Annotated in this window: 55 protein-coding genes (2 of these 55 cut by a window edge); 30 read left to right on the plus strand and 25 right to left on the minus strand. The window is 74.3% G+C overall.

What is annotated here, in order from left to right:
• On the minus strand, positions 1–359 hold the 5' portion of the coding sequence (locus ACFYU0_RS06465) for a trypsin-like serine protease (protein WP_351666446.1). It extends 514 nt beyond the left edge of the window; the window shows 359 of its 873 coding nt (coding positions 1–359); it begins with the start codon at positions 357–359; its stop codon lies beyond the left edge, outside the window.
• Positions 360–635: 276 nt separating this feature from the next.
• Between ACFYU0_RS06465 and ACFYU0_RS06470 the strand changes: the two genes are divergently transcribed.
• Complete coding sequence (locus ACFYU0_RS06470; protein ID WP_389298243.1) at positions 636–1427, plus strand: hypothetical protein; 792 nt, start codon at positions 636–638, stop codon at positions 1425–1427.
• A gap of 19 nt (positions 1428–1446) precedes the next feature.
• Here the strand turns inward: ACFYU0_RS06470 and ACFYU0_RS06475 are convergent, their stop codons facing one another.
• The gene (locus ACFYU0_RS06475; protein ID WP_389298245.1) at positions 1447–3516 is read right to left on the minus strand and encodes a discoidin domain-containing protein; all 2070 of its coding nucleotides are present in this window, start codon (positions 3514–3516) and stop codon (positions 1447–1449) included.
• 183 nt (positions 3517–3699) lie between these two features.
• Between ACFYU0_RS06475 and ACFYU0_RS06480 the strand changes: the two genes are divergently transcribed.
• Together ACFYU0_RS06480 and ACFYU0_RS06485 are read left to right on the plus strand one after the other, a co-directional pair.
• Positions 3700–4845, plus strand: coding sequence for a sulfite oxidase (locus ACFYU0_RS06480; protein ID WP_389298246.1), 1146 nt, complete (start codon positions 3700–3702; stop codon positions 4843–4845).
• Positions 4846–4984: 139 nt separating this feature from the next.
• Complete coding sequence (locus ACFYU0_RS06485; protein WP_389298247.1) at positions 4985–6727, plus strand: glycoside hydrolase family 15 protein; 1743 nt, start codon at positions 4985–4987, stop codon at positions 6725–6727.
• 6 nt (positions 6728–6733) lie between these two features.
• Here the strand turns inward: ACFYU0_RS06485 and ACFYU0_RS06490 are convergent, their stop codons facing one another.
• Complete coding sequence (locus ACFYU0_RS06490) at positions 6734–7624, minus strand: DMT family transporter (RefSeq protein ID WP_351666455.1); 891 nt, start codon at positions 7622–7624, stop codon at positions 6734–6736.
• A gap of 394 nt (positions 7625–8018) precedes the next feature.
• On the opposite strand from ACFYU0_RS06490, the gene ACFYU0_RS06495 reads away from it, so the two are divergent.
• The gene (locus ACFYU0_RS06495; RefSeq protein WP_389298248.1) at positions 8019–8825 is read left to right on the plus strand and encodes an SDR family NAD(P)-dependent oxidoreductase; all 807 of its coding nucleotides are present in this window, start codon (positions 8019–8021) and stop codon (positions 8823–8825) included.
• Positions 8826–8887: 62 nt separating this feature from the next.
• Complete coding sequence (locus ACFYU0_RS06500) at positions 8888–9655, plus strand: polysaccharide deacetylase family protein (RefSeq protein ID WP_389298249.1); 768 nt, start codon at positions 8888–8890, stop codon at positions 9653–9655.
• A gap of 16 nt (positions 9656–9671) precedes the next feature.
• Here the strand turns inward: ACFYU0_RS06500 and ACFYU0_RS06505 are convergent, their stop codons facing one another.
• On the minus strand, positions 9672–10721 hold the full coding sequence (locus ACFYU0_RS06505) for a galactosyldiacylglycerol synthase (protein ID WP_389298903.1): 1050 nt from the start codon (positions 10719–10721) through the stop codon (positions 9672–9674).
• A 357-nt stretch (positions 10722–11078) separates the two neighbouring features.
• On the opposite strand from ACFYU0_RS06505, the gene ACFYU0_RS06510 reads away from it, so the two are divergent.
• The 3 genes from ACFYU0_RS06510 to ACFYU0_RS06520 all read left to right on the plus strand — a co-directional run bounded on the left by ACFYU0_RS06510 (position 11079) and on the right by ACFYU0_RS06520 (position 13989).
• Positions 11079–11990, plus strand: a complete 912-nt coding sequence (locus ACFYU0_RS06510) for a DMT family transporter (RefSeq protein ID WP_351666459.1) — start codon at positions 11079–11081, stop codon at positions 11988–11990.
• A 117-nt stretch (positions 11991–12107) separates the two neighbouring features.
• The gene (locus tag ACFYU0_RS06515) at positions 12108–12455 is read left to right on the plus strand and encodes a hypothetical protein (protein ID WP_351666461.1); all 348 of its coding nucleotides are present in this window, start codon (positions 12108–12110) and stop codon (positions 12453–12455) included.
• Between the two features lie 166 nt (positions 12456–12621).
• Complete coding sequence (locus ACFYU0_RS06520) at positions 12622–13989, plus strand: alkaline phosphatase PhoX (protein WP_389298251.1); 1368 nt, start codon at positions 12622–12624, stop codon at positions 13987–13989.
• Between the two features lie 63 nt (positions 13990–14052).
• Here ACFYU0_RS06520 and ACFYU0_RS06525 read toward each other — a convergent pair whose 3' ends face one another.
• Positions 14053–14226, minus strand: coding sequence for a hypothetical protein (locus ACFYU0_RS06525; RefSeq protein WP_351666465.1), 174 nt, complete (start codon positions 14224–14226; stop codon positions 14053–14055).
• 82 nt (positions 14227–14308) lie between these two features.
• A complete protein-coding gene (locus ACFYU0_RS06530) occupies positions 14309–14665 on the minus strand; it encodes a PRC-barrel domain-containing protein (RefSeq protein WP_351666517.1) in 357 nt (118 codons plus the stop codon).
• Between the two features lie 111 nt (positions 14666–14776).
• On the opposite strand from ACFYU0_RS06530, the gene ACFYU0_RS06535 reads away from it, so the two are divergent.
• Positions 14777–15106 (plus strand): TIGR03618 family F420-dependent PPOX class oxidoreductase, encoded by a 330-nt coding sequence (locus tag ACFYU0_RS06535; protein ID WP_389298254.1) that lies wholly within the window; start codon positions 14777–14779, stop codon positions 15104–15106.
• Between the two features lie 166 nt (positions 15107–15272).
• Positions 15273–15596: a hypothetical protein gene (locus ACFYU0_RS06540; RefSeq protein ID WP_389298255.1), complete on the plus strand. Its 324-nt coding sequence runs from the start codon at positions 15273–15275 to the stop codon at positions 15594–15596.
• A gap of 5 nt (positions 15597–15601) precedes the next feature.
• On the opposite strand, the gene ACFYU0_RS06545 is transcribed toward ACFYU0_RS06540, so the two are convergent.
• A complete protein-coding gene (locus ACFYU0_RS06545) occupies positions 15602–16213 on the minus strand; it encodes a L,D-transpeptidase family protein (RefSeq protein WP_389298257.1) in 612 nt (203 codons plus the stop codon).
• A gap of 462 nt (positions 16214–16675) precedes the next feature.
• On the opposite strand from ACFYU0_RS06545, the gene ACFYU0_RS06550 reads away from it, so the two are divergent.
• From ACFYU0_RS06550 to ACFYU0_RS06560, 3 genes are all read left to right on the plus strand, one after another.
• The gene (locus ACFYU0_RS06550; RefSeq protein ID WP_389298258.1) at positions 16676–17869 is read left to right on the plus strand and encodes a YbdK family carboxylate-amine ligase; all 1194 of its coding nucleotides are present in this window, start codon (positions 16676–16678) and stop codon (positions 17867–17869) included.
• 249 nt (positions 17870–18118) lie between these two features.
• Positions 18119–19903, plus strand: coding sequence for an N-acetylglutaminylglutamine amidotransferase (locus ACFYU0_RS06555; protein ID WP_389298259.1), 1785 nt, complete (start codon positions 18119–18121; stop codon positions 19901–19903).
• Complete coding sequence (locus tag ACFYU0_RS06560; RefSeq protein ID WP_389298261.1) at positions 19876–22188, plus strand: S9 family peptidase; 2313 nt, start codon at positions 19876–19878, stop codon at positions 22186–22188. The genes ACFYU0_RS06555 and ACFYU0_RS06560 overlap by 28 nt, the downstream gene beginning before the upstream one ends.
• 65 nt (positions 22189–22253) lie before the next feature.
• Here ACFYU0_RS06560 and ACFYU0_RS06565 read toward each other — a convergent pair whose 3' ends face one another.
• The 4 genes from ACFYU0_RS06565 to ACFYU0_RS06580 all read right to left on the minus strand — a co-directional run bounded on the left by ACFYU0_RS06565 (position 22254) and on the right by ACFYU0_RS06580 (position 28222).
• Positions 22254–23342 carry a hypothetical protein gene (locus tag ACFYU0_RS06565; RefSeq protein WP_389298263.1) on the minus strand — a complete coding sequence of 363 codons (1089 nt, stop codon included), beginning with the start codon at positions 23340–23342 and terminating at the stop codon, positions 22254–22256.
• Between the two features lie 145 nt (positions 23343–23487).
• Positions 23488–24831 (minus strand): MFS transporter, encoded by a 1344-nt coding sequence (locus ACFYU0_RS06570; protein WP_389298265.1) that lies wholly within the window; start codon positions 24829–24831, stop codon positions 23488–23490.
• Between the two features lie 8 nt (positions 24832–24839).
• The gene (locus tag ACFYU0_RS06575; protein WP_389298267.1) at positions 24840–26852 is read right to left on the minus strand and encodes a PEP/pyruvate-binding domain-containing protein; all 2013 of its coding nucleotides are present in this window, start codon (positions 26850–26852) and stop codon (positions 24840–24842) included.
• The gene (locus ACFYU0_RS06580; RefSeq protein WP_389298269.1) at positions 26849–28222 is read right to left on the minus strand and encodes an acetyl-CoA carboxylase biotin carboxylase subunit family protein; all 1374 of its coding nucleotides are present in this window, start codon (positions 28220–28222) and stop codon (positions 26849–26851) included. The genes ACFYU0_RS06575 and ACFYU0_RS06580 overlap by 4 nt, the downstream gene beginning before the upstream one ends.
• 338 nt (positions 28223–28560) lie before the next feature.
• Here ACFYU0_RS06580 and ACFYU0_RS06585 point away from each other — a divergent pair, with 338 nt between their 5' ends.
• From ACFYU0_RS06585 to ACFYU0_RS06610, 6 genes are all read left to right on the plus strand, one after another.
• Positions 28561–29844, plus strand: coding sequence for a helix-turn-helix transcriptional regulator (locus tag ACFYU0_RS06585; protein ID WP_389298270.1), 1284 nt, complete (start codon positions 28561–28563; stop codon positions 29842–29844).
• 115 nt (positions 29845–29959) lie between these two features.
• Positions 29960–30601: an NADPH-dependent F420 reductase gene (locus ACFYU0_RS06590; RefSeq protein ID WP_389298272.1), complete on the plus strand. Its 642-nt coding sequence runs from the start codon at positions 29960–29962 to the stop codon at positions 30599–30601.
• A gap of 457 nt (positions 30602–31058) precedes the next feature.
• Entirely contained in the window at positions 31059–31859 is an 801-nt protein-coding gene (locus tag ACFYU0_RS06595) for a thioesterase family protein (RefSeq protein ID WP_351669321.1), read from the plus strand.
• Between the two features lie 146 nt (positions 31860–32005).
• Positions 32006–32809 carry an alpha/beta fold hydrolase gene (locus tag ACFYU0_RS06600; protein WP_389298274.1) on the plus strand — a complete coding sequence of 268 codons (804 nt, stop codon included), beginning with the start codon at positions 32006–32008 and terminating at the stop codon, positions 32807–32809.
• Entirely contained in the window at positions 32806–34185 is a 1380-nt protein-coding gene (locus tag ACFYU0_RS06605; RefSeq protein ID WP_389298276.1) for a PP2C family protein-serine/threonine phosphatase, read from the plus strand. Before ACFYU0_RS06600 ends, ACFYU0_RS06605 begins: the two co-directional genes overlap by 4 nt.
• Entirely contained in the window at positions 34182–34511 is a 330-nt protein-coding gene (locus tag ACFYU0_RS06610) for an STAS domain-containing protein (RefSeq protein ID WP_351669327.1), read from the plus strand. The genes ACFYU0_RS06605 and ACFYU0_RS06610 overlap by 4 nt, the downstream gene beginning before the upstream one ends.
• Positions 34512–34598: 87 nt before the next feature.
• Here the strand turns inward: ACFYU0_RS06610 and ACFYU0_RS06615 are convergent, their stop codons facing one another.
• Positions 34599–35072 (minus strand): glutaredoxin domain-containing protein, encoded by a 474-nt coding sequence (locus ACFYU0_RS06615; protein ID WP_351669329.1) that lies wholly within the window; start codon positions 35070–35072, stop codon positions 34599–34601.
• 119 nt (positions 35073–35191) lie between these two features.
• Here ACFYU0_RS06615 and ACFYU0_RS06620 point away from each other — a divergent pair, with 119 nt between their 5' ends.
• A complete protein-coding gene (locus ACFYU0_RS06620) occupies positions 35192–36472 on the plus strand; it encodes an ATP-binding protein (RefSeq protein ID WP_389298279.1) in 1281 nt (426 codons plus the stop codon).
• Between the two features lie 119 nt (positions 36473–36591).
• On the opposite strand, the gene ACFYU0_RS06625 is transcribed toward ACFYU0_RS06620, so the two are convergent.
• Together ACFYU0_RS06625 and ACFYU0_RS06630 are read right to left on the minus strand one after the other, a co-directional pair.
• The gene (locus ACFYU0_RS06625) at positions 36592–37440 is read right to left on the minus strand and encodes an SDR family NAD(P)-dependent oxidoreductase (RefSeq protein WP_389298281.1); all 849 of its coding nucleotides are present in this window, start codon (positions 37438–37440) and stop codon (positions 36592–36594) included.
• Between the two features lie 11 nt (positions 37441–37451).
• Positions 37452–37916, minus strand: a complete 465-nt coding sequence (locus tag ACFYU0_RS06630) for an SPW repeat protein (RefSeq protein WP_389298905.1) — start codon at positions 37914–37916, stop codon at positions 37452–37454.
• Between the two features lie 166 nt (positions 37917–38082).
• Here ACFYU0_RS06630 and ACFYU0_RS06635 point away from each other — a divergent pair, with 166 nt between their 5' ends.
• Together ACFYU0_RS06635 and ACFYU0_RS06640 are read left to right on the plus strand one after the other, a co-directional pair.
• Positions 38083–38688: a TetR/AcrR family transcriptional regulator gene (locus tag ACFYU0_RS06635; protein ID WP_389298282.1), complete on the plus strand. Its 606-nt coding sequence runs from the start codon at positions 38083–38085 to the stop codon at positions 38686–38688.
• Between the two features lie 44 nt (positions 38689–38732).
• Entirely contained in the window at positions 38733–39674 is a 942-nt protein-coding gene (locus ACFYU0_RS06640) for a DMT family transporter (protein WP_389298284.1), read from the plus strand.
• 19 nt (positions 39675–39693) lie between these two features.
• Here the strand turns inward: ACFYU0_RS06640 and ACFYU0_RS06645 are convergent, their stop codons facing one another.
• Positions 39694–41775 carry a SpoIIE family protein phosphatase gene (locus ACFYU0_RS06645; protein WP_389298286.1) on the minus strand — a complete coding sequence of 694 codons (2082 nt, stop codon included), beginning with the start codon at positions 41773–41775 and terminating at the stop codon, positions 39694–39696.
• A gap of 46 nt (positions 41776–41821) precedes the next feature.
• A complete protein-coding gene (locus ACFYU0_RS06650; protein WP_389298907.1) occupies positions 41822–42745 on the minus strand; it encodes an amidohydrolase family protein in 924 nt (307 codons plus the stop codon).
• Positions 42746–42998: 253 nt separating this feature from the next.
• Here ACFYU0_RS06650 and ACFYU0_RS06655 point away from each other — a divergent pair, with 253 nt between their 5' ends.
• The 4 genes from ACFYU0_RS06655 to ACFYU0_RS06670 all read left to right on the plus strand — a co-directional run bounded on the left by ACFYU0_RS06655 (position 42999) and on the right by ACFYU0_RS06670 (position 46301).
• Positions 42999–44417: an MFS transporter gene (locus tag ACFYU0_RS06655; protein WP_389298288.1), complete on the plus strand. Its 1419-nt coding sequence runs from the start codon at positions 42999–43001 to the stop codon at positions 44415–44417.
• Between the two features lie 180 nt (positions 44418–44597).
• Positions 44598–45230 (plus strand): lytic transglycosylase domain-containing protein, encoded by a 633-nt coding sequence (locus ACFYU0_RS06660; RefSeq protein WP_389298289.1) that lies wholly within the window; start codon positions 44598–44600, stop codon positions 45228–45230.
• 85 nt (positions 45231–45315) lie between these two features.
• On the plus strand, positions 45316–45813 hold the full coding sequence (locus ACFYU0_RS06665; protein WP_389298291.1) for a hemerythrin domain-containing protein: 498 nt from the start codon (positions 45316–45318) through the stop codon (positions 45811–45813).
• A 95-nt stretch (positions 45814–45908) separates the two neighbouring features.
• Entirely contained in the window at positions 45909–46301 is a 393-nt protein-coding gene (locus ACFYU0_RS06670) for a DUF2267 domain-containing protein (RefSeq protein ID WP_351669348.1), read from the plus strand.
• Between the two features lie 60 nt (positions 46302–46361).
• On the opposite strand, the gene ACFYU0_RS06675 is transcribed toward ACFYU0_RS06670, so the two are convergent.
• Positions 46362–46787, minus strand: coding sequence for a DUF6003 family protein (locus ACFYU0_RS06675; protein ID WP_389298293.1), 426 nt, complete (start codon positions 46785–46787; stop codon positions 46362–46364).
• 388 nt (positions 46788–47175) lie between these two features.
• On the opposite strand from ACFYU0_RS06675, the gene ACFYU0_RS06680 reads away from it, so the two are divergent.
• On the plus strand, positions 47176–47532 hold the full coding sequence (locus tag ACFYU0_RS06680) for an alpha-amylase (RefSeq protein WP_389298294.1): 357 nt from the start codon (positions 47176–47178) through the stop codon (positions 47530–47532).
• Positions 47533–47542: 10 nt separating this feature from the next.
• Here the strand turns inward: ACFYU0_RS06680 and ACFYU0_RS06685 are convergent, their stop codons facing one another.
• Positions 47543–47872, minus strand: a complete 330-nt coding sequence (locus ACFYU0_RS06685; protein ID WP_389298296.1) for a helix-turn-helix transcriptional regulator — start codon at positions 47870–47872, stop codon at positions 47543–47545.
• A 115-nt stretch (positions 47873–47987) separates the two neighbouring features.
• Here ACFYU0_RS06685 and ACFYU0_RS06690 point away from each other — a divergent pair, with 115 nt between their 5' ends.
• Positions 47988–48521, plus strand: a complete 534-nt coding sequence (locus tag ACFYU0_RS06690; RefSeq protein ID WP_389298298.1) for an STAS domain-containing protein — start codon at positions 47988–47990, stop codon at positions 48519–48521.
• Here the strand turns inward: ACFYU0_RS06690 and ACFYU0_RS06695 are convergent.
• Both ACFYU0_RS06695 and ACFYU0_RS06700 read right to left on the minus strand, forming a co-directional pair.
• Positions 48443–50137: a RecQ family ATP-dependent DNA helicase gene (locus ACFYU0_RS06695; protein WP_351669358.1), complete on the minus strand. Its 1695-nt coding sequence runs from the start codon at positions 50135–50137 to the stop codon at positions 48443–48445. The two genes, ACFYU0_RS06690 and ACFYU0_RS06695, sit on opposite strands and share 79 nt — an antisense overlap.
• 156 nt (positions 50138–50293) lie before the next feature.
• Positions 50294–51220 (minus strand): SDR family oxidoreductase, encoded by a 927-nt coding sequence (locus tag ACFYU0_RS06700; protein ID WP_389298910.1) that lies wholly within the window; start codon positions 51218–51220, stop codon positions 50294–50296.
• Between the two features lie 282 nt (positions 51221–51502).
• Here ACFYU0_RS06700 and ACFYU0_RS06705 point away from each other — a divergent pair, with 282 nt between their 5' ends.
• Complete coding sequence (locus ACFYU0_RS06705) at positions 51503–51832, plus strand: WhiB family transcriptional regulator (protein ID WP_389298300.1); 330 nt, start codon at positions 51503–51505, stop codon at positions 51830–51832.
• Positions 51833–52077: 245 nt separating this feature from the next.
• On the opposite strand, the gene ACFYU0_RS06710 is transcribed toward ACFYU0_RS06705, so the two are convergent.
• The 5 genes from ACFYU0_RS06710 to ACFYU0_RS06730 all read right to left on the minus strand — a co-directional run bounded on the left by ACFYU0_RS06710 (position 52078) and on the right by ACFYU0_RS06730 (position 54295).
• Positions 52078–52464, minus strand: a complete 387-nt coding sequence (locus ACFYU0_RS06710; protein ID WP_389298302.1) for an SRPBCC family protein — start codon at positions 52462–52464, stop codon at positions 52078–52080.
• Between the two features lie 52 nt (positions 52465–52516).
• Positions 52517–52780 carry an HU family DNA-binding protein gene (locus ACFYU0_RS06715; protein WP_389298304.1) on the minus strand — a complete coding sequence of 88 codons (264 nt, stop codon included), beginning with the start codon at positions 52778–52780 and terminating at the stop codon, positions 52517–52519.
• A gap of 209 nt (positions 52781–52989) precedes the next feature.
• The gene (locus ACFYU0_RS06720) at positions 52990–53214 is read right to left on the minus strand and encodes a hypothetical protein (protein WP_351669363.1); all 225 of its coding nucleotides are present in this window, start codon (positions 53212–53214) and stop codon (positions 52990–52992) included.
• Between the two features lie 194 nt (positions 53215–53408).
• Complete coding sequence (locus ACFYU0_RS06725; protein WP_389298306.1) at positions 53409–53867, minus strand: DUF3618 domain-containing protein; 459 nt, start codon at positions 53865–53867, stop codon at positions 53409–53411.
• On the minus strand, positions 53864–54295 hold the full coding sequence (locus ACFYU0_RS06730) for a phage holin family protein (RefSeq protein WP_389298308.1): 432 nt from the start codon (positions 54293–54295) through the stop codon (positions 53864–53866). The genes ACFYU0_RS06725 and ACFYU0_RS06730 overlap by 4 nt, the downstream gene beginning before the upstream one ends.
• A gap of 192 nt (positions 54296–54487) precedes the next feature.
• Here ACFYU0_RS06730 and ACFYU0_RS06735 point away from each other — a divergent pair, with 192 nt between their 5' ends.
• Positions 54488–54928: the 5' portion of an ATP-binding protein gene (locus ACFYU0_RS06735; RefSeq protein ID WP_389298913.1), read on the plus strand. Its footprint extends 48 nt past the window's final position; only the first 441 of its 489 coding nucleotides appear in the window; it begins with the start codon at positions 54488–54490; the stop codon falls past the right edge of the window.

Here is a 54928-nt window from a genome sequence, read left to right on the forward strand (position 1 = left end):
ACGGCGTCCGCCTGGGCGGCCGGGTCGCCCGGGTACCGCTTCGCGGCGGCGTCGAGCCCGGCCTGGACGTCCTGGTCGAGGGAGACGTGGAACCTGACGCCGGCCGGCCAGTCGCTGGTGCAGTGCGCGGCGGTCAGGAAGGTGTTCGCGTCGACCATGGTGCCGGAGCACACCCAGTCGGTGCGGTCCGGGGTCGCCGGATCGCCGTCGTCGTCCCAGGTGGCCACGAGGGCGCCCACCTCGGTGCGTTCGGGCGCGGGAGCGGCGTTGTACGAGTTGATCGCGGAGGACGGCAGCGCGGCGGCGAGGACGAGGGCGCAGGTCGCCGCGGTCACGGCGGTGGCGCGTATGGCGGTCAAGAAGAACCCCTTCACTGGGTGTGTGGGACAGGTGTTCTCCTGTGGGGAGGTAGGGAGCATTGAAGTGGCTGTGACGGCTCGCCACAAGACGGCGCCGCGGGATGGGCGCCGGCGGCGGGCCGGCTCTCCGCTCGCTGCCGGGGTCCGGCAGGTCCGCCGGGGTGCGCGTTGCCGGTGCCGGGCCTGGGCGGGCCCGGCACCGCCGTGCTCGGATACGAGCAGGGAACGGCACGGGTGAGGCGAGGGGGCAGGGTGGGGGCGGGGGAGCACAACGGGGTGCGGAGCGTCATGTGGCTGCTGATCGCCGTGGTGGCTCTCGGCGGTGCGGTGGCCTCGGCCTCCGAGATCCGCGGGGCGCTGGAGCGGGAGCGCGCCTACCGGGCCGCGCCCGCGTGCCCCTCCGTGCCCGTGAAGCCCTCGGCCTGCGTGTGGCGGCAGGGTTTCACCGTTCGCACGGCCGACCCGCACCGCGCGCAGCGGAACGAGTCGCCGGAGGCCCGGCTGGCGCTGCCCTCCGGCAAGCCGTGGCGGGTGACGTTCCGGCAGACGGACCCCGTGCTGTCCGAGGTGGAACCGGGCGACGAGGTCGTCGGGCTGATCTGGCACGGCCGTGTCGTCGAGGTGCGGGACGCCCAGGGGCGGCGCCAGCAGACGTCCGACGGGCCCGTGGGGTGGCCCGAGGACCGACTCGGCGGCGCCCTGGCCTGCGGCTCGTTCGGTCTGGCGGCACTCGTCGGAGCGCTGTGGTCCCTGTTCGCCCGGAGCGACCGGCGGCACGCCCGGGCGGCGGCCGTGGTGCGGTGGCACGGTTTCGGCATGGCCGTCACCGCCCTCATGACGCTCTGGGCGCAGTCCGCCAACGACTGGCCGATGTGGGCGATCCCGGCGATCTGGGGGCCGCTGGCCGTGGTCCTCGCCGCCTCCATGGTGGCGTTCGCCGTCGCGGCCCTGCGCGGCGAACTGGACGACGAGGACCCGGCCGCCCCGTCGTCCGCCGGGCCCGTTCCGCCGCCTGCGCCCGCGGGCGTGCCGGGCGGAACGGCGGGGTCCGGGAGCGGCCGCTCCTGAGGGGCCGGGGCCGCCGGCGTCAGCCGCTGTGGACGCCGACCTCGTAGAGCGAGTAGCCCCACCGGGTTCCGCGCCCGGTGCCCGTGACGCGGACGTAGCGGGCCGGCCCGGGGGAGAAGCGGGCGGTGTCCAGGCCGCCGTCGCCGCTGGTCGTCGACCAGGCGGTCCGCCAGTTCACCCCGTCCGTCGAGAGCTCGACGCGGTACGACCTGCCGTACGCCCGCTCCCAGTCGAGCGTGACCCGCCCGACGAGCTGGGTCGAGCCCAGGTCGATCCGCAGCCACTGGCCGTCGCTCCAGTCACTGGCCCAGCGGGTGTCCCGCCGGCCGTCCACCGCCCGGCCCGGCGCGTAGCTGGTGAACGGGTTCCACTCGGACGAGCTGGCCGTGGCCGGCGCTCCGGCGGCGAGGTCGGCCGAGGCCTGGTACCGCTCGGCCGCTCCCCAGGTGCCGAGGTAGGACTCGGCCCCGCGGAAGAGGTCGTCCACCGTGTCCTGGCCGCCCACCCGCCGGATGTCCTCGATCCAGTCCGGCACCATGCCGTAGTGCGCGGCCCCGTCGGTGTTCAGGTCCCAGGTGCGCTCGCCCGTGGTCTGACGGTCGATCAGGGAACCCCCGTCGACGCTGCGGAAGGGGTAGACGACCTTGTCGGGGGCGTCCGCGCCCCGCGGCCCCGGCCAGCCGCCGACGCCGTTCATGTCGGTGCCGAAGCCGTAGCCGACGCCGTACTTCTCCCGCAGCGCCTTGGTGCGGTTCGCCTCGGCGACGAAGCCCTTCGAGCCGTTCATGTACTGGGCGACGAAACCGCCGAGGCCGTAGACCCGCTCGGTCCAGTTCATGTCCATCCAGCTGTGCGAGGACATCACGCCGGGGTAGGAGCCGGCCTCCAGGATGTCGAGCGCGCGGCCGGCGGCCTTGACGCCCATGTGGTCGATCTCCAGCATCATCCTGCGCTTCATCATGCCGCGCACGGCGTACTCGCCGAGGTCGGTGAGCCCGCGCGCGTTGCACTGCGCGTCCGCGCCGTACCCGGGAACGCTCACCCCCGGCGGCAGCTTGGCCTCCGCCCCGGGCGCGGCCGCCGAGCCGATGGGGTTGTCGTGCTGCGGGCCCGCGCACTTCTCGGTCTTCCAGAACGTGCCGGTCGACAGGAACTGGCCGACATTGATCGCCGTTCCGAGTCCGCCGGAGTCGAAGCGCACTCCGCACAGCGCGTTGTCGAACTTGTGGCAGAGGAACATGCTGCGCACGCCGAGCGCGTACAGCTCGTCCAGGCCCGCGTCGATGTCGTGCCGGTCGCACTGCGGGACGTCCAGGACCTGCTTGCAGCCGAACGGCTCGGAGGTCTCCACGCCCAGCACGACCGCGAGTTTGCCCTGCTCGACGACCTCGCGTGCCTGCGCGCTGTCGGTGACGATCCGGAACCAGCCCTTGCCGGGGCCGCCGTACATCCGGTCGACGTAGGACTGGAGGTCGTACGTCAGCTTCGCCTGCAGCCGGATCGAGGTCATCTCGTCGCAGCCGCGGTCCTTGAAGAAGTAGACCGAGCAGATGACGCCGTTGGTGACCAGGTCGTTGACGAGCACGCGCTGACCGCCGCGCCAGGCGCGCTCCACCCAGGCGTAGTAGTTCTGCTGGTGGGTCAGCGAGTCGTGGGCGGGCCAGTCCTTGAACGTCGGCCAGCCGACCGGGTCGTGCCTGCCGTCGCCGCCCTTGGTGATGAAGTCGAAGACGGCGAGCGAGCCGTCGGGGTAGTGCTCGGGGCAGTCCTTGAGCGCGTCGGCGATCCCGGCCTCGGAGAACACCCTGCCGCAGATGAGCCGGCCGCCGAAGGCCTCGTTGGCGAACAGGTGGTCGTGGGCGTCGGCGAACCCCCGCACCCGGCCCTGGGCGTCGGTGCCCTTGAACGGCTCGCCGGTGACGCCGATCCCCGAGTCCGGCGCGGGCCGTGACACGGGTGTCCACCAGTCGTTCCCGGCGGCGGCCGCCGAACTCGGCGTGGGGCTCAGGACGACGGCCAGCACCAGGAGCAGCGCCGTGAGGACGCCCGCCTCCCTGCGGTGGCGCTGGGGGTCTCTGCGTACGGTCACGGCCCACGTCCCTCGGTCGGCGGGATGGCGCGGTACGGTCGGGCTGACGTTGTCATGTACGACACAATCTGCCCCGAGGATCGCCACTGCCGCCCGGAACGTCAAGACGCCCGCCGCACCCGGGCGCGGGCCGCGCCGATCCAGCCGGTGCGCGAGCGCGGCCCTGGGCGAATAATCGACGGCATGGGGCGCCGACTCACCGACGTGAGCGCTCCCGCCCGGCTGGCCGCGGCGGGCGAGGGCCTGGGACAGGACGAACTGGCGCTTGCCGCCCGCAACCACGGCCTGCCGCTGGAGGCCCTGCGTTACGACCTCACCCCGCCCGGCCTGCACTACGTCCTCACCCACTACGACATCCCGTACGTGTCCGACGACGACGCCTGGCGGCTGACGCTGGGCGGACGGGTGCGGCACTCGCTCACCCTCTCGGCCGCCGACCTGCGCGCCCTTCCCGCCGTCACCACCCGGGTGACCCTGGAGTGCGCCGGGAACGGCAGGGCCCTGCTGTCGCCGAGGCCGGTGAGCCAGCCCTGGCTGCTGGAGGCGGTGGGCACGGCGGAGTGGACCGGGGTACCGCTGCGCCACCTGCTCGCCGAGGCCGGGGTCGCCTCCGACGCCGTCGACGTCGTCTTCACCGGCGCCGACCACGGCGTGGAACGCGGCGTCGAACAGGACTACGCACGCTCCCTCCCGCTCGACGTCGCCACCGGCGCGGAGCCCGAGGTCCTGGTGGCCTACGCCATGAACGGCGCGCCGCTGCCGCCCCAGCACGGCAGACCGCTGCGCCTGGTGGTGCCCGGCTGGTACGGCATGGCCCAGGTGAAGTGGCTGCGCGCGATCACGGTCGTCGACGAGCCCTTCACCGGCTTCCAGCAGTCCGTCGCCTACCGGATCAGGCAGGAGACCGGGGAGGCGGGACGGCCCGTCACCCGGATCGCTCCCCGTGCGCTGCTGATACCGCCCGGCTTCCCCGACTTCATGTCCCGCACCCGGATCGTCGCGCCGGGCCCGGTCCGCGTCGAGGGGCGGGCCTGGTCGGGGCGCGCCCCGGTGACGACCGTGGAGTTCAGCACGGACGGCGGCGCGAGCCGTCACCCGGTGGATCTCGAACCGGACCACGGACACCGCTGGGCGTGGCGCCGGTGGGCCTGCGAGTGGTCCGCCGAGCCCGGCGACCACCTGCTGAGCGTCCGCGCCCACGACGCGGCGGGGAACACCCAGCCGCTCGAACAGTCCTGGAACCGGGGCGGCTTCGCCAACAACCTGGTTCAGCGGGTGCCGGTGTTCTGCCCGGACCCGGCTGACAGGGACCCCGGCGACACCGTATGACGGCCCCTCGCCCGTCGCCCGACGCGTCACGGCGACCTCCCGCGCGCCGCGCGCGCCACGCCGCCCGCCGTGCGATCCCGTTCCCATACGGGCGGCCGGGAAGGGTACCCGGGCGGCCCGAGCAGAGGAGACGGCACCGATGATCAGCACCTCGTTCCCACCGCACGCGCTGCACGACTACGCGCTGCTGGCGGACGGGGAACGCGGCGCGCTGATCGGCCCGGACGGCGCCGTCAACTGGCTGTGCGCGCCCACCTGGCACGACGACGCCGTCTTCGCCTCCCTCATCGGCGGCGCGGGCGTCCACGCCGTGACGCCGCGCGGCCGCTGGGTGCCCGGCGGCTATTACGAGGAGGGCTCCCTGATCTGGCGCAGCCGCTGGATCACCACGGACGGAGTCATCGAGTGCCGCGAGGCCCTCGCCTTCCCCGGCGAGCCCGGCCGCCTGGTCCTGCTGCGGCAGTTGCGCGCCGTCGACGGCACCGCCCACGTCCGCCTCGTACTCGACCCGCGCGCCGACTACGGCCACGCCCCGCCGGCCGCCACGCACCGCGACGACGACGGCGTCTGGCACCTCACCACCGGCCACCACCGCCTGCGCTGGCAGGGCGCGCCGACGGCCGCCGTACGCGCCGAGGGACTGACCGCCGACCTCGTGCTCGAGCCCGGCGAGAAGCACGACCTGGTCCTGGAGTGCTCCGACTCGCCGCTCCCGCACCCGCTGCCGAGGGCCGACCGGGCCTGGGCCGCCACCGAACGGGCCTGGCGCCGGTCCGTGCCGGCGCTCGAGCACACCGTGGCCACCGGCGACGCCCGCCGCGCCTACGCCGTGCTGCGCGGCCTGACCGCCCACGGCGGCGGCATGGTCGCCGCGGCCACCACCAGCCTGCCCGAACGCGCGGAGGCCGGCCGCAACTACGACTACCGGTACGTGTGGATCCGCGACCAGAGTTACGCCGGGCAGGCGGCCGCCGCCGCGAACGCACCGGAACTCCTCGACGCCGCCGTCCGTTTCGTCAGCGAGCGGCTGCTCGCCGACGGCCCGCGGCTCGCCCCCGCCTACACCGTGCACGGCACGCCCGTCCCCGAGCAGCGCGAACTCGACCTGCCCGGCTACCCCGGCGGTTTCAGCCGCGTCGGCAACCACGTCGAGCGGCAGTTCCAGCTCGACTGCTTCGGCGAGGCGCTGCTGCTGTTCGCCGCCGCCGAACGCATGGACCGGCTGGACCCCGACGGCCGCAAGGCCGCCGAGACCGCGGTACGGGCCGTCGCCGAGCGCCGCTGGGAAGCGGACGCGGGCATCTGGGAGCTGGACGACCGGCTCTGGACGCACAGCCGGCTGAGCTGCGTCGCCGGGCTGCGCGCCCTCGCCGACGCGGCCCCCGGCCTGCCGTTCGCCGCCACCTGCGCCGACCTGGCCGACGCCCTGTTCGCCGAGACGGCGGCGAGCTGCGTGCACCCGCGGGGGCACTGGCAGCGCACCCCCGACGACCCGGCCGTCGACGCTGCCCTGCTGCTGCCCTCCGTGCGCGGCCTGCTGCCCCCCGACGACCCGCGCACCCGCGCCACCCTCGCCGCCTGCCGGACCCAGCTCACCCAGGACCACTTCGTCTACCGGTTCCGGCACGACGACCGGCCCCTGGAGGACGCCGAGGGCGCGTTCCTGCTGTGCGGCTTCCTCATGGCGCTGGCCGAGCACCGGCAGGGCGACGAGGTCGAGGCGCACCGCTGGTTCGAGCGCAACCGGGCCGCCTGCGGCGCGTCCGGGCTGTACGCGGAGGAGTTCGACATCGCCCAGCGCCAGTTGCGCGGCAACCTTCCGCAGGCCTTCGTCCACGCCGTGATGCTGGAGACCGCAGCCCGGCTCGCCGGCACACCGTAGAGCCCGTCAGTGCCGGTGGACGAGGTGGTGCGGCGGCGGCTCCGGGCGCCGTTCGCCGCTGGGCATCACCGGATGCCGGCCGAGTACGAAGACGCCGGTGAGCGCCGCCACCACGCCGGCCGCCTGCCAGGCCAGCGCGCCCGGTGTCGTCCGCAGTTCGTCGTTGAGGAAGCCGATGCCGCAGGCGATGCCGCTCAGCGGCTCGGCGGCGCTCAGCGCGGGCAGCGACAGCCGCAGCGGCCCGGCCTCGAAGGCGCTCTGCACCAGCAGCAGCCCCACCACCGCCAGCGCCACCACCCCCCAGGGCTGCCAGGAGGCCAGCAGCCCGGTGAGCCCCTTCGCGCCGAAGATGCCGCCGCAGACCCGGGTGAGCGCGTCCTGCAGGCCGTACAGCGTGCCGGCCGCCGCGGCCAGCAGGGGCGGCCGGTGCAGCAGCCGCAGCCGCTGGGAGACGACGACGAGGATTCCGGCCACCCCCAGCACGCACCCGATCACGAGCCAGTGCCGCAGCGCGCCCACCTCGCCCTGGCCGCTGTGCGGCCGCCCCGCCACCACGAAGGCCGCGACCCCGCCGCTCAGGGCCAGCGCTCCCAGCCACCCCGACCAGCCCAGCGGCTGGTCGCCCATCCACCGTGCCAGGGCCATCGCGAAGAGCAGGTTCATGGTGAGCAGCGGCTCCACCTGCGCCAGGCTGCCCTGCGTCAGCGCCAGCGCGCCGAGGACCTGACCGACCACCATGCAGGCGATGCCCGCCAGCCACAGCGGCACCCGCATCAGATCCAGCAGCAGCCGGAAGGACAGCATCAGGGACAGGGGTTCGCGTTCGGCCGCGTGCTGCTGGAGCACGAAGCCGAAGCCCAGCAGACAGGCGGCGGGAAGGGCGAAGAGGTAGACCACGGCGTGCCATCCTCCCGCCCGGGCCCGGCGAAGGCTCCGGACGGCGGGACCCCGGCCGGGACCGTCCCGGAAAGAACACCCGCATGGCTCATCGCCGCGCCGCCCGCGCGGCGCCCGCAAGGGCACCGGAGCGCCGGACGGCACGTGGGCGGTCACCTCACCGGTTCGGCGCGGCCGGACCCGGCCACGCGGCGGCGAGGCGGCTGCCGTGCCCGCGGGCCGGCGCCGGCCCACGTTTGAAAGCCGTGGGCTCCGGCTATCCCTCGATGGTCGCCGGCACCGACGGGCGCACGGCGCACGGACGCACGGGGACGGGCGGGGCAGAGAGTGCGCTCACGGGCGGCCGGCGGACCCCCGGGCCGCGCCGGGGCCCCACCACTCGAGGAGGTTCAGCTTGGGACGCGCCACGGCGGATCCGTACCCCGCCCCGTCCACCCTCCTGCCGGGCGCCGCGCCCACGACGGGCGTGGCGCTGGTGACGGGCGCCTCCTCCGGGATCGGCGCCGCGGTGGCGCGGGCCCTGGCGGGGGAGCGGTGGACGCTGCTGCTGTCCGGACGCGACCGGGCCCGGCTCGACGCGGTGGCGCGCGAGACCTCCGGCGTGGCGATCCCCTGCGACCTGGCCGGCGCCGACGGCGCCCGGCGACTGGCCGAACAGGCCCTGAACCGGGCGCCGGGCGTCGATCTCCTCGTCGCCGCAGCCGGAGTGGGCTGGGCCGGACCGTTCACCTCGATGCCCGGCGGCGAGGTGGACCGGGTGCTCACCGTCGACCTGGCCTCGGTGGTGCACCTGGTCCGCCAGGTGCTGCCGCACATGGTGGCGCGCGGCCGGGGCCGGCTGGTGCTCGTCGGCTCCGTCGCCGGGTGCGTCGGGGTGCGCGAGGAGGCGGTGTACTCCGCGGCCAAGGCGGGTCTCGGCGCTTTCGCCGACGCGCTGCGGTACGAGCTGAACGGCACCGGCGTCGGGGTGACCCATGTCGTGCCGGGCGTGGTGGACACCCCGTTCTTCGCGCGGCGGGGGGTGCCCTACTCCCGCCGGCGCCCGCGTCCGGTCCCGCCCGAGCGGGTGGCCGCTGCGGTGGTCGAGGCGGTGCGCGGCGGCCGCCACGAGGTGTTCGTGCCGGGCTGGCTCCGCCTCCCGGTGGCGCTGCGCGGCCTGGCACCGGCGCCGTACCGGCGCCTGGCGGCCCGGTTCGGCTGACGACCGTACGGCGACCCGCCCGCGCCCGGCGATCGCGGGACCGGAGGCGAAGGGAGACGCGCATGAGGAGCGGCGCCGACCGGGGCCGGCGGCTCACCGCGGCCGTCGCCGCCGTGCCCGTACTGGCGGCCGCCGCGCATGTCGTCCCGGCCGCCACCTGGCTTCCGGGACCCCGCCGCGCCTGGCTGCCCTCCCTCGCCGGCGCCGGCCGCGCCGACCATGTGGCGCTCACCTTCGACGACGGCCCCGATCCCCGCTCCACCCCCGCCTTCCTCGCCGCGCTGGACGAGCTGGCGGTCCGCGCCACGTTCTTCGTGCTGGGCGAACAGGTGGCGGCCCACCGGGAGCTGAGCCACGAGATCGTCCGGCGCGGCCATGAACTCGCGGTGCACGGCTGGACGCACGACCGCCCCTGGCGGCCCGCGCCGGTCAGGGAGGCCCGGCGGCTGGCCCGGGCGGCGCACGCCGTGGCGGAGGTGTCCGGCGCACGCCCCTTCTGGTACCGGCCCCCGTACGGCATCCTGACCGGCGACCGGCTGCTGGCCGCCCGCCGCACCGGGCTGCGCCCGGTCCTGTGGACCGCCTGGGGCCGCGACTGGGCGGCCGACGCCACCGCCGGTTCCGTGCTGGCGACCGTCCTGCCGGAGCTGACGGGCGGCGGCACGGTGCTGCTGCACGACACCGACCGGCAGGCGGCGCCGGACTGCTGGCGGGCGGCGCTGGCCGCGCTGCCCCGGCTGGTGGACGCCTGCCGCACGGCGGGCCTGACCGTGGGACCGCTGGGCGAACACGGCGTCGCGCACCCGGCACGCACGCCCCGCGCCCGCTGACCCGGTCGCCCCGGTCTCAGGAGCAGAGACGTTCCAGCGGGCCCACGACGTCACCCCGGACCAGGCCGCGGCCGGCCGGGGCGCGGCGGCCGGGCCCCGGGCCGTCCGAGGTGAGGCGGTCCAGGCACTGCACGAGCCGCCACGGGTCGGCGGCGTAGTCGGTCAGGCCGAGCGCCGCCATGCGGCGCACCCCCTCGGCGCCGTGGCCGGGGATCGGGCGGTAGCCGACGACCGGGACGCCGACGGCCAGCGCTTCCAGCGCCGTCTGCCCCGCCGCGTTGTCGACCACCGCGGCGCACGCCGCGAGCAGGCCCGGCATGTCGTCCACCCAGGACAGCGCGAGCGTTCCGGGAACCCTCGACAGCAGGCGGCGCAGGCGTTCGTTGCGCCCGCACAGCACGACCGGCAGATAGCCCGCGCCGGCCAGCAGCCGGGCCGTGGCGCCGAGCCGGCTGCCCGCCCCCCACGCGCCCGCGGAGAGCAGCACGGGCGGACGGCCGTCGTCCGCCGTGAGCCGCCGCCGCCAGGACGCCTCGCCGGCCGGGTGCGGCCGGAAGCGGTCCGCCAGCAGCGGGCCGCAGGCGGCGGCGGGGCGCCCCAGACTCCGCCGCACCTCGCGGGCGATCTCGGGGGTGAGGCACAGATGCAGGTCGTTGCCCCGGTGCAGCCACTGCCGGTGGACGGCGAAGTCGGTGACGACCACCGCGCTGGGCACCGCCAGCCGCCCCCGGGCCCGCAGCCCGCCGGTGAGCTGGGCGGCGAGGTGGAAGACCGCCACGACCGCGTCGGCGCGCTCGTGCGCCACCTCCGCCCGCAGCCGGTCCCCGGCGAGCGCGGCGAACGGCGCGCTGCCCGGCCGCGGCCCCGCGCCGCCGCGGAAGAAGGCGGCGTAGATGCCCCCGTAGAGCGCGGGGACATGCCGGATCGTCGTCCGGTAGAAGCCCCGCAGCCCGGCCCCGACACGGGCCGGCAGCAGCTCCAGCACGTCCCGGTGCACGGCCTCGTGCCCGCCCGCACGCAGCCGGCGGGCCAGCTCACGGGCCACCGCGTCGTGGCCCGCCCCCATGCTCGCGCTGACGACCAGCAGCCGGCTCACGGCAGACGCCGCACCGGCGCCGCGGCGGCCCTCCGCCCGGTCCGGCGGACCGGCGGAGCGAGGCGGGCCGGAGGACACGGGCACGGCCGGGGGCGGGTAGGCGGCATGGTCACCTCGTGGGAACGGCGGGCGACGGGTACGACGGGTGGACGTGACAGCGGCGCCGGCGGGCGCCAACCAGTCCGCCACCCGTCGTGTACGGGCGATATGAACAGGTTTATCACCGCGCACGACGGATACGTCTTTGTTCGCTTTGGCTATCTTTGTCCGTCTACCGAGCGTGCGGTGGCCGCCCGCCGGGTTCCTCCCGCGAAGACAGGCAGTCGCATGAACGTGCTCACCGTCATCACGGCGCTGCTGTCCGCGCTGTCCAACGGGGCGGCGTCGGTCCTGCAGCGGCGGGCCGCGGTCGAGCCCGACGAGGTGTCCGGACACGGCGCCCGGGCGGCCGCGGCCCGCCTGGCCGGACTGCTGCGCCGCCCCTTCTGGTGGGCGGGAGCGCTGGCCATGGCGGCGTCCGCCGTCTTCCAGGTGATCGCCCTCGACTCCGGGCAGCTCTCGCTGGTACAGCCCCTGCTTGCCAGCGAACTGCTGTTCACCCTGCTGATCGGCGCGGTCGTGTTCCGCCGCCGGCCCACGGCCGGCACCTGGCGCTCCTTCGTGATGCTGGCCGGCGGACTGGCGCTCTTCCTGCTCAGCGCCTCCCCCTCGCCCGGCGGCGACCGGGCCTCCGACTGGCACTGGCTCGCCGTGGGAGGCGGGCTGACGTGCTGCGTCGCCGTCCTCCTGGCGGCCGCCCGGCGGATGCGCGGCCCGCTGCAGGCCGCCACCCTCGGCACCGCGACCGCCGCCTGCTTCGCGGTCACGGCGGCGCTGATCAAGGAAGTGACCGGCCGGTTCCCGGGGGGCGTCACCGCGGTCCTGACCACCTGGCACACCTACGCCGCCGCCGTCACCGGCCTGCTGAGCGTCCTGCTCCTGCAGTGGGCGCTGCGGGCCGGCACGCTGGCCGCCTCGCAGCCGGCGCTGACCCTCGGCGACGCCCTGATCAGCGTCATCCTCGGCGGCCTGCTCTTCGGGGAGAGCATCGCCCTGGGCTGGCGCATGCTGCCCGAGGTCGCCGGCGTCCTCCTCATGGCGCTGGGCATCATCGGCCTGACCCGGTCGCCCGTGATGTCCGCCGGACGGAGCTGGGACGCCGCGGAGCCGGAGCCCACGAGGGCCCCGCGGGACGCCTGAGCCGGACAGTCGTACGTCCCATTGTCAGTGCCGTCTGATTAATTCCGGTGCAGCGAGATCGACACGGCCCGAAGTGGGTAACCGGTCGTCAGTTCCTGCGGTAGGAGGCCGTTCTCAATGCAGATGATGCTCCCGCGTCACCAGAGGTCCCAGGGTGCCCGGCTCGGGCGCGGCGCCGCCGATCTCCTGCGCATCATCGCCGACCCGGGCACCTCGGTCTTCCTGACCGTCCACGAGGGCGGACGCCGCAGGTACGCCTACTGGCAGCCGTTCGACCCGGCCACCGGCAGGGGCGGCGGATACGTGGCGCTGCCCGTGTCCGAGTGCGACGCGCTGCACGCCGCCGGCCGCATCGTCCTCGGCGACCCGATCGTCGACCCCGGCAAGGTCACCTACCGCGTCAGATCCGCCCCGGCGCGGTCCGCTCGCGCCGGCGCCGTCCGGCCGGTGGCCCGGGCGGCCTGAGCGCCGGAGGGGCACGGCGCACGGCGCGCCCACCGGGCCGTCGCGGCCGATCGCGTCCCGCCCGGCGGCGTGACACGTGCGACGGGCGTGGTTCACGGGGCCCGCACCAGGTGATAGACACAGCGGCGTCACAGTTCCTGTCCGCCAGCAGGAAGGTTGCTGCCGCATGTCCGCAACACGCCGTCAGATCCTGGCCCGGGCACGTGCGGTGGGGGCGGGTATCGCCTTCACCGGGGCCCTGTCCGAGCTCTTCGCGGGCACCGCCGCCGCGCGGAACCTGGGCGACACCGGTTACGGCCCGCTGGTCCCCGACCCCGCCGGACTGCTCGACCTGCCCAAAGGTTTCCGCTACACCGTGCTCTCCCGTGAGGGCGACCGACTCCGTTCGGGGGAAGGCCCGGTGCCCTCCAACCACGACGGCATGGCCGCCTTCGCCGGCCGGGGAGGCCGTACGCACCTCGTCCGCAACCACGAGAACCGGGTCACCGCCAAGATCCCCGTCCAGACGGTCCGGGGCCTCACCTACGACCCGGCGGGCAAGGGCGGCTGCACGGCCCTGACGCTCGACGCCGGTCAGCGGGTGCTGTCCGAGCGGGTCGCCATCGCCGGCACGGCCGTCAACTGCGCGGGCGGCCGCACTCCCTGGGGCACCTGGCTGACCTGCGAGGAGACCGAGGACCGGGCCGGCACCAACGGGTACACCAAGGACCACGGCTTCATCTTCGAGGTCCACCCCACCGACCCGCACCGCACCGGCGCCGTCCCGCTGACCGCGATGGGCCGCTTCCAGCACGAGGCGATCGCCGTCGACCCGCGCCACGGCGTCGTCTACGAGACCGAGGACGCCTTCGACAGACCCTTCGGCCTGTTCTACCGGTTCCTGCCCGACAAGCCGCTGGGCGGCGTCGGTTCGCTGCGGGCGGGCGGCAGGCTCCAGGCGATGCGCGTGCCCGGAGTACCGGACCTGTCGACGATCCAGGAGACCGGCGCGCACTTCGACGGCGTCGAATGGGCCGACGTGCCCGACCCGCTGGCCGCGGCCACTCCCACCCGGCTGCAGGACTACGGCCCCGGGGGCATCACCCACGCGCAGAAGCTGGAGGGCTGCTACTGGGGCGGCGCCTGCGTGTACTTCGTGTCGTCCTTCGCCCGCAGCGCGGACGGCTCGGCGGCCGACCACTACGGGCAGATCTGGCGCTACGACCCGGCGCGCCGCCGGCTGACCCTGGTCGTGGTGTTCGGCCCCGACACCGATGTGCGATTGCCCGGCGAGTCACCGGACAACATCTGCCTCGCGCCCAGCGGCGGCCTGATGGTCTGCGAGGACGGCAACGGCGCACAGCACGTCTTCGGCGTCACCCGTGGCGGGGAGGTGTACGCGATGGCGCGGGGCCGCCAGAACATCGGGACGGCGCAGGAGCCGGAGTGGGGCGAGTTCGCCGGCGTCACCTTCGCCCCCGACGGCCGCACGATGTACGTCAACTGCTACACGCCCGGCACCACCTTCGCGGTGACCGGGCCGTGGCGCCGGTAGGGACGTGGAACCGCTGCCATGGCGGGGCGCCCGCCCCGCCATGGCAGCGCAGGCCGGGCCCCGCTACCGCGCGATGCGGTGCCGCCGGCCGCCGCGCCGCAGGCGCACGGCGCCGTACACCAGGTCGGCGAGCAGCACGACGGCTCCGATGATCAGCAGGTAGAACAGGCCGTGGGCGGCGAACCCGATGATGCCCAGGACGAGGGCCACGAGGATCAGGAGCAGGAACAGACTCATCGGCTCTCCAGGTGGCTCCGGCCGCCCGGCGGCGGTCGCGTCGACGGCGGTGGGTCCGCCGCGGCGGTTCGGGTGCGGGTGTTCAGCGGCGCCCGAGGCGGCGTTCACCGCCGGCGCCCGGCGCGTAGTCGAGGTCGTAGTGCGCGAAGACGGCCGGCTCGTCCGACGCCGGCAGCTCCCCGTCGGTGTCGATGGCGGGAGCCTTCTTCACGGCGTCCCTCCCGAAGGCGACCCGCAGATACCCCGGGCCGACGGTCGCGCCGGTCAGCGGCACGAACGCCAGGCGGCGGCGGGTGGGCAGCCCCACGGTCACCGTGGCGAAGAACGGCTCGTCGGTGGCGGTGTCGACGTAGACCGACTCCAGGGCGCCGATCTTGCGCCCGCCGGGGTCGACCACGTCGTGCCCGCGCCACTCACGGATGTCGCCCGCCTCGAACATCATGAACCTCCACAGATCTGGTACCCGCGTTCGGACGCCTGATGTCCCGGCGGCACGCGGGCCGACGTAACGTCTGCCCCGGCAGCCGCCGCACGACCCTGGAGACCACCGGTGCCCGTATCCCTCGGTGACGACGTGGTGGCGCTGCTGCGCCGCCCCAGCACCTGCTACATCGCCACGACGATGCCCGATGGCTCGCCCCAGCTCACCCAGACCTGGGTCGACACGGACGGCGAGCACGTCCTGATCAACAGCGTGGAGTCGCACCAGAAGACCCGGAACATCGCCCGCGACCCGCGGGTGGCCGTAGCGGTGTCCGACCCCTCGGACCCGGCCTCCTACGTCCAGATCCGCGGCCGCGTGGTGCGGGTGACCAAGGAGGGCGCGGTCGACCACATCGAGGCGCTCTCGCGCAAGTACCTCGGTGGCCCCTACCCGTGATTCGGCGGCCGGGACCAGGTCCGGGTGATCTACGTGATCCGGCCCGACCGTGTCAGCGGCCCGCGCGGCTGACCGGCCCGCCGGGGCTCCGGGCACGGGCCGGGCAGCGCCCGGCCGACGGCCGCTCCGCGGGCCGACGAGGCCGAGTGCGGGCAGAATCGAGGGTGTGGACGTGCGGCAGCCACCGGAGAAGACGCCCGACGGACGCTTCGTCGTCATCGGCGGGCGGCGCTGGCGGGCGACCGATCCGGACCTTCCCGAGGAGGCCGCCGCCCGCCTCCGGAGCCATCTCATGGCGGCGCGCCGCGCGGTGCGGTCCGCGACCTCCGCTGGCGACCCGGACGCCGAGAGGTCCGCACGCGCACGCGTGCACCGCGCGAAGGTCGCGCTGGGCGAACGCGGCACACCCTGGTGGGAGCAGTCCGGGGCCGAACGCCGCCGACGATGGCGGGACGGACTCGCCCGGCTCGACGAGGACGGCCCGCGGTGACCCGCTCAGGACATGAGGCGCTCCCGGTCACCCATCACCACCACGGGGTGGTCGCCGGGATCGAGGGTGCGCAGCAGGGTCCGCATGCCCGACTCCGGGATCGTGACGCAGGCCGACGTGCCGTCCCCGTGGTCCAGGTGCAGCCAGATGCCGCCGCCCTTCTCCACCCCTTCGGGCCGGGACCAGTCGTAGGGCGGGGCGCCCACGAGGCGGTTGTAGTTGATGGCGATGACGTAGTCGAAGTCGTGGGCGTGGGCCTCGTCGTCGGTGATCGTGGACGCGAAGGCGTGGTCGTCGTGCCAGTACGGCAGCCGGCTGCCCGGATTGCCGAGCGTGCCGCCCGCGTCGGTCAGGCCGAACACGCCGACCGGGGTGCGCTCGTCGTCCATCCGGTGCTCCGTGGTCCAGCCCAGCCTGCCGTTGTGCGCGGGCCAGGCCGCCGTCCGCTCCCAGCCCGCGGCCCGCCGTTCGTAGAGCACGACGAGGCTGTCGGGCGAGTCCCGGCGCTCGCCGTAGACCACCACGACCTGGCGGGAACCGGCCGGCACCTGCCGCCACATCCGGTCCCCGACCCCCGGCAGGCGAGCCCCCACGGCCGCCTGGGGAGAGGCCGACATCGCCGGGTTGTTCGTGCCCGGCGCGCCACCCGGGCCCTGCGGCTCACCGGAGCCGCACGCGTCCGTCGACGCCAGCAGGAGGCCGCAGGCCAGTGCCGCGCATATTGCGTGCCGCGCTCCGCCGTGCCGCGGCCGCCGCGCAGTGGACCCCGGGACGGACCCGGTAAGAGTGGATTTCCGCATGATCAGGATCCTGGGGCGCGCGCATCCGGCACGCATCCACACACGGCATCCGGCCTAACCCGGCGCGTCCACCGCCGGTGGCGCCCCGAATCGCGCGCCGCCCACCGGACCGCACCTCGCGCCGCGGAGTCGGCGCTCACATGAGTGGGGTGTGTGACACATGTGCGAACAGCGTTGATTGACACTGACTGATCAGGGAACCCGGCCCACGTCAACCGGCCGGTGCGGACTGCCTCGTCAGCGCACCGGCGGCTGTGGTCCATTCGCAGGGGAGAAGTCGTGACACCACGCCTCGGAGCGGAAGAAGAGTTCCATGTACTGGACGTGGAGAGCGGCCGACTCGTGCCACGAGCCGCGGAACTGATAGAGCACCTCGGCAGACCCGACTTCACCACCGAGCTGCAGCGTTCGGTGGTGGAGAGCAACAGCGGCGTGCACGGCACGCTGGAGGAGCTGTACACCGACCTCTCCTCGACCCGGCTCCGCCTGGGCGCGGCCGCCGCCGGGCTCGGCCTCGCCGTCGTGGCCGCGGGCACCGTGCCGCTGGCCCGTGTGCGCCCCCTGGACGTCACCGCCGACGCCCGCTACCAGCGCATGGTCGACGACTACCGCATGGTCGCCGACGAACAGCTCATCTGCAGCGCGCAGGTCCACGTCGACGTCCCCGACCGGGACACCGCCGTCCGCGCGATGTGCCTCGTCTCGCCCTGGCTGCCGCCGCTGCTCGCCCTCACGGGCAGCTCCCCGTACTGGCTGGGGGCCGACACCGGGTACGCGAGCTGGCGGACCATGCTGTGGCAGCGGTGGCCGACCGCCGGACCGGCCGGCTGCCACCAGGACGCCGCCGAGTACGACAGGTCGATCGAGGAACTGATCCGCTCGGGCGTCATCAGCGACGCCGGCATGGTGTACCACGACGTCAGGCCCTCGGCCCACCAGAGCACGCTCGAACTGCGCATCTGCGACGCCTGCCCGCGGGTGGAGACCGTGGTGCTCGTCGCGGGCCTCTTCCGGGCCCTGGTCCGCGACGCCTGCGAGCGCCTGGCCCAGTCGGACGGCCCCCTGTGCGACGGCCGCCACGACTGGCTGCGGGCCGCCTCCTGGCGGGCCGCGCGCTCCGGACTGGAGGGCCGGCTCGTCGATCCGGTCAGCCGCCTCGCGGCACCGGCCGGCACCGTGCTGACCGGCATGCTGGCCCGGCTGCGCCCGGCTCTCGAGGCGTCCGGCGACTGGGACACCGTGCACGCGCTCCTGGAGGAGGCACTGTCGCTCGGGAGCGCCGCGCACCGGCTGCGTCGCACGGCCCGGGGCCGCGGCCTGCTCGCGGGCGTCGACCTGCTGACGGCCGAGACCCGCGGCGAGCGGCCGGCAGGCCGGCCCTCGGCACGGCCGGCCCGGCCCGCCGCGTGGTGGGACCCGGCCGGAACGCAGACCCCAGGCCACGGCACCGCCGCACCGGCCCGCAGCGCCTGAAGCCAACCGTCCCCCGGCGGCCGGGCGCACCGCCTCACGACCGGCTCACGAGCCCCGGCCGACCGCGGCATCCCGTCCATCGATCCAGGAGAGTCAAGTCCTCATGCACACCTCGCAACACCCCCCGGCCTCCGCACACCACCGTTCCGGGCGTGCCGCGCGCACGCACGTGCCCGGGGCCCGGCACAGGCGCGGCACACGCGCGCCGGAGCCCGCCCGGCCACTGGGCGGGGGACGGAGGAGCAGCTGATGTGCGGACTCAGCGGAGAGATACGCCTCGACGGCGAGCGGCCCGACGTCGCGGCGGTGGAGCGGATGACCGACCGGCTCGCGGCCCGCGGCCCCGACGGCCGCGGAGTGTGGTCCCAGGGGGCCGTCGCCCTCGGACACCGCCGGCTCAAGATCATCGACCTCTCCGACGACGGCGCCCAGCCGATGGCCGACCCGCGCGCCAGGATCGCCGGAGTCTTCAACGGCTGCGTCTACAACTACCGCGAGCTGCGCGACGAACTGCGGGCGCTCGGCCACCAGTTCTTCTCCGACTCCGACACCGAGGTCGTACTCAAGGCCTACCGGCAGTGGGGCCCCGACTGCGTCCGGCACTTCCACGGCATGTTCGCCTTCGCGCTCGTCGAGCTGGACAGCGGACGCCTCGTACTGGGCCGCGACCGGCTCGGCGTGAAGCCCCTGTACCTGACGCGGACCGCCGACCGGCTCCGCTTCGCCTCCTCGCTGCCCGCCCTCCTGGCGGCCGGCGACGTCGACACCTCCCTCGACCCGGTGGCCCTGCACCAGTACTTCAGCTGGCACGCCACCGTGACCGCGCCGCACACCGTCCTCAACGGCGTACGCAAGCTGCCCCCGGCCACGGTGCGCGTCATCGAGCCCGACGGCACCCAGCACGACCACCGCTACTGGCAGCCGTCCCACACCCGGCGGCCCGAGTTCGCCTCCCTCGGCGCCGAGGACTGGACGGACGCCGTGCTGGACGCGCTGCGCACCGCCGTACGCCGCCGGATGGTGGCCGACGTCCCCGTGGGCGTGCTGCTGTCCGGGGGGCTGGACTCCAGCCTCATCGTCGCCCTGCTGGCCGAGCAGGGACAGCACGATCTCGCGACGTTCAGCGTCGGATTCGAGGCCGAGGGCGGTGAGGAGGGCGACGAGTTCCACTACTCCGACCTGGTCGCCCGCCACTTCGACACCGCCCACCGCCAGCTCCTGGTGGCGTCCGACCGCATCCCCGGAGCGCTGGAGTCCGCGGTGCTCGCGATGAGCGAACCGATGATGAGCCACGACGTGGTCGCCTTCCACCTGCTGTCCGAGCAGGTCGCCAAGGAGGTGAAGGTCGTGCAGAGCGGCCAGGGCGCCGACGAGGTGTTCGCGGGCTACCACTGGTACCCGGCGATGTCCGGCGTTCCCCGCGGCCAGGCCGCCGAGGCCTACATCGACGCCTACTTCGACCGGTCCCACGCCGAGCTCGCCCGCATCCTCGAGCCCGGATTCCTGGCCGGGCGGGACGTCTCCGCCGAGTTCGTGCGCGCCCACATGGCGGCCGAGGGCGCGGAGACGGCGCTGGACGCCGACCTCCGCCTGGACACCCAGGTGATGATGGTCGACGATCCGGTCAAGCGCGTGGACAACATGACGATGGACTGGGGCCTGGAGGCCCGCGTCCCGTTCCTCGACCACGAACTCGTCGAACTGGCCGCCGCCTGCCCGCCCGAGCTGAAGCTCGCCGACGGCGGGAAGGGCATCCTCAAGGCCGCCGGACGCAGGGTCCTCCCGGCGGAGGTCGTCGACCGGCCCAAGGGCTACTTCCCGGTGCCGGCGATCAAGCACATGGCGGGCCCGGTGCTGCAACGGGTCCACGAGGCCCTCACCGCGCCGGAGGCGAAGGAACGCGGCGTCTTCCGCGAGGAGTACGTCGCGGAACTGCTCGAAGCACCCAACGCGCACCGCACCAGGCGAGGAGCGAACACACTGTGGCAGGTAGCGCTGCTGGAGATATGGCTGCAGACGCACGGAATCCGCTGACCCCGGCCGACGGCCCCGGCGCCTGGGCGCCGCACCCGCCGAGGGCGGGCACCGCCACGGCGACGACCGCGCCCCCGGGCGCTGAACGGCCCGCGGGGGCGCCCCCGGCCGACTCCGCGCGCGTGGTCGCCCAGGCCGGCGCCGAGCCGGCCGGCGGCGCCACGGCGGCGGCCCGAGCGGCACCCGAGCCGGTCCTGCTCACCGACGCCGCCGCCGTGCACGACGTGCCGCAGCGGCTGACCGCGCACGGCTGCTGGTACCCCTCCGTCGACCCCGGCGGCCGCAACGTCGCCTTCATCTGCGACCGGACGGGGGTTCCGCAACTGTGGACCGGCCCGGTCGACGGCGAGGAGGCACGGCTGCTGGACGCCGACCCGGACCCGGTCACCGAGGTCTCATGGTCGCCGGACGGCCGCTGGATCGCCTACACCACGGCGCCCGGCGGCGGTGAACTCACCCGCGTCCTGTGCGTACGCCCCGACGGCACCGGCCGCCGGCTGCTGGCCGGCGGCCGGCCCGGCGCCTCCGCCTACCTGGGCTGCTGGACGCACGACGGTTCGGCGATCGCGGTGACGCTCACCGAACCCGCGCCCGCCGGCCGGGCCCGGCCCGGCCCCGAGGGACCGGTGGCGGACCTCCCGGACATCGCCCACACCGGCGGCTGGGCGGGGCGCGACGGCCGGGCGGTGCTGTTGGGCGGAACGCCGCTCGGGTCCCCGTACGGAGCGGACGCCACCGTGCTCCAGGGGCTCGACGCCTCGCCCTCGCGGGAGCCCGGCCATCGGGCACTGGCGGCCTACCTCGTGGACCCCGAGGGCGCGAGCGCGCCCGAGCTGGTGGCGAGCGAGGAGGGCGCACCGACCCTGCGCGTCTGCGGCCTCAGCCGGGACGGCAGGCTCGCCCTGCTGCGCCGGGGGCCGCGCGGCCGGCGCGAGGCGCTCGTGGTGCGCCGCCGGGACCGGGCCGTCACCTGCGCCGTGCGGGTCGCCGACGGCGATCCCTGGATCGGGGGCTTCGCCCCGGACGGCCGCACCGTATGGCTGCGCAGCGACAGCGACCGCGAGTTCGCGGCACTCCTCGCGGTGCGGCTGGACTCGCGGGGGCAGCGGCTGGCGCAGTGGCCGGTCGCCGCCCGCCCGGAGTGCGACCTCGAACTGCTGAGCCTGCACCGGGACGGGCGGCACGCCGTCCTGTCCTGGAACGTGCGCGGGGTCAGCGAGCTGGAGATCAGCAGGCTGCCGGCGACCGCCCCCGACGGGGACGGCCCGGCCGCCCTGCGAGGCGCCGCCGTGCCCAGGGCCGGGACGTCCCGCGGCGTCCCGCTGCCGCACGAGGTGGTCACCAGGATCGCGCCCACCCCCGACCCCGACGGCCCCGTCGTGGCCCTGTCGGGGTCGCGGCGGCGACCCGGCGTGTGGTGGCTGCCGCACGCCTCGGCCCTGCGCACCCCCTGGTCCTCGCGCGACGAGGACGCGGTGCCCGACGCCGGCCACGCACCCGTGCAGCCGTTCCCCGTCCGGCCCGTCGCCCGGGACGGGCTCGCCCTCGGCGGCTGGTACTACCGGGCGCCCGGCCGCTCCCCGGGCGAGGCGGCCCCCTGCGTCCTGCATCTGCACGGCGGCCCCGAGGAACAGGAGCGCCCCGTCCTGCAGACCCTCTACCACGAACTGCTCGGCCGCGGACTGGATGTCTTCGCCCCCGACGTACGCGGCTCCTCCGGCTACGGCCGCTCGTTCGTGGACGCGGATCTCGGCACCAACCGGTTCGCCGCGATCGAGGACGTCGCCGCCTGCGCGGCCCACGTCGTCGTGGCGGGCCTGGCCGACCCCCGGCGGCTGGCGGTGATGGGCCGCTCGTACGGCGGCTATCTGACGATGGCGTCCCTCGTCTGGCACCCGGAGCTCTTCCGCACCGGCGTGGCGGTCTGCGGGATGTCCGACCTCACGACGTTCTTCGCCGGCACCGAGCCGTGGATCGCCGAGTCCGCCGCCCACAAGTACGGGCACCCCGAACACGACCACGAACTGCTGCGGTCGTTGTCGCCGATGAGCCGCGTCGACGCCCTGCGCGTGCCGGTGCTCGCCGTGCACGGGGAGCACGACACCAACGTGCCGGTGGGGGAGTCGACGCAGTTCGTCCGGGCGGCGCGGGAACGCGGCCTGGAGGCCGAGCTGCTGATGCTCCGTCAGGAAGGGCACGACTTCCGCCGGGCCGACAACCGGCGCCTCTTCCGCAGGACCGCCGCCGACTGGATCCAGCGGCACCTGACCAGCCGGCCCGCCTGACCGGTCCGGCCGCCGGTACCGCTACCGGACCCGCTCGGCGAGGCCGTCGCGCCGGGCCGCCCGGTTCACGCGATCGACGGGTCGGACTCCTCCTCGACGGTCCAGGAGACGCCCTCGGGCAGGGCCTGGGAGGCCGCACCGGCTCCGCGCAGCGGGAACACGACGACCGCGACCGCCGCCAGCGCGCACAGCAGCCAGTCCAGCGCCCACGGCATCCCGTCGGGCCCGAAGTACAGGACCGGCGAGGCGCACACGGCGGCGAGCAGGGCGCCGCCGAGGACGGGCCCGTGCACGGCCGCGCTGAACGGGGTGGTGCGGGGCAGCCGCCGGACCGGGCGCGCGGAGACGGCGGGGCGGTGGGAGCCGTCGAGGTGCGGGCGTGCCTCGTCCGGGTCCGCGAGCCCCATGACCACCTCGCCGGTGTCGGCGACGAACGCGGCCGGCAGCTCGTCCTCGATCAGCTTCCACCGCTCCGGCCAGCACAACCAGCCCTCCTGCCCGCCGAGAAGCAGGGCGGCGCGGCCCACCTCCTGGGGCGGGGCCGCGAGTTTCAGCGCGCGGCCACCGGCCTCCAGGACGAGCCAGTGGTACTGCGTGACGTTCAACTCGCCGGGTTTCGAGCCTCGTTCGCTGTACCGCATCCTCACCGGCTTCCCGGCGCGGGCCCGGACGGCGTGCAGCTCTCCCCGGGCGGCGTCCTCCACCAGCACCCGCAACTTGCGCCGGACGGCGGCCTGACTGACCTGACGGCGGGCGAACAGCAGGGTCTTCACCGTCAGGACGAGAACGAGGAGGATCAGCACTCCGGAGAGCACTCCGCCCGAGCCGGCGGCCAGCCGGGTGAGCACCAGCGGAGTCAGCAGCAGAAGAACGGCTCCCGTGGTACGGCCCGCCTGCCGCGCGGGAAGGGGCAGCCGGCGGGGCAGCGGCGGCACCTCCTCCGGCGCCGACGGCGTGTTCGGGCTCAGCGGCGGCGCCGCACGGCCGGCGAGCGCCCAGCCGCCGCCGGCGACGGCAGCCGCTGCGAGGGCCGACAGTATGTCCCAGCGCGGGGCGGGGGCGTCATAGCGTGCGAAGACCAGGGACAGTGCCACGGCCGCGCAGGTCAGGGCGGCGCCGCCGAGGGCGCGGGTGATCAGGGTGGAGCGTCGCATGGGCGTCCTTCACCGGGTGCGGGGAGCCGGGGTGGGGGCACCGTCTCGCGAGGCCGGACTGGCACGGGGGGCGCACCAGTTTCTTACATGATCGGCGGCGGAGCAAAGGCATGGTGGCCCGGCCGGACCGCCATGCCCGCCCCGCTCAGGGGCGGGGCGCGGCGCCCTCGTCGACGGGCAGCGGGACCGGCTCCTCCACCGGCGCCGCCGGGGCGCCGACGGCATCGCCCTTGTCCCGGAGGCCGGTTCGCGTGCGCGTGCGGCGCAGCGCCAGCAGGAGCACCGGCATCAGCACGCAGGTGACCGCCGCGCTGTGCCAGAGCAGCGCGTCCAGCCGCCCGGCGGCCAGGTAGGCGCCCGCGGCGACCGCGGCCAGCGCGCACACACCCCGGTCCACGATGCTCTCCACCGACAGCAGCGTGGCCCGCGGCGCTTGCGCCGGGATCGCGTCGTTGACCAGCTTGCGCTGCACCGGATACACGAACCCGGTGATCGCGGCGAACGCGCACAGCAGCACGACCACGGCCCAGGGTCCGCCGACGGCGGTGCCCGCGAGCGTCGCGGCGAGCGCCACGCTCAGCAGGGACACCCACACCACCGGCGACAGCCGGCGGCCCAGCCACTGGGGACGGGCCGAGGTCACCGCCTCCGCGACCGTCATCGCCGCGAGCACCCCGCCGTGCGCGCCCTCCCCGACGCCGTGCTCCAGCAGCACCGGCTGGAACAGGTTCACCTGGCAGATCCGGGACAGCGTGAAGACGGCCACCCCCTGCACCATCAGCAGGGCCAGCCGCGGCGACGCCCGCAGGGCGCGCAGCGCGGCCCGGGTGTCGCGCAGGAGGCTGCCGTCCCGCCGCGCCCGGCCTTCCGGGCGGGCCCGCCCGCCCCCGGGCGCGGCGAGCCGTGGCAGGGCGAGCGCACAGCCGAGGGAACCGGCCGCGCTCGCAGCGCTGAGCACGTACGGGGCCTGCGGGGCCAGCGTCATCAGGGGCCCGACCAGCGGCCAGCACACCACCTTGGCGGCGAGCCCCAGGGCCCGGGCCGTGCCCTCGGCGCGCAGGTAGTGGGCCTGCGCGCCCTCGGCCCGCAGTCCGTCGTACAGATAGGCGCTCGCCGCCCCGGACGTCAGCGAACGCCCGGCGGCGATCGCGAGGAAGTGCACCAGGAAGCCCGTGTACGACGGGGACAGGACCGGCGCCAGATTGGCCGCCGTCATGACCACCGCCCCGGCGCTCAGGCAGTTGCGGGCGCCGATGCGGTCGGCGATGACTCCGGTCGGTATCTCGAAGAGGCAGAACGCGATGTAGTAGATGCTCTGGATGCCGAAGATCTGGTCGTCGGACAGGCCCGCGTCGCGCTGGTAGGCGTAGAAGACGGGCATCCACCACAGCAGGTTGAACAGGAGCTGGAAACCGTTGTTCAGGCGGATGAGGCGCCGCGCCGCCGGACTCGGGACCGGCGCTGGCGAGGTGGACCGCGAGAATGGCATACCGGGCCTCACCGGGAGTAGGGGCGGACCTGGACCAGGCGGAACGCTCCCTCCGCGGTCATGAGCCACTCGATGTCCAGGGCCCCGTCGGGGTCGTCCGCGCTGAAGTGCGACTGCAACAGCCGCCCGGCCAGGGCCAGTCGGGCCAGCGCGGCGCGCGTCGCGGCCGGCAGGTCCTCGCCCGAGGAGCCGACGTCCACGGTGCGCCCGCCGCCCTCCACGGTGTTGTAGAGGTACTGCTGCGGCAGGATCGTGCCGTCGACCACCCGCTCGGGAGAACCCGGCGCGCAGTTGACGTACACGTTGCGGAAGTCCTCGCGGCGGGTCGGATTGCAGGTCACCAGCACACCGCCGAGACCGGCCGGCACGTACTCCTGGACGATCACCCCCATGTAGGTGTCGTCCAGCGGGATGCCGGCCTGGTGCCGCAGGCGCACGCTGCGCGGCGACACCAGCGACGCCCACACCTGCCGTACGGCGTCCATGAGCTGGTCCGTGCCGCGCACCGTGGTGACCGAGTCGTAGATGCCCGCGGCCGAGAAGCCGGGCAGATCCTCGGCGTTGGACGAGGAGCGCACCACCAGACGGCGCCCGTCGGCCGACAGCGGCGCGACGGACGCGGTGATCGCGCGTTCCACCTCGTCGGGCATCGGCGTGGTGCGCGTCAGCTGCTGGAGACTGAGCGCGAGGGAGTCGACCACCTCGAAGGCCTCCAGCTCGAGCGCCATCTTCAGCTTGCCGATGCCCTGTTGCAGCGCGGGCGACGAGGTCAGGAAGAGGTGGTGCAGCCGGAACGGCAGCGCCACGCCCTCGGGCGCGCGGACCGTCTCCGCCACCCGTGCCGCCGCCACGGCCCGCAGCCGCTCCCGTGACGCCCCGGGCTCCCCGAGCCGGGCCGCGAGATGGCCCAGCAGGTCGGGCCGCGGCGGACGCGGACGCGCGTAGAACGCGGTGAGGTCCGCGGTGCGGCTGTCCAGGACGTGGTGCAGTTCCCCGAGGCTCGCCGCCTTCGTGCCGTAGCCGTCCCGGTCGGCGCTGCGCAGCCGGTGCAGCGCGAGGACCGGGGCGTCCTCCAGGAACGGCGCCTCCAGCCGGATCCGCTGCTGGTGCCAGGCGGGCTTGGTCAACTCCGGTGCCCGGGACAGCCGTTCCAGGGTGACGGCGTCCTCCTGCGCCCGGTAGCGCACCCACGCGCCGTCGAGCCCGTCGCGCCGCACCACCTCGTCGAGGTCGCGGACGATCGCGTTCGGGATGCCCCAGCCCGAGGCGAGGACGTTGGTGTGGGAGAGCGGCGTGATGGGGGCCGTGTTGATGATCCCGGCGACGCGCGGCACGTCGTCCGGCGGACAGGGCATGGCGACGATGTCCGACCAGCCCAGCTCGCCGGCCGCCTCCTCGTACTCCGCCGGGGTGCGGAAGTAGCGCAGCCGCCCGCGCGCCTCGCCCGGGTTGAGGCAGGTGCGGGTCCGGTTGCCGAACAGCTCGTGGCTGAGGATGCGCGGCACCCGCGTCTCGCTGACGCGGGACAGCTCGTGCTCCTGCCCGTGGTTCGCGGGCTTCAGCAGCAGCGGCAGGCGTCCGTCCACCCGCCCGCGCACATAGCCGTAGAACTCCTCCAGCAGCGCGCCGTGCATCGTGTCCGCCTCGGTCGTCTCCAGCACCAGGAAGGGCCGTTCGGCGCCGTCGGCCTCCTCGTCGGTGTGCAGGGACAGCACGCCCAGCAGGAAGCGGCGCTCGGGGTCCGTGTACACGGAGGCGTTGAACGCGTCCAGGTCCGCGTCGAGTTCGTCGAGCGTCAGGCCGAGGACGCGGGTCGCGATGTAGTTGACGTGGAAGGGGTGCACCCGGGTGTCGAGCAGATGCCAGGTGTCCTGCGCACGGTCCACCACGACCTTCAGGTAGGGATGTCCGGCCAGCACCCCGGACAGGGTGCGGAACAGCGGCAGCGAGAGGTTGGCCCCGACGACCGTGCGGTCACCGGCCGCGTCGGGCGCCCCCGTTCCGTCCAGCGCGAGAATCATGCCCGCACCCCCTCGCCGGCGTGCGCGGGCAGGAGGCGCGGCAGGGCGTCCACCAGCGCGGTGAGGTCGCGGACCACGGACTCCGGCCGGTCGGCCGACAACAGGCACAGCCCCGCCATGGTGTTGGCCCCGGCGGCCGGGTCGTAGACCGGTACCGGAGCGCCCTGCGGCAGCGAGCTCTCGTGGACGACGGACAGCGAGCTGCCCGCGCCGATCGGCGCGCCGCGCAGCACCGCCGCCGGGTCCCACAGATGCCGTCGGGCCCACGGCGCGCCCTCGCCGTCCACCGCGAGGACCACCAGAGAGCCGGCCGCCCCCTCGGCGTCCTCGCCGGTCAGCGCCCGCGAGGGCCACTCGGGCGAGCGGCCGAGCAGCTGGTCGGTGAACAGGCCCACCAGGTCCAGCCCGAACACCTCCTCGATCTGCGGCACCGTCATCGCGCCGCCGAACCGCGCTGCCGTCTCGATGACCCACATCCGGCCGTCCGCACCCAGCTTGATCTCCGTGTGGGTGCCGCAGTCCTCCAGCCCCAGGGCTTCGACGGCCTGCCGGGCCAGTTCCACGATCCGGTCCTGGGCGTCGCCGCCGAGCGCGGCCGGGGTGATGCCGGCGCGTTCGGTGAACGGCGCCACCGTCGGCATCCGCCCGCTCACGCACACCGGGCGGAACACACCGTCCACCACGACGCCCTCGACGCTGACGTAGTCGCCCCAGCCCGAGCCGTCGAACCACTCACCGGCACAGCCGCTGACGATCTCCTCAACGATGAAGTCCTCACCGGCGCCCGCCACATGGAGCTCCGCGAACCCCAGCAGCGCCGACTCCGTCATCACCGCCCGCGACCGGTGCCAGGCCTCCCGTGCCTGTTCGGGCGCCTCGATGACCTGGTGCGCCGTCGAACCGGCGCTCCAGGCGGCCTTCAGCAGCAGCGGGTACGACAACTCGGCCGCCGCGGCGTCCAGTTCGGCGGCGTCCGTGACCGGGCGGAACCTCGGCTGGGGTATGCCGCGGCGCTCCCAGGCGGCGCGCATCAGCCGCTTGTCGCGGGCCAGCGCCGCGGCCGGCCCCGCGCCCCGCAGCCCGAGCCGACGGGACGCCTCGGCGACCGCGACCACCGCGTACTCGGAGAACGTGACGACGGCGTCCGCGCCGACCTCGCGCGCCCGGTCGGCGATCAGCCCGACGAGGTCCGAACCCGGCAGCTCCCCGGCCGTGACGACCGACTCGCACAGCCCGCCGGCGTTCGCCGCCACCGTGGCGGGCAGTTCGCTGAGTGCCAGCAGGTGCACCGCGGACCTCGCGGCCACCCGCGTCAGGGCGTGCCCCACCGGGGGGCCGCCCTTGGCATGCACGTACAGCACCCTGCTCACGAATACCCAACTCCCTCTGATCCACTGTCGGTTGAGGCGCGCCCGTAGTGCCGCGCGCGTACGGCGGGACCGCGGCGCCCGTACGCGCCCGCCGTCTCACCGCCTCCTTCAAGCGAACCAGCCCCGACCCCCGCCGCAGGGCCCGAGACGCGCGAACGGCTCAGGCAAATGCCCGACTGCCGAACGCGTCGGCGGTCGCTCGCGGGTCCGGTCGTGCGCTAGGGCGCGGGCCGCTCCGGAAGCACCCCGTCCGGCCACCCCCGCATGTCCGCCGCGCTACGGGATACGCATGATGTGTTACGCAAAGTAACGTAGTAGACGGTTGAAGGAGTTGGGCCGTGGACGAGACCGAGCTCAAGGCGCTGCTCGAGACCCTTCCGGTGTCCTGGTGGGAGGCCGACGGCGGACTGACCGTCGTGGACAGCGGGGGAGGCGCGTTCGACGACGAACGCACCGCCCGGCGCTTCCTGGAGGCCCTCTGCGCCGACCGCGGCGGCACACCGCTCCCCGCCGACGCCGGCCCCTACCAGACGTCCTTCGAGGGCCGGACCTTCGACGTGAACTGGCCGGCGCGGGACCTGGGGCCGGAGCGCGGCAGCAGGGGAGTGGCGGTCGAGGTGGGCGGCGGCGCGGAGGACAACCCGTACGCCTCGTTCGCCGACCTCACCCCGGCCGCGGCCTTCGTACGGGACGCCGGCGGCCGCTATCTGTGGGCCAACCACGCCTACGCCCACCTGTACGGCACCACGCGCGACGCCGTGATCGGCCGCCACCTCGCCGACGTCGACGAACCCGGCGACGTCGAACGGTTCCTCGCCCTGGACCGCGAGACCCTCACCTGCGGCACACCCGTCCGGCACACCCTCGCCTACCGGCGCTCCGACGGTTCACCGGGCCACGCCGCGGGCTACCGCTTCCCCGTCCGCTGGGGCGCCGCGCGCTGCGTGGCCGGCATCTACGTCGACATCACCGAGCACACCCGGGCACTCGACCAACGGCACCGCGCGGAGGAGGACTTACGCGCTCTGCGCGATCACAGCGGCCTGCCCTGCGTCCGCCTGTCCGCGGACGGGCTCGTGGAGGAGGCGGGTACGGCGGCCGCGCAACTCCTGCGTGTGCGCCTCTCCGACCTCATCGGCCGGCCCGCGGACTCCCTGCTGGCGGACACGCCGGAACGCACCGGCCTGCACCGGATCTGGCACGACCTCGTGAGCGGCCGGCGCCGAAGCGCCCGCACCTGCGCCGTGCTCGTCGACGCGGACGACCGCCGGCGCCGGGCCCTGATCCAGTTGAGCGCCGTGTGCCGGGCCCCGGAGCGGGTGGCCGGCGTCTGGGCGGTGCTGACGCACCTGGGCCTGCCCCACGAGGCGCGGCCGCCCCTGACCGCCGCCCAGGTCCGGATACTCGCCCTGCTGGCCGCCGGGCGCAGCAACGCGGAGATCGCCAGGACGCTGCACCTGTCCCGGCAGACCGTGGACTACCACCTCAGCCGCCTGCGCGACCTGCTGGACGCCGCGACCCGCCCGGCCCTGGTGGCGCGGGCCTACGTACTGGGCATCCTGGCCCCGCAGGCCTGGCCCCCGAGGTCCGCCACGGCGGCCCACCCGCTCAGCCCGGTCTGACGCGCCCGTGCCGCCCGGGGGCCCGCCCGGCCGTGGGCCGGGCGAGCCCGTCGGTGGCGATGTCCGGGCGGGGGAGTGAGGCTGGAGAGCGGGGACCCGGACCGAGGAGTCAGCCATGATCGTCACCATCGTCGGCGCCGGAAACATGGCACGCGACATCGGGACCCGGGCGCTCGCGGGCGGTCACTCCGTCCGGCTGTACGACCGCAACCGGGCGAAGGCGGAGGACCTGGCAACGGCTCTGAGCCGGGCGGGCTCCGGGCCGGAGGTCACGGCGGCCGACGCCGGCGCCGTGGCCGGTTCCGACGTCGTGGTGCTGGCCCTGCCCTACCCGGCCGGCTGCGAGGTGGCCGCCGCGTGGGCCGGCACCCTGGCCGGGAAGACGGTCGTCGACATCTCGAACCCGGTGGACTTCACCACCTTCGACTCCCTGGTGGTGCCGGCCGGCACCTCGGCGGCCGAGAAGATCGCCGCCGCGGCGCCGGACGCCCGGGTGGTCAAGGCCTTCAACACCACCTTCGCCGGCCCGCTCGTCAGCGGAGAGGTGGCCGGTCGGCCGCTGGACGTCTTCGTCGCCGGAGACGACGACACGGCGAAGGAGACCGTGTCCGCACTGGCCTCCTCCGCGGGGCTGCGCCCCCTGGACGTGGGGCCGCTGCGCCGGGCGCGGGAGCTGGAGGCGTTCCAGTTCCTGCACATGGCGGCGCAGGAGCGGCTCGGCCTGAACTGGTCGAGCGCCATCGCGATCCTGCCCTGAGGGCCGGCGCGGGGCGGCCGGCGTCCGGCGGCCGCGGAACCCGCGGATCCGGGCGGTGATCGGCCCCGCGCATCGACGCGGCCCCCCCCCACGGCCCGCCGGACGGGCTCGCCAGGGACTTCGGCGGCCGCGCGGCAGCGCAGGGGCATCGTCGACCAGGGGGGCGCGCGGTCGCACCGCTGACAGCGGCACACCGTACGTCCGGCCGGCCGGCACGGGTGCCGTGACCGTGTATTTGGACCCCGCGCGGCCCGCCGTCCCGGGACCGGCGGGCCGACGCCTCGGTGGGCGACGACGCGGGGTAGTCGGAACCTACGTGGTGACCGAGGGAAACGGAAGCCCCAATTCCTTTTGATCTTCGACTCCTTGACGGTCACCCTTCCCTACGCCGCGGGCCTCCTGAGGTGAGCAAGCGCTTGGTAAGCTGCGGGAAGTCGTGGGACAGGGAGGACGCACCATGCCGTCGTCGCAAGCAGAGGCCTTCTACGAGCGGGAGGCCGCCGACCGGTTCCTCCCCACCGGCTACACCCGGGGTCCCTGGGACGCCGGTTCCCAGCACGCCGGCCCGCCGGCCGCGCTGCTCGGGCTCGCCGTGGAGCAACGGCCGGGGGCCCGGCCGGACATGCGGATCACCCGGCTCACCTACGAGATCACCCGGCCCGTCCCCCTGCGGCCGCTCACCGTGACCACCCGTGTGCTGCGCGCCGGACGCAGCGTGGAACTCGTCGAGGCCGCCCTGACGCCCGAGGGCGGTACGGAGGTGATGCGGGCGACGGCACTGCTGATGCGGACGGCGCCCGAGTCGGTGCCGGAGGTGTCGCCGGGTCCGCAGGTGCCCGGGCCCGGCGCCGTGGACCCGCAGGCCTTCTTCCCCGTCCCCTGGGACCAGGGCTACCACACCGCCATGGACGTGCGCTTCGCCGCGGGCTCGTTCCTCGAACCCGGTCCGGCGACGGCGTGGATGCGGATGCGGGTGCCCCTGGTGGCGGGCGAGGAGACGGCGCCGCTCAGCAGGGTGCTGACCGCGGCGGACTCCGGCAACGGCGTCAGCTCGGCGCTCGACTTCCACCGCTACGTCTTCGTCAACGCCGATCTCACCGTCAGCCTGCACCGCCATCCCGAGGGCGAGTGGGTCTGCCTGGACGCGCGGACGATGGTGGACGGCGCCGGCATCGGACTCGCCGAGTCCGCCCTGCACGACGAGAAGGGCCCGCTGGGGCGCGGCACCCAGAGCCTCTACGTGACCGAGCGGGGCTGATCAGGCGGTCGCCCGGGCAGCCCCGGTCGCCCGGCGGCGCCGCTCGCCCGGCCGGCGCCGCTCGCCCGGCCGCTCGCGGCGACGCCGGGCCGGCATCCGGGGGCCGCCGTCCCACGCCGGCCGAGGCGGATGGGAGGATGCGTGGTATGGACATCCGCCGAAGGAACAACGTGACGGTCGCCGGCCCGGCCGCCGCTCCCGCCCTGGTGCTGGCGCACGGGTTCGGCTGCGACCAGAACATGTGGCGCCTGGTCGCGCCGGCACTGGCGGAGCGGTACCGGGTGGTGCTGTTCGACTACGTGGGCTCCGGCGGTTCCGACCTGTCGGCCTGGAGCGAGGCGCGGTACTCCACGCTCGACGGCTACGCCCGGGACGTGGTCGAGGTCTGCGAGCACCTGGACCTCGACCGGGCGGTGTTCGTGGGCCACTCGGTCAGCGCCATGGCCGGGGTGCTGGCGGCGCGGGCCGCGCCGGAGCGGATCGGCGCCCTGGTGATGGTCGGGCCCTCGCCCCGCTACATCGACGACGAGGGCTACCGCGGCGGCTTCGACGCCGAGGACATCGACGAGCTGCTGGTCTCCCTGGAGTCGAACTACCTCGGCTGGTCGTCCGCCATGGCCCCGGTGATCATGGGCAACCCGGAGCGGCCGGAGCTGGGACAGGAGCTGACCAACAGCTTCTGCGCCACCGACCCCGACATCGCCCGTGTCTTCGCCCGCACCACGTTCCTCTCCGACAGCCGGGACGACCTCAAGAGCGTGGCCGTTCCCACGCTCGTCCTGGAGTGCGTCGAGGACGCCATCGCACCGCGCGAGGTCGGTGCCTACGTACACGCGGCGATCCCCGGCTCCCGCCTCGTCACCCTCGACGCCACCGGCCACTGCCCGCAGTTGAGCGCCCCCGAAGCCACGACGGCGGCGATCCTCGACTTCCTGCGGGACCTGTCGTGACGTGCCGTACGGACAGCCTCTCCGAGCCGCCCGACCGCAACGGCCGGGGCGGCGGTGCGGAGGACCTCGACCCGGCCTTCACCGCCCTGCTCGAGGACAGCGCCGAGGACCTCTACGAGGCGGCGCCCTGCGGCTACCTCTCCACCCTGATGGACGGCACGGTCGCCAAGGTCAACGGCACCCTGCTCGAGTGGCTGGGCCTGCGGCGCGAGGACGTCGTCGGACGCAGGCGCTTCGCCGACCTGCTGACCGTCGGCGGCAGGATGTACCACGAGACGCACTTCGCGCCGCTGCTGCGCATGCAGGGCGAACTGCGGGGCGTGGCACTGGAGATGAAGACCGCCCGGGGCACCCGGCTCCCGGTGCTGGTCTCCTCCGCCGTCAAGCACGGCAGCGAGGGCGAGCCCCTGCTGATCCGCACGACCGTCGTCGACGCCTCCGACCGGCGCGCCTACGAAGAGGAACTGCTGCGCCGCCGCCAGGACGCCGAACGCGCCCGTGCCGAGGCCGAACAGGCGCGCGTCGAGGCCGAGGAGGCGAGGAAGCAGGCCGAGGCCGACCGCGAACGCCTCGCCGACGCGCTCGCCGTGCTGCAGAAGTCCCTGCTGCCCGACACCCTGCCGGCCGTCCCCGGACTGGAGACGGCCGTGTACTACCACACGGCGTCCCCCGACCAACTCGGCGGCGACTTCTACGACTTGTTCCCTATCGACGGCGACCGCTGGGCCTTCTTCCTCGGGGACGTGTGCGGCAAGGGCCCCCAGGCCGCCGCCCTCACCTCGCTGACCCGCTACACCCTGCGCGCCGCCGCCCACCACACCCCCGAGCCCGCCGCCGCGCTGACGACCCTGAACACCGTCCTGCACGAGCGGTACACGGCCGGCGGCGACCCCAGGTACTGCACCTGCATCTTCGGCATCCTCGAACCCGGCACCGGCGACGGGCGCACGACCGTCCGGCTGGCCTCCGGCGGTCACCCCCCGGCGCTCGTCATGCGAGCCGACGGCCGCGCCGAGCCGCTGCACACCCCCGGCGGCCTGCTCGTCGGCGCCCTGCCCACCGCGCCCTTCACCGCCGCCACGACCACCCTGGCCCCCGGTGACACGCTGCTGCTCTACACCGACGGCCTCACCGAGGCCCGCACCGGCCCCACCCGCGACAGCCTGTACGGCGAGGACGGACTGCTCGCCTTCGCCGCCGACCACGCGTCGGCCACCCCGCAGGCGCTGATCGCCGCGCTGACCGAACTGCTGGAAGGCTTCGGCGACGGTCTCGACGACGACACTGCCCTGTTCGCCATCGGAGCCCCGGCCCCCACGGTCCCCGCCCGGGCCTCCGCCGCCCGTCCCCACCCGGCAACGAAGCACAGACGATGACCCCGCTCAACATCACGCACCGCGACGCCACCGCGGGACCCGTCCTGTACGTGGCCGGCGAACTCGACCACGCCCAGGCCGCCATGCTGCGGCAGGAACTGGACTCCCTCACCCTGAGCCCGGGCCAGTGCCTGGACATCGACCTGTCCGGCCTGGAGTTCTGCGACTCCACCGGGATCACCGTCCTGCTCGCGGCACGCCAGCAGGCCGAGGCCGCGGACGCCGGCATCGTCCTGACCGCGGTCCCGCCCCACCTCCTGCGGATCCTCACGATCGTCGGCCTCGACCAGGTCTTCACCATCCGCCCGGCCCCGCCGGCCGACTGACCGCGCAGCCACGCCGTACGGCCGGCTGACCGCGCCACCACGGCGCGCGGCTCCGGCCGCGCCGTCACGCGCGGGCGCCGGCCGCCGTCAGCCTGCCGAGTCCGGTGCCGTTCCGCCGCCCCCGGCGGCCTCGGACAGCCGGTCGCGCAGCCAGCCGGGATCGGGATTGACGTACGGGCGATCCGCCACGAGGACGGTCGGCACGGTCTCGTCGCCGTTGTTGACCGCCCTGACCGCCGCCGCTCCCGCCGGGTCGCGCCAGATGTCCACCCAGTGCAGCCGTCCGGCCTCGCGGCCCAGCCGGAAACGAAGCCGCAGGCAGTACTTGCAGCCGGGCCGCCAGAACACGACCGGCCGCCCGTCGACCGCGCTGAGCCGCCGGGCCTCCTGCGCACTGACCGACCTCGGGAAGATCACCGGCGAGTACAGGACCGCCATCACGAGGAACCACAGCAGCACCGGCGCGGCCGCTCCGGTGCCCCTGCCGAGGAGGCGGAGACCGGTCGCGATCACCGCACCGCTGAGCCCCAGCAGCACCGGGACGGTCCAACTACGCGTCATGAACACGCACGTTATCGGGCCGCCGGGTGATCCCGGAACCCGACGGCCCGCCCGACTCGGCACCGCGCGCTGCCGCGGCGGACAATGGGATCTCCACGCCGAGCGAGGTGGTGGTGACGATGCCCGTATGGCACCTGCGCGACTATCACGACGACGATCTCGACCAGGCCATCCAGATCTGGGACCAGAGCCGCGGGACCGACGAGGACCGGGTGTTCCCGGTCTCCGAGGTGATGGCCGCGGCCAAGTCCGGGCAGACGGCGGTCGTCGCCGTGGTCGGCGAGGAGCTCGTGGGCATGGCCGTGGCGGAGTCCTACGCCAAGCGGGGCTGGATCCTGCTGGTGGCGCTGGCCTCCCGCTGGCGCGAGCGCGGTATCGGCAGCGCGCTCGTCGCCGAGCTGGAGCGGCGGCTGCGGGCCGCCGGAGTGCGTCACATCAGCGCGCTGCTGCCCGCCCACGCGGCCGGGACGAAGGCCCTGGCCAACTCGGGCTACGAGTCCCGCGACGACCTCACCTACTTCGAGAAGTTCGAACCGTCGGGGACCGCCGACGCCGACGTCCTCGCGGCCCTCGGCGGCCGGATGCTGCCGGAGGGGCTGTGGGACGCGATGGCGGGCATGGAGCGGGAGAAGCAGGTCATCGAGCGCCGGGTCGTCCTGCCGCTGACCGAGCCGGTGCTGGCCGACCGCTACGGCGTCGTCCCGCCGAAGGCGGTCATGCTGTTCGGCCCGCCCGGCACCGGCAAGACCAGCTTCGCCAAGGCCGTGGCCTCGCGGCTCGGCTGGCCGTTCGTGGAGCTCTTCCCCTCCCGCCTCGCGGCCGACACCGGCGAAGGGCTGGCGGCGGCGCTGCGGGAGGTGTTCGCGGAACTGGCCGAACTGGACTCGGTCGTGCTCTTCATCGACGAGGTGGAGGAGATCGCCGCCGTGCGGTCCGGGAAGGCGGTCGACCCAGGGCACGGCGTCACCAACGAGCTGCTCAAGCTCATCCCCGTCTTCCGCGAACACGACGCACGCCTGCTCGCCTGCGCCACCAACTCGGTCCGCTCCCTCGACCCGGCGTTCCTCCGGCCGGGCCGGTTCGACTACGTCATCCCCATCGGCCCGCCGGACCCGACCGCCCGCTCGGCCATCTGGGCCCGCTACCTCAGAGCGGCCGCCACCGACTCCGTCGACCTCGCGCGGTTGGTGGAGGCCAGCAAGCTGTTCACCCCCGCCGACATCGAGTACGCGGCCCGCAAGGGCGCCCAGGCCGCGTTCGAACGCGAGGTCGCCGAGCGCCGGGGCGCGCCGGCCACCACCGACGACTACCTGGCGGCCATCGCCGACACCCGGCCGACGCTCACCGCCCGGGCGATCGAGGAGTTCACCGAGGACATCGACAAGCACAGCCGGCTCTGACAACCACGCCGGCGGCAGTGTCCGTACGCGCCGGCCCGCGCGTGCCGACGCGGAGGCAAGTGGAGGACGCGGAGGAACGCGGAAGACGCGGGCGAGCACGGCGGCGGAAGCCGACGCACCTACTGCGGCTCACCCGCCCGTGCGTCCGCGGCGCGGTAGCGATCCGCCAGGACGGCGCCCGATCCGTTGCGCAGGGCGAGTTCCGCCTCGGCCAACCCGGTCAGCGGCCCGGGGTCGGACAGGCCGGGCACGCACAGCACCTCCCCGGTCTCCAGGCCGGCGAGGGACGCCGCGACCACGTCGGCGGGCGGCATGCCGCCGTCCTCGTGGACCCGGGCCTCGCCGCGGACCGGGGCCTCGCCGGTGCCGAGGTGGAACTCGGTGGCGGTCAGCCCGGGGCAGACGACCTGGACCCGCACCGGCGAGTCGGCCAGCTCGGCGGCGAGGGTCCTGGTGAACGTCACCATGTAGCCCTTGGTGCCCCCGTAGACGGCCCGGTGGGGGAGGGGGCCCGGGGGCAGGGAGCCGGCGAACGCCAGCAGCGAGGCGACGTTGACGACGGCGCCCCGGCCGCGGGCCACCATGCCGGGAAGGGCCGCGCGGGTGAGCGCCGTCGGCGCCACGACGTTCACGTCCAGCACCTTGGCGAGCAGGGCCTGATCGACCTCGGTGAAGGGTCCGTACCCGTTGATCCCGGCGTTGTTGACGAGCAGCGCCACGTCGTCGGCGGTCACCCGCTCCGCGACCCGGGCGAGGTCCGGGGAGCGGGCGAGGTCGGCCACCAGGGGCTCGACCCCGGCCCCGCACCCCTCGCGCAGCCGTCCCGCCAGCGCGTCGAGCCGGTCGGCGCGCCGGGCGACGAGCACCAGGTCCCAGCCGCGCCGTGCCAGCGCGGCGGCGTACTCGGCGCCGATCCCGGACGACGCCCCGGTCACCACCGCCCGGCGGGCCGGCTGGTCGGATGCCACGCGCTGTCCGGTCAGCGGCCGGAGGCGTACGGCGCGGACATGCCGCTGTGCCGCGACTTCCCGGATTCGGCCTTTCCGGCCGCCGCGGTGGCCGCCAGCGCGAGCAGGGTGGCGACTGCGCCGGTGATGACGTTGTTGACGATGGTCTTCGTGGTGCTGACGTTGCCCGCGACGACCCACGGGGAGATGATCATCCAGATGCCCAGGATGCAGGCTCCCCAGGCCATGCTATGGGTGCGTTCGTAGGCACGGCCGAAGCCTCCGCTCATGAGGAGGGCGTAGGCGATGCCGACGATCAGGTTGTTGACGGCGAGGGTGGACAGGCCGTTGAACCCGGTGATCCACGGTGACGCCGCCATGTAGATGCCGGTGAGGAAGGCCAACGTGCCGACGGCCTGCCCCTGCGGGGTGCTCGTGGCGCGCTCGGCCATCTCGTGACGCATGCGCATGTCGACTATGTCGGGGTGTGTCTCCATCGAGGGGCCGTGCGAAGTGGTCATTGCCTTCACCTCGTAGTGAGTGACGTGTCTTCGCGGGCCGGGTACCCATCCGATCGGGTCAAACCGGACTTACTTCCGCACGTGTCCGGTCTCCGCACGTGTTCTAATCTAGGTAGACCTACCTACCTAGTCTGGACGGCCCATGGGTGACACCGGCATGAGTACGACGGCGCGCGGCAGGCGGCGACCGGCGCGGGAGCGGCTGCTGGAGGCGGCGGCCCGGCGGTTCTACGCCGACGGTGTGGCGGCGACCGGGATCGACACGATCACCGCCGAGGCCGGGGTCGCGAAGATGAGCCTGTACAACAACTTCTCCTCCAAGGCCGAGCTGGTCCGCGCGTACCTCGACCGCCGGCACGCGGAATGGCTCGGCCTCTACCGCGCGCGGCTGGAGTCGGCCGCGGGCCCGCGGGACGGGGTCCTCGCGGTCTTCGACGCGTACGCGGACCACGCCGCGTTCGCGTACGAGCGGGGCTTTCGCGGCTGCGGTCTGCTGAACGCCGCCGCCGAGTTCCCGGCCGGGGACGAGGGCCGGGACGTGGTCCGCGCCCACAAGGAGGAGGTCGAGCGGCTGATCGCCGGGCACCTGGCCGAGCTGCTGCCCGGCCGCCCCGACGAGGCCCGCGCCACGGCGGAGCACCTGTCGTTCCTTCTGGAGGGCGCGATGGCCCGCGCCGGCCTGGAGGGGAACGACGAGCGCCTGCTGCACGCCCGCGCGCTCGCGGCCGGCCTGCTGGACCGGCTGTGAGGGGCGCCGGGCGAGGCCGGTCCGCGGGCACGGGTGCGCTGTGCGTGCTGGCGGCTTCCGTGCTGTGGGGGACCACCGGAACGGCCGCCACCTTCGCGCCGGACGTCGGCCCGCTGGCCATCGGCGCGGTCGCGATGGGGCTCGGCGGGCTCCTCCAAGCCCTCGCCGCCGCGCGGCGGACCGTCCGCGCCGCACCGCGCCTGCGCGCTCACCGCGGGACCGTGCTGCTGGGCGCCGTCTCGGTGGCCGTCTACCCCCTGGCGTTCTACAGCTCCATGCGGCTGGCCGGCGTCGCCGTCGGCACCGTGGTCTCGATCGGCACCGCCCCACTGGCCTCGGCGGTGATCGAGCGGGTGGTGGACCGCCGCCGCCTCACCCGCCGCTGGACGCTGGCCGCCTGCCTCGGCCTGCTCGGCACGGCCCTGTTGTGCGTCGCGGAGGCCGCCCACGCCTCCGGCGCGGGAGGACGCTCCGTGGCCGGCACGCTGGTCGGGACCGGCCTCGGACTCGTCGCCGCCGTGACCTACGCCCTGTACTCCTGGGCCGCGCACCGGCTGATCACCGGCGGGATCCCCTCACGGGCGGCGATGGGCGCCGTGTTCGGCCTCGGCGGTCTGCTCCTGCTCCCCGTCCTCGTGGCGACCGGCGCCCCGCTCCTGGACACGTGGTCCGGCGCGGCCGTCGGCGCCTACATGGCGCTGGTCCCGATGTTCGCCGGCTACGTCCTGTTCGGCTGGGGGCTCGCGCACGTGCCGGCCAGCACGGCCACCACCCTGTCCCTGCTCGAACCGGCCGTCGCCGCCGTCCTGGCCGTCCTGGTCGTGGGCGAACGGCTCCCCGTCGCCGGCTGGACCGGCATCGTGCTCGTCGTCATGTGCCTCGCCGTCCTCACCGTGCCGACCCGCGCCGGAGCCGTGGTGCGGGAGGAGGTGACACGCCCCGGCGACGTACCCGTGCCCGCCCGGGCGCCCACGACCGGGACCTGATCGGCCGGGGCGCCGGTGGCTACGGTGTCAGCGGCCGGACGCGGGCGACGAGCAGGGCGACGTCGTCATGGCCGGTCGAGTGCCGCAGCCGGCCCAGCAGCCGGTCGCAGGTCTCCTCCACGGTGCTCCCCGGCTCGGCCAGCAGCCGCAGCAGAGCGTCGAGACGGTCGTCGATGGCGTCGTCGCGGGTCTCGACCAGACCGTCGGTGTAGAGAACGAGCTGGTCGCCCGGCTCCAGGGTGAGACTCGTGGTGTCGAACGGTGCGCCGCCCACGCCCAGTGGGAGACCGGTGGGCAGGTTCAACAGCGCGGGCGGCCGCCCGGCCGGGATCAGGACCGGGGGCAGATGACCGGCGGAGGCCAGGTGGACCAGCCTGCGACGGGGGTCGTAGACGGTGTAGAGGCAGGTCGCGATGTACGGGTCGAGCCCCAGGGTGATCCTGTCGAGGTGGGTGAGGACCCGGGCGGGGGAGAGGTCCAGATCGGCGAGCGTGGAGGTGGCGGTCCGCAGCCGGCCCATCGTGGTGGCGGCGTCGATGCCGCTGCCCATGACGTCGCCGACGGTGAGGACGGTCCGGTCGCCGTCCACGGGGATCACGTCGTACCAGTCGCCGCCCACCTGGCTGAAGGCCTGCGCGGGCCGGTAGCGCGCGGCCACCTCCAGGCCGGGGTGGCGGGCCGGGAGCTGGGGGAGCAGGCTGCGCTGCAGGGTCTCGGCGGCGCTGCGGATGTGCTCGTGGAGGACGGCGTTGTCGATGCTCAGCGCGGCGGTGGAGGCGAGTTCGCAGGCCAGGGCGAGATCGTCGTCGTCGAACGGCTGCGGGTTGCGGGCGCGCGCCAGGCCCATGACACCGATGACGTTGTCGTGGGCGATGAGCGGGATGGCCATGTCGGTGTGCACACCGGCCCGGGCGAGCAGACCCGCCTTCTCGGAGTCGGCGGCGATCCGGTCGTGGCCGCCGCGGTCCACATGGGTGATCAGCACGGGCTTGCGGGTGCGGACGCAGTGGGCCGCCGGATGGTCGGCGTGGTACGTGGTGAGGGAGCCGGGCGGAACGATCGCCGCGGCGGCGTCGGTGACATAGGCGGTCTTGACCGCCATGGAGCGGAACTGGGCGAGGTCGTCGCCCAGCTCGGCCCGGCCGGTCTTCAGGACGGAGTCCAGGAGGTCCACCGCGACCATGTCGGCCAGGTCCGGCACCACGACGTCGGCCAGTTCCCGCGCTGTCCGCTCCACCTCCAGGGTCGTGCCGATGCGGGCCGAACCGTTCGCCATCAGCCTCAGCCGCTGCTGCGCCCGGTCGGCCCTGCGGCCGGCCTCGTAGCGGTCGGTGACGTCGATGACCACGTTGGCGATGCCCAGCGCGTGCCCGTGCGTGTCCTCCAGCCGGTAGAGCGAGACCGCCCAGGCGTGGTCGCGGTCCGGGTCGGCGGCGGTACGGCCCACGACCTGCCGGTCCACCACGGGCGCACCGGTCGCCAGGACCTCCCGCATCGCGGTCTCGGCACTGCGGAACGGCTCACCGGGCAGGACGTCCCGGAACGTCCGGCCGACGTGCTCGGCCTCGGGGAAGCCGTGCATCTGGGCCATCGCCGGGTTGACCGCCAGGTACCGCAGGTCGTTGTCGAGGACGGCCAGTCCGACCGGCGCCTGGGTGACCAGCCGGGTGGACAGGGCCACCTTGTGCTCGACCTGCCGCAGGGTGGCCCGGTCGGTGGCGAGCCCCAGGGCGTAGTGATCGCCCAGGTTGTCCGTCAGCCGCATGTTGCGGAACTCCACCATCCGGGTACGGCCGTCCTTGTGCCGGACGGGGAACGCTCCCGCCCACCCCCGTCCGGACACCATCACCTCGGCGAAGAGCGCGACCGCCGCGTCGCGGTGCTCGGGGTGCAGGAGCAGCGGCGCCGCGTACTGCCCCACCGCTTCCTCCTTGGTGTAGCCGAACAGCTCCTCGGCCTGCGGGCTCCACATGTCGATCCGGCCGTCGGCCTCCAGCAGCACCGCGGCGACACCCAGCAGGTCCAGCAACCCGCTCGGTTCCGCGACGGTGCTCTCCGTGCGTTCCCTCGCCCACTGCGGGCTCTGTTCGGCTCGGCTCACCGGCCTCGCCTCCTTCCCTACCGCAGCGGCACTCCATCCATCATGCTCACAGCCCGAACAGCTTCGCCGCGTTGTCGTGGCACACCGCCCGCAGCCACTCCCGGCCCAGACCGAGCCGCTCCAGGGCGCGCAACTGGTGCGTATAGGCGTAGGGGATGTTGGGGAAGTCGGAGCCGAGCAGCACGCGGTCGCCCAGGTCGGCGAGCCGGGGCAGGGCCCGGCGCGGGAAGGGCATGAGTTCCTCGGTGAAGTCGGTGAACGCCATCGTCGTGTCCAGCCGCACCTGCTCGTACCGCTCGGCGAGGCCGAGGAAGTCCTCGTACTCGGGCATCCCCAGGTGCGCGACGATCAGCCGCAGCCGCGGATGGCGCGCCAGCACCCGGGCCATCGGCCCCGGTCCGGTGTACTCGCCCGGCGCGGGCCCGGAGCCGCAGTGGATCACCACGGGGATCCCGGCCTCGGCGAGCACGCCCCAGGCCGGCTGGAGCAGCGGGTCGGCCGGGTCGTACGCCCCGACCTGCACATGCGCCTTGAACACCCGGGCGCCGGCCTCGACGGCCTCGCGGACGTACGCCCCGGCGTCCGGCTCGGGGAAGAGCGTGGCGGTGTGCAGACAGTCGGGCGTGCGGCGGGCGAAGCCGGCCGCCCAGTCGTTCAGCCACCTGGCCATGCCCGGCTTGTGCGGGTAGAGCATCGACGTGAAGGCGCGGACACCGAACGACCGCAGCAGGGAGGTCCGCTCCTCCTCCGCCTTCCGGTAGGCGATCGGCCACTGGAGGCCGGCGGTCAGCGGTCCCTGCGCGTCGAAGTAGGCCCACACCTTGTGGAGCACCCGCTCGGGCATGAAGTGCGTGTGGACGTCGATCAGCCCGGGGATCCCGAGCCCGTTCCAGAAGCGGCGGACTTCCCCCGCCTCGTCCGCGCCGGTGCTCCCGGCCGGGCCGCGCGCGCCGGTCGCCGCGGACGGCATGTGGTGATCACTCATGCCGCCCACGATCGGCCCTGGCAGCGGTGCGGGTCCACCCCCTTCCCGAGCACCGCCCCGGTGGAGCGCCGCCCCGAACACCGTCGATCTCACATCGTGGTACTTGCTTTTCATAAAGCAAGACGGGTGAGATCGTTTGCAACGCCCGTACAGTTCGCACGGTCTTTCGGCGAGGGGATGCGTGCGGGCCGCGGGCCTTCGGCAACCGATCTCCACCTCGCGCGCGAAAGACCGAGCAATGCCCGCACCGTCCACTGGCTCCGCCCAGACACCCGCCAATCCGCGGTCCCGCGTCCTCATCGCCAGTCTCATCGGCACGACGATCGAGTTCTACGACTTCTACGTCTATGCGACCGCCGCGGTCCTGGTCTTCCCCTCCCTCTTCTTCCCGGGCGGCGACCCGGCCACGGCGCTGCTGTCGTCCTTCGCGGTCTTCGGCGCCGCGATGGTCGCCCGCCCGATCGGCGCCATCGTCTTCGGCCACCTCGGCGACCGTCTCGGCCGCAAACGGACCCTCGTGGTCTCGCTGCTGACGATGGGCCTCGCCACGCTGCTCATCGGCGTGCTCCCGACGTACGCCCAGGCAGGCTGGACCGCCACCGCGCTGCTCGTCCTCATGCGGCTCGCGCAGGGCTTCGCGCTCGGCGGCGAGTGGAGCGGCGCCGCGCTGGTCGCGACCGAGAACGCGCCCCGCGGCAAGCGCGCCCTGTACGGCACCTTCCCGCAGCTGGGAGCGCCGCTCGGCTTCATCATCGGCAACGGCCTGTTCCTGGTCATCGGGGCCCTGCTCCCGTCCGCCGCCGGAGCCGACCCCACCCAGCCCTCCGACGCCTTCCTGAACTGGGGCTGGCGCATCCCGTTCCTGTTCTCCGCCGTGATGGTCGCCATCGGCCTGTGGGTGCGGTCGCGGCTCGTCGAGTCCGAGGTGTTCGCCAAGACGCGCGAGGCGGGCAAGGTCCGCAAGCTGCCGCTCGCCACCGTGGTCCGCGGCCACTGGAGGCAGCTGATCCTCGGCACCTTCTTCATGCTGGCCACGTACGTCCTCTTCTACCTGATGACAACGTTCTCCCTGAGCTACGGCCGCACCCCCGGGGACGCCGCCGTGCCCGGCCTGGGCTACAGCTACACCACCTTCGTCCTGATGATGATCTTCGGCGTGCTGTTCTTCGCCGTGTTCACGCTGGTCTCCGGCCCGCTCGCCGACAGGTACGGCCGACGCACCACCCTGATGTGGATCACGGCCGCGATCGTGGTCTTCGGACTGGTCTGGGTGCCGCTGATCGGCCTGGGCACGCTCGGCGTGGTCCTGTGGCTCGTGCTCGGTTTCACGCTGATGGGCATGACGTTCGGCCCGATGGGCGCGCTCCTGCCCGAGCTGTTCCCGACCAGCGTGCGCTACACCGGGTCCGGCATCTCGTACAACGTCAGCTCGATCCTGGGGGCGGCCGTCGCCCCGTTCATCGCGGTGGCGCTGTGGCAGGCCGGTGACGGATCGCCCTGGCTGGTCGGCGTCTACCTCTCCGCCATGGCCGTGCTGACGCTGGTCGCGCTCTTCCTCGGCGAGGAGACCAAGGACGTCTCCCTGGACGACGGCGAGAGCGCTTCGGCGGACGAGGACGTCCGCGCCGGGGTCGCCTCCCCGGCGGTCGCCCCGTAGCTCCGGCGTCGTGACCGGAACCCGGCCTCCGGCCCCGCATCCCAGCGGCGCCGGGGGCCGTCGCGCGCCCGCCCGCCGGGCCCGGATTGAGGGGTCCCCGCGCGGGCAAGCGGACGTCACGACGGCCCAGCCGGGGCGGGGTGCCGCATCCGTCGAGGAGAACAGGGAGAGTGGGCAGGGATGACGCGGGAAACGATCGCGGCGGCGGAGGACTCGTCCGGGCCGGCCGACCGGGACGACGTCCCCACTCCGCCGCTGCGGCCGGGCGGGTACGACCCGGGCGACTACGCCGCGCTCGTCGTGGACAGCGCCGAGGAGGCCGGGATCTCCGCGCTGCTGCTGATGGGCGTGCTGCACAACGAGGCGTACAAGCCGCACCACCCGCTGCTGGAGCGGCTGTGGCACTGGTGGAAGCCCGAAGCCTCCTTCGGCGTCGCCAACATGCACCGGGCGACGTTCGAACAGGTGCGGCGCGCACACGGGCTGACGGGCCGGTGGAAGGACCTGCGCGACGATCCCGCGTTCGCCGTGCGGGCCGCGGCCCTGCACCTGAAGGACCTGGACGGGCGGCTGCCCGAGCGGCACGTGCGCCGCTACCGCCGGGACGAACTGCTCGCCCTGGGCTACAACGCCGGTGAGCGCAACATGCTGGCCTTCGCCCGAGGCGTGCCCCCGGGCCCCATGGCCCGGTCCTATCTGCGCCGGCTGCGGGCCAACCGCCCCCGCTCCGCCGAGGTCCTCGCGTCGTACGCAGGCCGAGGCGCCGGAGCTCTCGAAGCCGCGACGGCGGCGCCGACCACCGACCAGGCGTAATCCGGCAAACGGGGCATAATTAACATCCCTGTCGGGAGCGGGGGTAACGGGATGTGACAGTCACTCCGACAAGGAGGCGCATCCCATGACACCGACTCAGGACGTCGTCGAGATGATCCTCGAGGACCACCGGACGATGGAAGAGCTGCTCCGCCTGATGCGCAGCACGGAGGCCGACCGCCAGGGCGCGCTGCACGACTTCGCGCACCTGATGATCGCGCACGGGGAGGCCGAACAGGCGTCGGTCCACCCCGTTCTGCTGTCCTTCGAGGACGCCGACACCGTCGAGCACGTCGAGGCCGCCCACCAGGAAGCCGTCAAGGTCCTCTTCGCACTCCTCCAGGTGCGCCGGATCGGCTCCGCCGAATGGGACTGGAGGCTCCAGCAGTTGGCCTCCGTCACCGCCCGCCACACGGACGCGGAGGAGCGCACCCTGGTCAACCGGGTGCGACAGAACCTCAGTCGGCGGTGCCGGGAGGAACTCGGCGCCGGATTCGCCAGGACGGAGGCCGAGTTGCTGAACGCGCGCTGCGGCAGCGTCGCCAACGTCCACCGCATGGTCCACGACGCCGCACCCGTGTGATGTCCGGTCCGCTTCGAGAGGACCCGGCGACCGGACAGGACGGGCCGCCGCGGAGCAGAGGACCACGACAGAGGGAACCACGACAGGAGGCTGTCATGAACTGGACCCTGGACACCTTCCTCACCCAGGTCGCCGAACGCGCGGGCTACGACAGGCCGCAGCAGGGAGCGAGAGCCGTGCGGAACGTGCTGGAGGTCCTCGGCGCCCACCTGGTGGGCGACGACCGCACGGACCTGGCCGCGCTCCTGCCCGGGGGCTGCGGAGCACTGCTGACCTCGAGCGAGCCGGCCAGCGAACCGCTGACCCCGGCGTCGTTCGTCGAGGCCGTGGCCGGCCGCAGCAACGAGGACCTCGACGAGGCCCGGCGCGAGATCGACGCCGTGCTGCCCACGCTCGCCGAGCTGGCGGACCAGGCCCTGCTGCGCCGCCTGCTCACCCAGCTGCCGCCGGGCCACGCCGGCCTGTTCGGTCGCACGGACCCCGGATGACCGCCCCGGGCGCTGCGGCCGCACGCCCGGGCGTCCCCGGCTCCGCGCGCGGGCGCCCGGTCAGTCGCCGACGGCCTGGACGATGTCCCGCGGGTCCAGTCCGGTGAGCTGCGCGATGCGCGGCGCGGGAATCCCGGCGGTGAGAGCGCGGTGGACCAGCGACTGCCAGTCCTGTGTGGTGTCCCGGAAGGACAGCAGCTCCGACTCCAGGTCCGTCACGGACTGGGGTGCGCAGGCGTGCTCCACCCGCAGGGTCTCCTCCTCGCTGAGGGGGACCGGCAGCCGCTCCGCCTCCTCCGGTACGAGCACCTCGGCCCCGGCCGGCAGGATCCTGACGTGCTCGGAGGAGGCGGAGATCCCGTGGGCGTGCAGCCAGCCCAGCACCGCGGGGCTGTCGGCACACTCCAACTCGCCGACCGCGGACAAGGCCGCACCCAGACGCGGATGACGCTCCGGGAGAACGAACAGCAGGGCCTCGTCGGCCATGGTCGGCACCTCTCTCACAACAGCTGGGCAGGGATCCCATCCCTATCCCCTCCCCAGTCGATGTGCCCGCATCGCCATCGCTCACTCACTCCGGAGACTGGCGGGCTGATCGCCTGTACGCATTCCGGGGGCCGGGTTCCCGGACAACCGCGGGCGGCGGTTCCTTGCAGGCGGCGCGGCGCGCCGCCGCGTCCGGCGGGCCGCCGCCTGCCGAGACGCGGTCGAGGCTCCCGCCCGGCCCCGAACCGGTTGAAGCGCGATGGACTCCGACGGCGGCCTTGTCGGGCGTCCGCCGAGGTCACAGCGTTTCATCGTCGCAAGCCGGCGGTGCCCGAAAGACGTGCTCCGCATTGCGCCGAGAGCCGGGTCGTTGCCAGGCTTCCCCGGCATGGAACCCACGAGCGAAGCCCTGCCAAAGCCGTCCCGCGGCGGGACCCTGACGGCCGTGTGCGCGGCCTCGCTGACCCTCGCCGCCTCCCTCGCGGCGCCGAGCGCGGCCGTGGCACCGTCGGCCGCGCCCGAGTCGGCCGCGCCCGCCCCCTCCTGCGTGGCGATGTACCAGAGCTGGCGGTACACCCAAGCCGCCAACGACTGCGCCGAGCCGGTGACCGTGATGGTCGTCTACCAGGACGGCTCGGCGAGCCTGTGCGCCACGCTCGCTCCGCTCGCGGTCAGGACCCTCGGCGAGGGATACCTCGGCGAGCACGGCCGCGCCGACCGCCTCGAGACGTGCGAGCCGTCCTGAGGGCCGGCGCCTAGTCGGCGGCCACCGTTCGGTCCGCCTCGTCCTGGGCGAGCAGCGAGAGCAGCGAGGCCACGGTCAGCCCAATCCCCGCCTCCGCCGGGTGGCGCAGGACCCTGCTGGGGTCGATCCGGTAGGCGTTGCTGCGACCCTGCCGGGTGTGGGAGAGGTATCCGTCCTGCTCCAGATCGGTGATGATCTTCTGCACCGCGCGTTCGGTGAGGCGGCAGCGGGCAGCGATGTCGCGGATACGGGCGTTGTGGTCGTCCGCGATGGCGGCCAGTACGCGGGCATGGTTCGTGAGGAAAGTCCATCCGCTGTGTGGCTCGGGCACTCCATCCATGGCTCGAGTTTACTGGCCGAGGCTTCACGCATCCAAAAACACGTACTTTATTTCCGGCATCGACTGACGTACTTTGGATCTCGAGCAACGCGTCGAGCGGATGACGGAGGGAGCCATGCACGAGCCGGCCCATCACGGAGAGCCCCGTACGGTGCGGAGCCGCCCCTCGGCGGGCGCGGACGACGGCCGTGGTCCGGTGCCGACCGGCCTCGTGGTCGTCGCCTACGCGTCGAGCGGATGCCGCACCCGGGTGACCGTCCGTGGCGAACTCGATCTCAACGCCGGCCGGCATCTGCACAGCCAGCTCCACACCGCGCTCACCGACTCGGCCTGCGGCCTGGATCTTGACCTGAGCAGGCTCGACTTCTGCGACTGCGCGGGCCTCGGCGTCCTGCTGGCCCTGCGGCAGCACGCCCGGCGACAGGGCAAGACACTCACGGTGAGCGCCGTCGGCCCGGCCGTCGACCGGCTGCTCGACCTCGTCGGCGCCCGGGAGCTGTTCACCGCCCCGCACACCTGCCCGGTGACGGCCTCACGGCCGGTCGCGGACCGGCGCCACCCGGCCGTCGATCACTCCTCGCCGCTCCCGCTCATCACCGTGAGCAGCTGTTCCCGGCCGGCCAGGGCGTCGAGGGAGAGCGTTCGGTAGCCGACCTCGTCGAACAGCACGGTGATGCGGTCCCCGTCCTCGCTCAGCACGGTGCCGCGACCCCACTGGGCGTGCCGCACCGGCGCCCCGGCCGGATACGCGCCCGCGTGCGACGGCTGTGCGTCGTACGCCGCATGGTCGCCGTCCGCCTCCCGCTCGTCGCACACGTCGCAGTTGCCGCACGCCGGCCCGGACTGCTCGCCGAAGTAGCCGAGGAGGAAGTGCCGGCGGCAGCCGGTCGCCTCCGCGTACGCCCGGGCCATGTCCACCCTCGACCGGTCCATCCGCTTGTGCGCCTCCGCGCTGTCCGCGGCCCGTCGCACCGCGCTCGCGGGCTTCATGCCCGAGGCCGGCCGGATGGCGCCCGAGCCGTCCGTGACCACGGCGCCCGCCTCCTCCAGGAGGTTCACGGCCGTGGTCACCCGGGCCCGGGACATGCCCACGTCGTGCCGCAGCCCGTCCAGGTCCGGGGGATCGCCGGCGCTGTCGTGGACCGCCCGCACGACCTCGCCCACGGACTCCGGCCTGACCGTGCGGCTGCTGAAGTACGCCTGCATCCCCGTGTCCTCGGCCCGGTAGTGCAGCACGGCGAGGGCGGGCCGCCCGTCGCGGCCACAGCGCCCGATCTCCTGGTAGTAGGCGTCCAACGAGCCGGGCAGGGAGGCGTGCAGCACGAACCGCACGTTCTCCTTGTCGATCCCCATGCCGAAGGCCGAGGTGGCCACCACGACGTCCGTGTCGCCCGCGAGGAACGCCTCGTGCACGCGCCGGCGTTCGGCGGCGCGCAGGCCCGCGTGGTACGCCTCGGCGGCGAGACCGAGGGAGGCCAGTTCCTCGGCGTACGACTCGCTGTCCTTCCGTGTCGCCGCGTAGACGATGCCCGGCTTCGGCGCGGCGGCGGCGTCCTCGACGACCACCCGCCGCCGCTCGGCGTCGTCCAGGTGGCGGCGCACCTCGAGCCGGATGTTGGGGCGGTCGAAGCCGGTGACGAGCCGGCGGGGCCGGTCCATGTCCAGCCGTTCGACGATGTCCTGCCGCACCGGCGGCGCGGCGGTCGCGGTCAGCGCGAGCACGGGCGGCCGGCCCAGACGCCGTGCCGCCTGGCCGAGGCGCAGGTAGTCGGGGCGGAAGTCGTGGCCCCAGGACGACACGCACTGGGCCTCGTCCACCACGAAGAGGCTGGGGCGGACCTCGGCCAGCCGGTCCACGACCTCGTCGTTGGCCAGTTGCTCGGGAGACAGGTAGACGAAGCGCACCGAGCCGTCCCGGACCGCCTCCCAGGCGGCGTCGGCCTCCGTCGCGCTGAGGTCGGAGTTCACGGCCACCGCGCCCGGACCGCGGTCACCGCCGGGCAGTCCGGCGATCTGGTCCCGCTGCAGCGCGAGCAGGGGTGAGACCACCACCACCGGCCGGGGCAGCAGCAGGCCGGGAACCTGGTAGACGGCCGACTTGCCGGATCCGGTCGGCATGACGACGAGGGCGTCCCGGCCCTCCAGGACCCACCGCATGGCGGTGAGCTGCTCCGGACGCAGCTCGTCCCAGCCGAACACCTCGGCCGCCGTCTCCCGCAGACGCCGGGTCGACCGGCCGCCCGTCCGTCGTCCTTCATCCGTCATGGCTCGCAGCCCATCCATCCGGCGGTGCACAGTGCGCCGCTCGACGCGGCGCTGCTCCGGGTGACCTGGTGCGTTCCCCGCAAACGCGGTCCTGTGACCGGGCGGGGCCGGGACACCGGGCGCCGGCCGCACCGGTGCCGGACGGCGCTGGCAGTCCTACGGCCGGCCGGGACGGCGATCGGCGGACCGGTAGGCGTCCCAGTCGGCGCGGCCGCCGGCGCCCAGCACGGCGAGATCGGCCGCCAGCTCGGAGGGGGAGTGGCGTCGCAGTTCGCGCCGGCTGATCCGGGCCACGACAGCCGGGAAGAGCGGCCGCAGCGGCTGGCACCAGCGCAGCCAGGGCGGTGAGTAGACCGAGCGGGCGCGTCGGACGATCCCGGCGGCGAGCCGCTCGGCGACCTGGTCGGGGGTGTCGACGCGGCGCGCGAAGCGGGGCTGGTTGCGGCGCAGGGCGCTGAGGACGGGGTGATCGTCGATACCGGCGACCATGTCGGTGCCGGTCCAGTGCAGGTACGCGACACCCACGCCGATGCCGTCGGGTTCGACCTCGCCGCGCAGCGCCAGGGCGAACGATTCCGCGCCGGCCTTGGAGGCGCAGTAGGCGCTCATCATGGGAGCGGAGCCGAAGGCGGCCGTGGAGGCGATCTGCAGGAAGTAGCCGTGCGTACGCGCCAGCTGGCCGAGGAAGGCCCTGGCGGTGTTGGCGGCGCCGACGAGATTGACGTCGACGACCCGCTGCCACAGGTCGGCCGGAGTATCGGCGAACGGGCCACCGGCGGCGATGCCGGCGTTGGCCACCACCACACTCGCCGGACCCAGTTCCAGCTCCACCCTGCGGGCGGCGCTTTCGAGCGCCGCGCGGTCGGTGACATCGGCCTCGACGCAGAGCGTCCGGTTCGGCAGCGAGCCGGCCGCCTGGGCGAGGGTCTCCTTCTCGCGTCCGAGCAGCGCCACGCTCATCCCGGCGTCGGACAGGTGACGCGCCAGGGCCTCACCCACTCCCCGCGCGGCCCCGGTCACGACCGCGACCCGCTCGCGCAGAGGTGCGTCGGCACGGGGTCGGTGCCCGGCCGCGACGAAGATCTCACGCACTTCCAGCCCTCGTTCCCGTAGGCGGAGTCGGACGCCCCGTCCGAGCTCACATACCCGGTCACGTCGTCCTGATTCGCCTCGTCTGGTCCATTCGTGGCTTTTCGTGCGCGTTCCTCGACTTCACTCCACCGAACTCACAGCGAGTGCCAGGAGCTACTACCGCAAACCGGGCATGCGCCATTATTCTGGACCGAACCTCTGCCGGGCCTGCGACGTGATTCCTCGCCGCAGCCGCTCCCGACTGCCAGCAGCCGGGCCTAGCAGAGGTGCCCCATGACCGGCTTCCTTCCCCCGCACCCGGACCGCTCCGACTGGCGTGACCAGGCTGCATGCGTAGGCGAGGACCCCGAGGTCTTCTTCCCGCTCGCCGACTTCTCCGCCCCCGGTGCCGAAGCATCCCTGGCACGGGCCATCTGCCGGCGGTGCCCCGTGATCCTCGCCTGCCGCACCTGGGCGATCGAGCAGGGGGAGGACGACGGCATATGGGGTGCGACGACGGCGGTGCAGCGCCGGGCCATCCGACGGGCTTCGCCGCAGGCCGGCAGCCGCGACCGACGCCGGTCCCGCGCCCCCACGGACGACCCGCTGGAGGAGGCGGGCTGACGCAGCGCCGGGCCGACGCCGCCGGGCGTATCGGGCGCGTCAGCCAGGCTCGCGCCGGCCGGGTTTCGCCCGCGCCGGCCGGGTCAAGCCCGCGCCGGTCGGGGTCAGGGCCGCGCCGGCCGGTTTCGCCCGCGCCGGCCGGGTCAAGCCCGCGCCGGTCGGGGTCAGGGCCGCGCCGGCCGGTTTCGCCCGCGCCGGCCGGGGTCAGGGCCGCACCGGCCGGGGTCAGGCCGCGCCGGTCGGGGTCAGGGCCGCACCAGGCGGCGCAGGGCAGCCCGGGCGAACGGGGCATAGGCCAGCAGGACCGGCCACGGGCCGTGCATCGTGAGGCTGGTGATGCTGCCGTGCCCCTGTCCCCGCACGTCATGGCGCAGCCGGAGCCTCGTCGGTCCCAGACGCACCCGCCAGGTCCATGTGCGGTGGGCCTGGTCGACGGACTCGACGAGGAAGGCGACGCGCAGGCCCACCACCGACTCCACCGTCCCGCGCATGCCGGCGGCCAGCCGACGTTCGGGCGTGTGTACCGCCCTGATCTGAGGGGACCACGACGCCCAGCGGTCGACGCACGCGTAGCGTCGCCAGACCGTCTCCGGGCGGGCCCGGCCCGCGGCCCGCAGGGTCAGGCGCCCCATGGCGGATCCGTGCGGCGCGGTGCCGGGGAGGCTGTCCGTGCGGTGCCGGTCGTCATCCGGTGCGGTCCTGCAGGTACTCGGTGAGGGCCTTGCCGGGCCGGAACGAGGCCGCGCCGTCGGCGACGTGGAAGCTGCCGAAGCTGCCCAGGGCGACCGTCTCGTGCGCCTTGAGCGCCTCGGCGATGGTCCCGGCGTGCTCCACCGTGCCGAACAGGGTGTCGAGAACCCGGCCGATGTCGTCCGCGGCGAGCTGCCCGCCGTCCGCGCGCTCGGCATGGCGGCGGGCGGTCATTTCGGTGAGCTTCGTCTTGTCCATGCGCTCAGTCCTCGTCGTGTCCCGGTGATGGTGCTCGGCGCTTCCACCATCGCGGGGCGTCGGCCCGGCCGCATCTCCGTCCGGGCGCTCGGGTGCGCCCGGACCGCTCATGTTCCGCCGGCGCGAGGCCCGCACACCGCGGCGCTCGGCCGTGCCGGCCCGGGCCGTCCTGCCGTGGAGCCGCCGGAGTGCCGCTGCCGAAGCGGCCGTCAGACCGTGCCGGTGGCGAACAGTTCGAGGTGCCCGCACTTGGGGCACCGGTACGCCTCTATCTGTCGCCGGGGCCGGCCCAGCCGCTTGGCGCCCCCGAAGATGCCCCGCTCCAACGCGCCCTCGATCCAGCGCGCGTACCCGCGCGAATGCTCGCCGGCGTCCTCGATGAAGCCCTCCACCAGGCCGACGGTGCCGCAATGGGTGCACGCGTAGTCATTCATGGGCGCGAGTGTAGGCATTGGCGACGGCCGGGCAGGGCGTGTCGCCGGACGGGCGGGGCCGGCAGAAGTCGCCGGCCCCGCCCGTGAGTCGTGAGATCGCCGGTCAGCCCTGCCGGGTGCCGCTCGGGCAGCCGAGGCCGGCGCCGGGGGCGGCACCGGCCGCCCCGGAGGCGATCCCGGACGACGTCAGCGCGTCATGCCTTCCTGCGGCACATCAGCCACAGCACGGCGGCCGCTCCGGCGGCGGCGAGCACCAGGCCCCGGTTGTCCCGCGCCATCCGTGCGCCCTGGGCCGTCCTGGCCCGCACCGGCTCGGGCACCTTCTCCTCCCACAACTGGCCCGCCTGTCCGGCCACCTGTGCGGCCTGCTCGCGGACCGGATCGGGCAGCCGGTCCTGCACGCGCGACACCGCCTGGGCGGCCGCAGCCCTGGCCTGCTCGGCCCTGAGTACCGCCTGCTCCTTCAACTCGCCCGCCTTGACGGCGGCCTGGTCCTTGACCTCCGCGGCCTTCTCCTTGGTACGGGCCTTGACGTCCGTCTTGGCCGCGAGCGCCTCCACCGTGTCTCCGAGTTCCTGGCGTGTCTGCTCGACCTGCTCGCGCAGCTCCTCCGGGGTCTCGGCGGTCGGCTCGTCGTGAGGCGGCTGGGTCATCGGTGTGCACTCTCCTTGATCTCGGCCACGTCGGCCTTCACGTTCTCGATGGTCGCCTCGGGCGCGGGCGGCGCGGCCTCGGCGAACTCCTTCTTCCCCGTCAGCGCCATCACCACCACGATCACCGCGAGGACCGCGGTCACGATGAGGCCGGCGGCCCACACCGGCAGCGCCACCGCCAGCCCGGCGATCGCGGTGGCGACCAGGGCCTCGAGCATCAGGAAGCCGACCAGGCCGGCGCCGCCGAACAGCCCGCCGCCCTTGCCGTACTTCTTGCCCTTCTCCTTCATCTCCGCCTGTGCCAGGCGCAGTTCGCCGCGCACCAGCTCCGTCAACTGCTGCGAGGCGCGCTGCACGAGCTCGCCCACGGGCTCCGATCCCGTCGTCTCGCGGCCCGGATCCTGGCGCGGCTGTGTACTGGACGACAAGGCGATCACCTCCTCCGTACTGGATTCCGTCCTCCGAAAGCGCACCCGAGCGCCCCGGTGAGCGCGCGGGTACCCCGAACGGACCAGTTCAGGGCCCCGATTTCCTCCATGGGACGGATCCGGCACAGGGGTCTCCGGCGTCACTTCATATAGACGCGGGTATACGCGCGAAGGACGAACGGGGTGCAGAAGATGACCGCGATGGAATCATCGCCCGTGGGCGAGGACGGCGTCACGCCGGGGGAGCGGGCCGTCCGGACCGCCATCGCCCTGGACACGGACGGCGCCGACATAGCCCAGGCCCGGCACATGGCCGTCGACTTCCTCACCCGGGTCCGGGCCGAACACGGGCTGCCCGTCTCCGAGCGCGCCGTCGACCTCACCCGGCTGGTGGTCAGCGAACTGGTCACCAACGCCCGCAAGTACGCCCCCGGCCCGGTACTGCTGGACCTGAGCGTCGTCGGCGACTCCGTCGAGGTCGTGGTGTGGGACTCCGACCCCGAACTCCCCACGGCGAGGGCGGCGGACGCCGGCCGGGTGGGCCAGCACGGCCTGGAGATCGTCATGGCCGTCGCCCAGGGCTTCGAGGCGCAGCGGCAGCCGGTCGGCAAACGCATCACCGCGCGCATCGCG

It is taken from the genome of Streptomyces sp. NPDC003720, from assembly GCF_042875075.1.
Lineage (GTDB): Bacteria > Actinomycetota > Actinomycetes > Streptomycetales > Streptomycetaceae > Streptomyces.

Coding starts and splice junctions, on each gene's coding strand:
- ACFYU0_RS06545 (WP_389298257.1), bottom strand. CDS start 16,213: ATGTCGGCCTCTCCCCAGGCGGCCGTGGGGGCTCGCCTGCCGGGGGTC.
- ACFYU0_RS06555 (WP_389298259.1), top strand. CDS start 18,119: ATGTGCGGACTCAGCGGAGAGATACGCCTCGACGGCGAGCGGCCCGAC.
- ACFYU0_RS06660 (WP_389298289.1), top strand. CDS start 44,598: ATGACGCGGGAAACGATCGCGGCGGCGGAGGACTCGTCCGGGCCGGCC.
- ACFYU0_RS06665 (WP_389298291.1), top strand. CDS start 45,316: ATGACACCGACTCAGGACGTCGTCGAGATGATCCTCGAGGACCACCGG.
- ACFYU0_RS06670 (WP_351669348.1), top strand. CDS start 45,909: ATGAACTGGACCCTGGACACCTTCCTCACCCAGGTCGCCGAACGCGCG.
- ACFYU0_RS06595 (WP_351669321.1), top strand. CDS start 31,059: ATGCCGTCGTCGCAAGCAGAGGCCTTCTACGAGCGGGAGGCCGCCGAC.
- ACFYU0_RS06705 (WP_389298300.1), top strand. CDS start 51,503: ATGACCGGCTTCCTTCCCCCGCACCCGGACCGCTCCGACTGGCGTGAC.
- ACFYU0_RS06720 (WP_351669363.1), bottom strand. CDS start 53,214: ATGAATGACTACGCGTGCACCCATTGCGGCACCGTCGGCCTGGTGGAG.
- ACFYU0_RS06515 (WP_351666461.1), top strand. CDS start 12,108: ATGCAGATGATGCTCCCGCGTCACCAGAGGTCCCAGGGTGCCCGGCTC.
- ACFYU0_RS06725 (WP_389298306.1), bottom strand. CDS start 53,867: ATGACCCAGCCGCCTCACGACGAGCCGACCGCCGAGACCCCGGAGGAG.
- ACFYU0_RS06715 (WP_389298304.1), bottom strand. CDS start 52,780: ATGGACAAGACGAAGCTCACCGAAATGACCGCCCGCCGCCATGCCGAG.
- ACFYU0_RS06570 (WP_389298265.1), bottom strand. CDS start 24,831: ATGCCATTCTCGCGGTCCACCTCGCCAGCGCCGGTCCCGAGTCCGGCG.
- ACFYU0_RS06615 (WP_351669329.1), bottom strand. CDS start 35,072: ATGACGCGTAGTTGGACCGTCCCGGTGCTGCTGGGGCTCAGCGGTGCG.
- ACFYU0_RS06685 (WP_389298296.1), bottom strand. CDS start 47,872: ATGGATGGAGTGCCCGAGCCACACAGCGGATGGACTTTCCTCACGAAC.
- ACFYU0_RS06690 (WP_389298298.1), top strand. CDS start 47,988: ATGCACGAGCCGGCCCATCACGGAGAGCCCCGTACGGTGCGGAGCCGC.
- ACFYU0_RS06630 (WP_389298905.1), bottom strand. CDS start 37,916: ATGGAGACACACCCCGACATAGTCGACATGCGCATGCGTCACGAGATG.
- ACFYU0_RS06610 (WP_351669327.1), top strand. CDS start 34,182: ATGACCCCGCTCAACATCACGCACCGCGACGCCACCGCGGGACCCGTC.
- ACFYU0_RS06575 (WP_389298267.1), bottom strand. CDS start 26,852: ATGATTCTCGCGCTGGACGGAACGGGGGCGCCCGACGCGGCCGGTGAC.
- ACFYU0_RS06655 (WP_389298288.1), top strand. CDS start 42,999: ATGCCCGCACCGTCCACTGGCTCCGCCCAGACACCCGCCAATCCGCGG.
- ACFYU0_RS06675 (WP_389298293.1), bottom strand. CDS start 46,787: ATGGCCGACGAGGCCCTGCTGTTCGTTCTCCCGGAGCGTCATCCGCGT.
- ACFYU0_RS06635 (WP_389298282.1), top strand. CDS start 38,083: ATGGGTGACACCGGCATGAGTACGACGGCGCGCGGCAGGCGGCGACCG.
- ACFYU0_RS06480 (WP_389298246.1), top strand. CDS start 3,700: ATGGGGCGCCGACTCACCGACGTGAGCGCTCCCGCCCGGCTGGCCGCG.
- ACFYU0_RS06510 (WP_351666459.1), top strand. CDS start 11,079: ATGAACGTGCTCACCGTCATCACGGCGCTGCTGTCCGCGCTGTCCAAC.
- ACFYU0_RS06565 (WP_389298263.1), bottom strand. CDS start 23,342: ATGCGACGCTCCACCCTGATCACCCGCGCCCTCGGCGGCGCCGCCCTG.
- ACFYU0_RS06505 (WP_389298903.1), bottom strand. CDS start 10,721: ATGGGGGCGGGCCACGACGCGGTGGCCCGTGAGCTGGCCCGCCGGCTG.
- ACFYU0_RS06520 (WP_389298251.1), top strand. CDS start 12,622: ATGTCCGCAACACGCCGTCAGATCCTGGCCCGGGCACGTGCGGTGGGG.
- ACFYU0_RS06500 (WP_389298249.1), top strand. CDS start 8,888: ATGAGGAGCGGCGCCGACCGGGGCCGGCGGCTCACCGCGGCCGTCGCC.
- ACFYU0_RS06590 (WP_389298272.1), top strand. CDS start 29,960: ATGATCGTCACCATCGTCGGCGCCGGAAACATGGCACGCGACATCGGG.
- ACFYU0_RS06560 (WP_389298261.1), top strand. CDS start 19,876: ATGGCTGCAGACGCACGGAATCCGCTGACCCCGGCCGACGGCCCCGGC.
- ACFYU0_RS06710 (WP_389298302.1), bottom strand. CDS start 52,464: ATGGGGCGCCTGACCCTGCGGGCCGCGGGCCGGGCCCGCCCGGAGACG.
- ACFYU0_RS06600 (WP_389298274.1), top strand. CDS start 32,006: ATGGACATCCGCCGAAGGAACAACGTGACGGTCGCCGGCCCGGCCGCC.
- ACFYU0_RS06680 (WP_389298294.1), top strand. CDS start 47,176: ATGGAACCCACGAGCGAAGCCCTGCCAAAGCCGTCCCGCGGCGGGACC.
- ACFYU0_RS06620 (WP_389298279.1), top strand. CDS start 35,192: ATGCCCGTATGGCACCTGCGCGACTATCACGACGACGATCTCGACCAG.
- ACFYU0_RS06530 (WP_351666517.1), bottom strand. CDS start 14,665: ATGTTCGAGGCGGGCGACATCCGTGAGTGGCGCGGGCACGACGTGGTC.
- ACFYU0_RS06485 (WP_389298247.1), top strand. CDS start 4,985: ATGATCAGCACCTCGTTCCCACCGCACGCGCTGCACGACTACGCGCTG.
- ACFYU0_RS06525 (WP_351666465.1), bottom strand. CDS start 14,226: ATGAGTCTGTTCCTGCTCCTGATCCTCGTGGCCCTCGTCCTGGGCATC.
- ACFYU0_RS06650 (WP_389298907.1), bottom strand. CDS start 42,745: ATGCCGTCCGCGGCGACCGGCGCGCGCGGCCCGGCCGGGAGCACCGGC.
- ACFYU0_RS06695 (WP_351669358.1), bottom strand. CDS start 50,137: ATGACGGATGAAGGACGACGGACGGGCGGCCGGTCGACCCGGCGTCTG.